Raw genomic sequence first — 57,671 nt, forward strand, 5'->3', positions numbered from 1 at the left:
CCCCGCACGCCGGACGAGACGAACCGGAACTTCGTGGGCTCCCGCCTGCGCCAGCTGCGCAAGGAGCGGGATATCTCGCAGGCCCAGCTCGCCACGACCCTGGGGCTGTCCGCGAGTTACGTGAACCAGATCGAGCACGATCAGCGCCCCCTGACCCTGGCGGTGCTGCAGAAGATCACCAGGGCCTTCGGTGTGGACGCCACCTTCTTCGCCAACGAGGACTCCCTCCGCCTGCTCGCCGAGGTTCAGGACGTCATGGCCGATCGCGATATCTGGCCCACTCCGGTGGACGTCACCGAATTGGCCGAGCTGGTGCGCCACCACCCCGCGATCGCCCGCGCCATGGTGGACATGCACAGCCGCTACCGGAACGTCTCTGACAAGCTCACGCTGGCCACCGAGGAGCGCCTGCAGGGTTCTGCGGTGCTGTCCATTACCCCTCGTGGCGAGCTCTTCGGGCGCGCCTCCGGGCCGGAGGCCTTCTCCATGCCGCACGAGGAGGTCCGGGACTACTTCTACGCCCGGCAGAACTACGTGGACGTCCTGGACGTACAGGCCGAGAAGCTCGCGAAAAAGCTGAACCTCGGGGCCACGCAGATCCGCCACGCGGAAGCGATCCTCGTCGACCGACTCACGGATAAGCACAACGTGACGGTCACCTACTCCCGGGACATGGGCGACACGCAGCACAGCTTCGACCCAGAGACGAAGCGGCTGTACGTCTCCGCCATGATGCGGCCAGGGCAGATCGCGTTCCGCCTGGCCACCGAGCTGGCCTACCTGGAGGCCGGCCCGACCATCCGTTCCCTGGTGGAGCTGGGCAACTTCACCTCTGATGCCTCCCGCAGGCTGGCCTCCCGTGGCTTGGCCACTTACTGGGCGGCGGCCCTGCTGATGCCCTACGGGCAGTTCCACGCCTCCGCTGAAGAATCCCGCTACGACCTGGAGTTCCTCATGCGTGAGTACGGGGTGGGTTATGAGACGGTCTGCCACCGGCTCTCCACCCTGCAGCGCCCCAGCCTGCGCGGCGTGCCCTTCACCTTCGTGCGGGTGGACCGAGCGGGGAATATGTCTAAGCGGCAGAGCGCCTCTGGCCTGCACCTGTCGGGCTCGGGCGGTACCTGCCCACTGTGGAATGTCTACGAGACCTTCAGCTACCCGGGCAAGATCATGCGGCAGATCGCCCAGATGCCGGACGGTCGCACGTACCTGTGGGTCGCCCGAACAGTGAATCACCACCGCTCGGCGTGGGGGAACCCGGGCAAGATGTTCGCCATCGGCCTGGGCTGCGAACTGCGGCACGCGCAGCGCACCGTGTACGCCGATGGCTTGGACTTGGAGGACACCTCCGCGGCCACCCCGATCGGTTCGGGTTGCCGCCTGTGCCCGAGGACGACCTGCCCGCAGCGCGCGTTCCCGCCGATCGACCGCCAGGTGGACATCGACGCCCACCGTTCCTCGGTCTCGCCGTACTAGCGGCGTTCGGACGCGGGCGGATTGTCCCAGGACGTTGCCCCCGCGACGCTCGCGCCGCCGCGTGGCTAGTAGCGCCGCTAGTGGTGTGCCTAGTCGCGTGGCGGCGTGATGTCTAGCGAGGTATCGGTGTTGTAGTAACCGAAGCCCGGCTCTTCGCGGTCGAAGAGTCCGATCTGCGCGCGGCGCTCCAGCTCGCGGCGGTTATAAGTGGCCTGCTGGATCGCCTCCTCCGAGTCGAAGCCGGATCCCAGAGCGCCGGCGATCATGCCGAGCGACGCAGCGAACCACGCCAACAGCAGGTAATTCCACGGCTGAACCGGGTGGCCAATCTGCAGGCTGAAGTACTTCACCGGCACGATCGCTGCCGCCAGCATGAGCAGCACACCAATGAGGAGCAGGTACATCAACAGCGAGGAAATCGCCACAGTCACGAGCGTGGCGTAATTATCCCACCGGGCACGCCACCACCCCACCGAGTCGTAGCGGAATTTCGAGGAGCGGGGGTTCCACAGGCTGTTGTTGTAGATCAGCCAGAAGGTCATCCCGCAGATCGCGAGAATGCTGATGAGGATCAGTCGCCAGATCGGCATCAGAGAGCTCATCAGCCAGATCGAACCGAAAAACACACCGAAGGCACCACTGGCCACGCCAAGGGCGATGGACCCGGAAAGCACCCGCAGCAGGGCCACCGGCCTGTTGCAGCGAATCATGCCGAGCAGCAGGCGGAGGGTGCGGCCGCGCCCCTCCAGCACGCGAGTGGTATCCGCTCGGACGTCGCCGCCCGCGATGTCTTCGTAGCCGTCGATGTTCTCTTCGGGCACGCCCGCACCGGCCATCTTGCCCTGCACCAGGCGGGTCATCTCCTGCCTCAGGCCGAGCTTTGCGCGCAGCAGGCCGAAGGCGGGGAGGCAGAGCATAGTGGCTTTGCCGTTCTGGATGCACTGGCTGATCACCGGCCGGCGGGTGCTGAGCGGCAAGTCGGTGAGATAGATCAACCGGTCCCACTGGTACTTCTCGAGCACCTCGATGGTGTTGTCGTGCAGCTCCACGGTTCCACGAGAACTCATCGGGAAGGAGCCGATGCGCAAGAAGAGCTCGGCAGGCTCCCCGGTGCGGTGGTCCTTGGCTGCTGCTTGGAGATCCGCGAAGAGCGCTTTAGCGCGCCGTTCTGGCAGGCCGGGGTCTGCCACGATGCCGATGCGGGTGGTCATGGGTGCTTCGTTTTTCCTTGCCTCAGGAGGGATTGTGGACTGCCCGCAGCGCGTGGAGGACCGTGCGAGATCACCTGTATTTGCGCTGGGTGGGGTGGATTTTACGGTGAGTGGCCCTAGCGCAGCAAAGCGCGCCCCCGAACCGGTCATTGTCGCCGGTTCGGGGGCGCGCTGTTCAGCTTCTCGGCTGGTCTCTAAACCCAGCCAGGCGGGGCGATAGCACCCCCGGGAACCTGTTAGAGGTTGATCATGTGGCCGCCGATACCGTGGGCGGCTTCCTTCATGGCCTCAGACAGGGTCGGGTGCGTGTGCACGTTGCGGGAGATCTCGTCCGCGGTGAGGTCGAAACGCTGCGCCAGGGTGAGCTCCGGCAGGAGCTCGGAGACGTCCGGGCCGACCATGTGACCGCCGAGCAGCTCGCCGAACTCTGCGTCCGCGATGAGCTTGACGAAGCCCACTGCGTTGCCGAGGCCCTGAGCCTTGCCGTTGGCGGTGTACGGGAAGGTCGCGACCTTGATCTCGCGGCCGTCCTCCTCTGCCTTCTTGCGGGCTGCTTCCTCGGTGTAACCGAAGGATGCGACCTGCGGGTTGCAGAAGGTAGCGCGCGGCATCATCTGGTAATCGCCCAGCTCCTGGGTCTCCGCGCCAGCGATGGTCTCTGCTGCGACAACGCCCTGCGCCTCAGCGACGTGGGCTAGCTGCAGCTTCGCAGTGACGTCGCCGATTGCGTAGATGTTCTTCGCGGAGGTGCGCATGCGCTCGTCGATGACGATCTCGCCGCGCTCGCCCAGCTCGACGCCGGCCTTGTCCAGGCCGAGGCCCTCGGTGCGCGGGGCGAAGCCGATGGAGACCATGACGCGGTCCGCCTTGAGGGTTTCGGACTTCTTGCCGTCGGCGGACTCGATGTCCACCTCGACGCCCTTGCCCTCGCCCAGGTCACGAACCTCGGTGGTCTTGTGACCGGTCTTGAGGTTCACGCCGAGGCGCTTGTACTGCTTCGCGATCTCGCGGGAGACGTCCTTGTCCTCGTTCGGCAGGACGCGGTCCATGAACTCGACGACGGTGATGTCCACGCCGAAGTTGGAGAGCACGTAGGCGAACTCCATGCCGATGGCGCCGGCACCGATGATGACCATGGACTTCGGGGCGTTCTCGTCGAGGATCTGCTCCTCGTAGGAGACGATGTTGCCGCCGATCTCAACGCCCGGCAGGGACTTAACGACCGAGCCGGTGGCGATGATGGCGTTATCGAAGGTGATCTTCTTGCCCTTATCGTCGCCGTCGACGATGGAGATCTCCTTGTCGGAGACGAACTCGCCGCGACCGTTGATCTCCTGGATCTTGTTCTTCTTCATCAGGTAGTGAACACCCTTGACGATGGAAGAAGAGACCTTGCGGGAACGCTTGTGCGCTGCACCGAAGTCCATGGAGATGTTATCGCCGGTAATTCCGAACGTCTTCGCTTCCTTGGTGATGGTGTGCGCCAGCTCCGCGTTACGGATCAGAGCCTTCGAGGGGATACAACCCACGTTGAGGCACACGCCACCCCAGTACTGCTTCTCGACAACTGCGGTCTTGAGGCCCAGCTGCGCCGCGCGAATTGCGGCGACGTACCCGCCAGGGCCTGCACCGATTACTACTACGTCATAATGTTCAGCCACGGCCCCAACCTTATAGCTAAATAGAGCCCAGAGCCAGCTTCAGGTTCGAGAAAGCGTCCGCGCTGCCGTGGACGAATCCACCCAGGAAGTCGGTGATGACGAGGATGATCTGGTCGATGAACTGCATGTCTGGTGGTCCTTAAAGTTCCGAGGGAAAAATCTGAAGTTTCTTGGCTTTCACGTGCTGCGATGCCAGAGGAATGGGAACGGCCTGTCCACTTCCTGCATTAGTTCTAGCAGCTTTATGGGCAAAAATACTAAGAAAAGCTGGCATTTACTTTCCCTTGTCTCATAATCATGGCTACTATCTAGCTGGTAGATTCCCAGCCGCTGGTCGGACCGGGGACAGAAAACCGCCGATCACCACAGCTGATACACGAAGGACAATTCGATGAAGAAGTACCTCGCCCGTGGCCTTGCCGCATCCCTCGCGGCCCTCATGCCACTGTCCATGGCCACCCACACCGCATCCTCTGCCTCGGCTGTGCCGGTGAGCGCCCAGGCCGTCGCTGACAATGCGAAGGCTGCGGAGCTGTACTGGGACGAGCTGCCGGGGACCGTGAACCCGAGCACCAACGGTCGCTGGGTCAACAAGGTTAAGGAGCTGAAGCGCGCGGGTCACAACGTCAGCTATGCCATCGCGACCTCCCCGGCCATGGGTGGCCTGGAAATCCCGCTGGTCGTCATCGGCCCGAAGGGTAAGAAGCTGCGCGAAACCGCCGGCCTACCAACCCTGTACATGCTCAATGGCGCCGACGGCGGCGAGGGCCGGGCGAACTGGATCAACCAGTCGGACATCATCGATTACTACGGCGAGAACCTCAACGCCAACATCGTCATCCCGATGTCTGGCGCGTTCAGCTACTACACCGACTGGGTGAGCAAGTACAACAAAGCTGGCTACAAGCCGATGTGGGAGACCTTCCTGACCAAGGAGCTGCCGCAGACCATCGAGAAGGAACTGAAGGCCAACGGCAAGCGCGCCATCGCGGGCATGTCCATGTCCGCCACTTCCTCGCTGAACCTGGCCGCGCACAACCAGGGTTTCTATGACTCCGTTGGCTCCTTCTCCGGCTGCGCGTCGACCACCAAGGGTCTGGCCCCGGCCTTCATCGGCATCACCCTGGCCCGCGGCGGGACCAACGTCAACGAGATGTGGGGCGGTTCCCACACCCCGGCAGCCCTCCGCGACGATGCCCTGGTCAACGCGAAGAACCTGGTCAAGCAGCCGAACCTGTACGTCTCCAACGCCTCTGGGTTGGTTGGCAAGCACGATGTGCTGAGCTCCGAGCGCGTGAGGGGCGACCTGTCCGCGGCCACGACCGTGGCTGTGGAGGGTGGCGTCATCGAAGCCGCCACCAATGGCTGCACCCACGACCTGGACGTGAAGCTGCGCTCCCTGGGTAAGAAGGACGCCACCTTCAACTTCCGCAACACCGGCACCCACCAGTGGGGCTACTGGCAGGACGACCTGCGCGACTACCTGCCGGTCCTGAACAAGGCCTTCGGGAACTAACGCTTTCGGGAACCAAGAACCCACACCGCCCGGCCCTGCTGAGGGCCGGGCTTAATGCACAGCCGGAGGTGCGGCCCCGATGCGCGCACTGAGCATCGCCACTGTCTTCGTCGCCGCCGCAGGCTACCTGGTTATCTGGATCGCCTCCAAGGCCCTGCCGCCCGCAGGCTACGTGGACTTCATGGTCTTCTGGGGGCTGTTCTTCGCCCTCACCGGGCTCATCGACGGCCTCATGCAGGAGACCGCCCGCGGCGTGACCGCTGCCCGGCACAACCGCGAGGGCACCGAACCGCAGGAGACGGTCGCCGATCGCGGATCGGCCCGCCCCTTTGCGTTGGCGGGCGGTTTTGCCCTCGCCTTCGGGCTACTTTCCCTGGTTTCTGCCCCACTGTGGGCAGCCAGCGTGAGCCCCGCCCACCCCCTGTGGGCTGCCATTCTCACCGCCACGGGGCTCGCGAGTTTCGCCTTCCAAGCCATCCTCTGCGGGCTGATCTCCGCGGCCTCCCGCTGGCGCGAGTTCGCCTGGCTCATCGGCATCGATTCCGGGATCCGCCTACTGCTCGCGGCGCTCGCCTGGTGGCTGGGTTGGGGCGTGGTCTCCTTCTTCATCATCACCGTCATCGGCGCGGGCACCTGGGCCGCATTCGCACTGCTCCCCGGGGTGCGCCCACTGCTGAGCCACCGCGCGGACATCCCCGCCCGGGCCTTCGTGCAGCGCGGCCTGAAAGCGATGCTGGCCTCCGGGGCGAACGCCGTGCTCATCACCGGCTTCCCCGTACTGCTGCGCGCCACCACCGACCTAGACTTCGCTGGCGCCAGCGGCACCGGCGAGGAGCTCAGCTCCGCCGGAGGCGCCGCCGAGGCGGGCGCTGTGCTCGCCGGGACGATCACGGCCGTCACCCTCACCCGCGCCCCGCTGCTCGTCCCCCTGCAGCGCTTCCAGCCGGCACTGATCGTGCACTTCACCAAACACCGCGAGCAGGTTCTGCGCGCCGCGACCGCTCCCGCGCTGGCGATCATCGCCATCGGCGCCGTGGGCGGGGTGGCTGCCTACCTCGTGGGGCGCCCGATTATGGCTTTGCTCTTCGACGAGGCCTACCTGGTCTCCCCCGCAGCCCTCGGCCTGCTGACCTTCGCCTCCACCGGCACCGCACTACTCATGGTCACCGGCTCCGCAGCCCTCGCCGCTGGCCGCCACGACCTGTACTGGTTCGGCTGGGCCATCGCCACCGTCGCAGCGGTGGGCCTGTTGCTGGTGGATACCACCCCAGAACTCCGCTCGGTGCTCGCCCTAGGGATCGGCCCGCTGGTCGGTGTAGCCCTCCAGCTCTGGCGGCTCCAGCGCCTACCGAACCGGCCCAGTCGAGCCGAGGCCAGCGAGGGCGACGTCGTGAAAGAAAAGGCCTAGCTCTCCGCCGGGATGAACTTCCGGGAGAACACCGTGATCAGGGCCAGGTTTAGGACCGCAGCCACCACGCCCGCGAGAAGCATGACCGGGTAGCTGAACCACTCGGACAGGCGGGTCAGGATCATCGGGAAGAAGAAGCCCACGTAGGTGAACACGTAATAGATCGCGGTCAGGCCACCCAGCTCGTCCGGGCTGGCCAGTCGCTGCACCTCCGTCAGGCCCGTCAGCAGCGTGATGCCGTAGCCCAGCCCCAGGACGACTGCGACGATCAACGCGCCCGCCAGGGAGACGGTCTTTGCGGTCCAGGCAGCGACGAGCATGCCGATGATCACGATGACCAGACCGATCTGCTGGCCGAACGCGGAATTATTACGCCAGTACAGGTCCGGGAACTGCTGAATACCAAAGCCGAAAGCCAGCGCCAGGGCGGTGATACCCGCGGTGATGGCGATCGGATTGCCATAAGAATTCTGAATCAGAGCAGGCATGATCGCGTAGGCCACGCCGGTGCAGCCGAAGACCCACGGCGCCAGCGGCAGCACGACCAGCAGGAAGCGCGGGTGCTTCGCGGAGGGGGATGCCAGGTCGCTCAGAAACGAGCCCTTGACCTTCAGGTGTGCGCTCTGGCGGGTCTCCGGCACCGTCATCAGGCCCACGATCGTCACGATCGAGAGGACCACGTGGATCATGTACGGCAGCTGGCCGGGGATCGGACCCCACTGAGCAAGCAGGCCTGCGATCAACGCACCCACCGCGAAACCGCCGGTCATGGCCATCGCGGAACGCTTCGCCCCGGAGTTCGGCTTGGCGGTGGGATCGAAGGCAGGACTGGAGAGCTCCTTAATCCAGGAACCGCCAGCGGTCATCGCCATGCCCAGCGCCAAGCCGGAGAGCATGCGGCCAGTAAAGATGATCGGCTCGCTGGTCTCGCCCATCGCGATGAGGACGGACCCAATCAGCGCAACGATCGGGGCAGGCAGCATGACGACGCGGCGTCCATAACGGTCGGACAGTGGCCCGGCGACCAGCAGGCCGATGGCGATACCTACCGCGTAGAAGGCCAGCAGGGCATCCACGAACACCGGGGAGAAGACGTCCTCCCCGCGGTAGAAGACCATCATCGGGGTGAACTCGTTGCCGCCCCAAGCGACGATAAATACCGCCAACGCAACCATGAGCCACGCTCGCGAACCCTTGTACTTCGAGCCTCGCGAGTCGATGTTGAGATTGGTTGGGGTATCGGAGCTTCGTGACATGGCTACCAATGTTAATCCTCGGCATCTCGCCGCCATACTCGAATGCGGGTTAAGCGGAAATCGCGAATTGGCTGTGGCCTTCGCCACATTGCGTACCCTTGGGTCATGGCACAGAACTCACCAAAGAATAAGCAGCTTGGAGAGGACATCCCCCGTCGCTCCAAGGCCCCCAACCCCCTGCCGACCACCCCGAATCCGGCGATCCTCCCGGAGCTCAGGCGGGTGCTCGACGGCCAATTTGGCGAGGCACGGGACAACATTCGCGAGGTACTCAAGGACGATCAGTTCCGGCCCGCGGTGGGGCTCAGCCTGGAAGAAGCCCGCGCCCGCACCACCGCCCAGCTGCAGTCGGTGCTGGATTCGGGCCTGCCGCACGGCGCGTTCCGCGAGGAGCAGGGCGGCACCGGGGAGACCGGCGCGACCCTGGCCAGCATCGAGATGCTCGGCATGGCGGATCTCTCCCTGATGGTGAAATCCGGCGTGCAGTGGGGGCTGTTCGGCGGCGCTGTGGGCAACCTCGGCACCGAGCGCCACCATGACCTGGTTAAGGACCTGATCGAGCTGCGAGCGCTGGGCTGCTTCGCGATGACGGAGCGCGGCCACGGTTCCGACGTCCAGAGCCTGGAGACCACCGCGACCTACGACCCGGAGACCCAGGAGTTCATCATCAACTCCCCCACCGCGTCTTCGGAGAAGTGGTACATCGGCAACGCCGCCCGCGACGGCCGCTTTGCCGCGGTCTTCGCGCAGCTCTACACCCCGGGTGTGGAGGAGTCGCACGGCGTGCACTGCCTCGTCGCCCGCATCCGCGAGGACGACGGCTCCCCGGTCGAGGGCGTGCGCCTGGGCGATCACGGCTACAAGGGCGGGCTGCCCGGCGTGGACAACGGCACCCTGGTCTTCGAGAACTACCGCGTGCCGCGCGAGAACCTACTCAACCGCTTCGCAGACGTGGACGAAGAGGGCAATTACACCTCGCCGATCGAGAACCCGAACCGCCGCTTCTTCACGATGCTCGGCGCACTGGTCCGCGGGCGCGTGACGGTGGGTGCCGCCGCCGGTGCTGCGGCGCGAACCGCCCTGGATATCGGGGTGCGCTACGCCAACCTGCGCAAGCAGTTCGCGCCCAGCGATGACCTGCCGGAAAATACCCTCATCCAGCACCGCAAGCACCGGCTGCGCCTCATCCCTCGGGTGGCGCGCGCCTACGCACTGCAGCTGGCGACGAACGAGCTGATTTCCGGGCTGCACGACCTCGAGGCACGCGGCGTCGACCCCGTGAACGCCACGAAGGAGGAACAAGCCGACCAGCGCGAGATCGAGGCGCACGCTGCCGCCCTGAAGGCCGCGAATACCGCGCACGCCACCGACACCATCCAGGAGATGCGCGAGGCCTGCGGCGGCTACGGCTACATGGCCGAGAACTTGCTGACCAGCCTGAAGGCGGATTCGGATATCTTCACCACCTTCGAGGGTGACAACGTGGTGATGATGCAGCTGGCAGGTAAGGAGCTGATGACCGGCTTCTCCAAGGAGATCGGTAGTTTCAACCCGCTGGAAATGGTCCGTTTCGGGTTGGATAACTTCTCCACCCTGCTGCGCCGCCGCACCGCCGCGGATGCCCTGGTCCAGAATTTGAAGGACACCTTCTCCGATAGCGAGGAAGCCACTCTCTTCGACCCGGCAAGCCAAGTGCGCCTGATTTCGGAGCGCGAGCGCCGCCTCATGGTATCCCTGGGCCGCCGCCTGCGGGTGGCCAAGGACATGCCGGTGGAGAAGGCCGCAAAGGTCGTCGACCGGGCACAGGACCACCTGCTGGAGGTCGCGTGGGCGCACGTGGACCGCATCCTCCTCGAAGCCATGCTGGAGGCGGAAGCGACGCTGACCAGCGACACCGCCCGCCATGTGATGGAGCAGGTCCGCGACGTTTACTTCCTGGACCTCATCGTCCGCAACGGCAGCTGGTACCTGGAGCAGAACCTGCTCACGGGTACGCGCACCAAGGCGGCGCGTGCCGCGCTCAACGACCTGGTGGACTCTCTTGGTCCGTGGTCGGAGCTGCTGGTGGACGCCTTCGGGGTGCCGTCGGAGATCACCTCTGTCAACCTCATGCGGCGCTATGAGGACATGGTCACCAAGGCCGAGTCCGACCCAGCGGTCGGCCAGCCAGGCCGCTGGCGGGAGGACTAACTCCAGGGGCAACGTGCAGCCGCGCGACAGAAAGCCGTGGCGGGCGGAAAGTACCGGCCACGGCTGCCTGAACCCCTGCACATTTCGCGCAAAACCCGCGCGCTAGACTCGACTGAGTGACAGTTTCGGGAGATCAGAATAGGCAGGGCCCGCCAGCAGCGGGCAAAAGTTCAGTCGACCGTATCTTCGGCACGGATGCCGATTCCTTCGGCGTCCGCGCCCTCCCCGATGCCCCCTCCCCGCCCTCGATGCGGGCGATGCTGCTGACCTTCAACTCCTTCCGCCACCACATTCCCCGCGCGACCCGCGCTGCCCTGGCGATCCTCATCCCGGGAATCATTGGCTACCTTTTGGGCTTCGGTCCCGAACTGCTGCTCGTCTCCGCGGGGGCTGTGCTCCTCATCAATGGTGAAAACAAGCCCTATCGCGAGCGCTGGAAGTCCCTGCTGCGCTATGGGTTGTTATTCACCAGCCTGACCCTGGGATTCCGTCTGCTCGGCATCTGGAGCCATTCCCACGGGCAGATGGATTTTTCCGAAGGACTTGGCGGGGTCATCGCCAACCCGCGTGGCGCGCTCATCGCCTACCTGCCGCTGCTACTCTTCCTCTCCGTCTGTGTGGTCTGTGTCTACGTGACGATGTGTCTGCGCCTGACCCCACCGGGGCCGTATTTGATGTTGTTCGTCACCGGCGGGCTGATGGTCAACAAGATTTCCATCTCCCTCTCCGCCACCCTGACCTGGTCCATCATCGGCGCGGTCTCCGGGTTCATCATCAGCATGTCTGGATGGCTGGTCGACAAACACGGGCCGGAACGTAAGGCGGTGGAGGACGCCGAGGCCGCCGTCGCCGACTATCTGGAAGCCCGAGCCAAGGAGGCCCCAGCCGAATACGAGTCCCTCAAGCTCACCGCCGCCGGGGCGATCCACCGCGCCTGGTCGATGCTCGCCCACGCGGGTGCCATCCGCGGCGGAACGATCACCCCGGAGGCCCAGGGCACCAGGCGCGAGGAGCTCGTGCACCGCATGCTCAGCGCGCAACACCGCTGGGCCACCGCCGATCCTGAGGCCCAGGCGCAGCGCAATTCTCCCTCCGACCGACGCACGATCCCGCTCGCCTCTCCTGGGGCGTGGGCCAAGCTGAAGCGGCAGTGGCACCGGGATTCACACCCAGTGGTCACCGCACAGCGCGTCGCACTCGCGGGCCTGGGCGTGTCCATCCTCTCTACGGTGCTTGGCTTGGGACGACCGGACTGGGCGATTACCTCCGTGATGCTGTTGCTCGGCCAAGGGCCCTACCGCATGGCGGGCACGGTGCGCTGTATCCACCGCATCGCTGGCTCCGTCATTGGCATCCTGCTGTACCTGGCCTTCTACCAGCTGCACCCGGGCATCCTGATGGATCTCTTCGGCCTGGCGGTGGCCATGGCCTGCACGGAGCTTTTCATCGCCGCGAACTACGGGCTGGCGATGGTCTTCACCGCCCCGCTGGGGCTCATGATGGCTGGCCTGGGCAGCGCCCCCATCGGCCAGACGGCTATGGACCGTGGCGCGGAGCTGGTGATTGCCTCCCTGCTCTCCGTCCTGGCCATCTGGCTTTTCCGCCCCAATAACCTCCAGAACACCGCCGAGCTCAACTACGCGTACCTGCTGACGTCGATAAAGAAGATGATCGCCAGCCTACGAACCAGCCCGATCGACGACGCCATCCTGGACCGCCGCGAGCTGCGTTACGAGCTCAACGAGTCACGTGCGGTGACGAATGCGTGCGCCAACGAGTCCTATGAGTGGCGGCAAGAACAGTGGGATCACCACGCCGCCGCGCAACTGGTCGCCCACGAGGTACTGCGGGTAGGTGCGACGGCCGCGCACTCCGACCTGGACAAGGTTCCGGGCGGCGACGTCGAGAAACTAGCCGCAATGTACGGCCGACTCGCCCCGGCTAGCGTGTAGCGCGCGCCTTCAGAATGGCCGTGAGGGTCGCGATCGTGCAGAACGCCCAGGTACGGACAGCCCTCTCGGCCAGATAGAGCTCGGCCGAATGGACAGCCTGGGCACAGCGTAGTGGTGAAATGCGAAACGGTCACTACCGCTTGCGCTGGTAGTGACCGTTTTTTGGTGAGCCGCCTGCGAGAATCGAACTCGCGACCTTTTCATTACGAGTGAAACGCTCTGCCGACTGAGCTAAGGCGGCGCGCAAAAACCCAGAGCCTAAAGCTCAAGCATTCTTACGGAGGATCATCGTAGCGGACAGCAGCACGAAGACACAAAACCGAGCGCGCTAACTCACCCGGCACGCTTCCCGCAGCGCACCGCCCAGTGCGTCGAGCGCGACCTCCGGTTTCACGTTCATCCCCAGGGTCTCCCGGCAGGCCGACACCGCGTCGATACAGCGGACCAGCGCTTCCGGGGAGTTCCGGCGCGCGAGCTCGCCCGAGGTGGCGCGCATATCCGGGTGTTGGAACCCACCCACGGGCTGCAGACCATGGGCCGCGGCCGCGGTGCCGTCGGTGTCGCCTGTGGCCACCTCGGCGGCGTCAGCCGAACCACCCACCGGCTCCACCGCGCCCGCCGCCTGCAGCATCGCGTCGCGGTACAAACCCACAACGTCGATCAAGGCTAGGTCCAGCGCGTCGCGCACCATCCGGGTCCGGCGGTTCTTCTGCTCCCGTTCCAGCTCCTTCATCTGCCCTGCCGAGCCGCGCTGCGCCTTCGCAGCGCCACGGCCCTTCGCCCCCACGCCCAGGGACTCCTCCAGCGCCTCGCGTTCCTTCGCCTCGACCGCCTCCACCTGGGCGGCGACCTCCTCAGTCGCCTTCGCCACCAGCTGGGAGGTGAAGCTGAACAGGCGCGCGCCCTCGTAGACCATCTGCGGCAGCTTCAGCGCCGTCGCCCGCTTCGTCCGGGCTGCCTCGTCACGCGCCAGGTGCCGGGCTCGGCCAATGTGTCCACCGGACACCCCAGCGGCCCATCGCGCCTGCTCCTGCGTAATGCCCAGGGAGGCGTCCTGAAGAAGAACATCCTCCACCTGCTGCGGCGACGGGGTCGGGATGTAGACGTGGCGGCAGCGGGAACGCAGCGTGATCGAGATGTCCAGCGGGTCGGTGGACGGGGCGCAGAGCACGAACACGGTGTGCGCGGGCGGCTCCTCGACGGACTTCAGCAGCGCATTCGAACCGGCCTCGTTGAGGCGATCGGCGTCCTCAACAACGACGACCCGCCACCGGGAAACGGTGGGCATCGACGCGGCGGAACTAATGACCTCCCGGACGTCCTCGACGGGGATGACGGAGCCGGTCGTCGCGATCCACACGATGTCCGGGTGCGTGCCGGTGGCCGCGGACTGGCACTGCTCGCACTCCCCGCAGCCCCCGTTCGGGCACACCAGCCCGGTGGCGAAGGCCTTGGCCGCGATCGAGCGCCCCGAGCCGGGCGGGCCGGTGAATAGCCAGGAGTGCGTCATCGCCTGCGGGTTCGCCACCGCGCCCGCGAGCAGCTCCCGAACCGGCTGGGCGGTGATCTTGCGCCACACGCCACCGCCGGCCACGGGGTCGAATCCAGAGCTATCCACGTTCACGAAGCACAGTCTAGCCCCCGCTGTAGACGGGTTCGATAATGTAATACCCATGCAACAATTCGCGCGCTACTTGAAATGGGTCTGGGGCACCTACTGGCCCTTGTATGCCGCGATGATTCTGATGACGAACGTGGTCGGCGCGATCGCCGTCGCGACCTTCCTGCGCTTCCTCATCCCGCTGCGCGGTGCACGCGAGCTGACCAGCCCAAACACCGTCACCTCGATTGCCTATTTGAGTTATTTCATCTTCGCGATCGTGGCCGGCGTGGTGTTCACGCTGATCTTCTTCGCCCCCGTTCTCCGCTGGCAACGCAACCCCGATGCCTATGACCCCAACATGATCCGGCATCTGGTGCTGCGCATCCCCTTCCTGCAGTCCGTGACGGGTGCGGTGCTGTGGGCCATCGGCGTGGTGATCTTCACGACGGTGGCCGCGCAGTTCTCCTCGCGGTGGGCAATTACGGTTGCCGTGACCGCCGTGTTGGGCGGGTTGATGGTGACGTTGATGACGTACATGGAGGCCGAACGGCTGGTTCGTCCCGTCGCCGCCCGCGCCCTCGAGCAGGGTTCCCTGGAGCAGTCCTCCCTCTCGCCGATGTCCACCCGCCTCATGGCCACCTGGGTGCTGACCAACGCGGTGCCGGTGCTGGGCATCCTGCTGCTGATTTTCGCGCAGGCCAGAAACTTCTTCGACGGCTCGATGGAGGACCTGATCCCCGCGCTCGTGGCGCTCGCCGCCACCGCCCTGCTCACCGGTTTCCTGGGCGCACGGTTGAGCGCGATGAGTGTGGTGGACCCGGTGCGCGAGCTGCAGTTCGCCATCAACCAGGTGCGTCGCGGAAACCTGGAAACCACGGTGCGCATCTATGATTCCTCTGAGATCGGCGTGGTGCAGGCCGGCTTCAACGAGATGATGCGTGGCCTGCAGGAACGCCAGCAGGTCTCGGACCTCTTCGGCCGCTACGTCGGTACTGAGGTTGCCCGTCGCGCGCTGGAGGAGGACCCGGAGCTGGGCGGCGAGTCCCGCGACGTCGCGGTGCTGTTCGTGGACGTCATCGGTTCCACTGGCTTCGCCACGCAGCGTTCCCCGGAGCACGTGGTGTCCGCCCTCAACGAGTTCTTCGACCGCGTCGTGGAGGTCGTCCACGAGCACAAGGGCATCATCAATAAGTTCCAGGGCGATGCCGCCCTCGCCGTCTTCGGTGCTCCGCTGCCCCTTGAGGACGCCGCTGGCCACGCGCTGGCTGCCGCCCGGGAGATGCACTCCAAGCTCACGGATCTGGAGTTCGAAGCGGGCGTTGGCGTGGCTGCGGGTTCGGTCGTCGCCGGTCACATCGGCGCGAAGGATCGCTTCGAGTACACCGTCATTGGCGACGCCGTGAACCAGGCGTCCCGCCTGACGGACTTGGCGAAGGACACTCCAGGTCGCGTGCTGACGAGTGCTGCGACGGTGCGGCTGGCCAATGAGGCAGAGCAGCGTCGCTGGACGATGCTGAAGTCTGTGGAGCTGCGCGGCCGCCGCCAGATGACGCAGCTGGCCCGCCCGGTGCGCGCCACTCTCGCGGACCGCCACTAGGCGGCAGACTGGTTGCTTGGCGGCGGGCTTTAAATCTTCTTGACTGCTGCGAGGGGGCATCTTCTCACTCATCTTCGTAGTTACTTCTCACTGTACGAAGATGAGTACGAAGTTATGTGAGAAGTTCATGCCTGAGCCAGCAGCCACAACGCACAGCAGAAAGCCCGGGTGGCGGCTCCTTCTGGGAGCTACCACCCGGGCCTAGCACTACTTAAGCCCTAGACTTAGGTGCCCTAGCACCGCTTGAGGCCTAAGCCTTCTTGGCCGCTTTCTTCGCGGCCTTCTTCGCGGTCTTCTTGGTGCTACGCTTCGTCGCCTTCTTAGCTGCCTTCTTTGCAGTCTTCTTCGTGCTCTTACGGGTGGACTTCGCCGGCCCGGCGGCAGCCTTCTCGGCGTCCTTCGCCCGGCGTTCCGAAAGCAGCTCATTGGCCCGCGCGTCCGTCAGGGTCTCCGGGGTGTCCCCGCGGCGCAGCGACGCATTGGTCGTGCCATCGGTGACATAAGGCCCGAATCGACCCTCCTTAACGGACATCGGCTTACCGGAGACGTCGTTGTCCCCCAGACGCTTCAACGGCGGCTTCGCGGCAGCGCGGCCGCGACGCTTCGGCTCCGCGTAGATGCGACGCGCCTCGTCGAGCGTGATGTTGAACAGCTCCTCCTCGCTGCCCAGGGAGCGCGAGTCCCAGCCCTTCTTCAGGTACGGGCCATAGCGGCCGTTCTGCGCGGTGATGACCTCCCCGTCGGCGGGGTCCACGCCGACCTCGCGAGGCAGGCTCATCAGCTTCAGCGCATCCTCGAGGGTGACGGTGGCCGGCTCCATGCTGGCGAACAGCGAAGCCGTCTTCGGCTTCAGGGTCTCCTCGAGGATCTCCTTGATCCGCTTGGCCTTCTTATTCTCGAAGGTCTTGGTCCCGCGCGACAGGGGCTTCTTGCCCTCCTTCGCGCGCTCGGCGTCCTCCTCATCGCGCTCGGCGAGGAAGACCTTCTCCGCCTTCGCGGTGACCTCGGCCTCCTCGTCCTCGCCCAGCACCTCGGTGACGTACGGGCCGAAGCGGCCCTCGCGGGCCACGATCATGCGCCCGTTCTCCGGGTTGCGGCCCAGCTCGCGGCCGGACTGCGGGGTGGCGAAGAGCTTCTCGGCGACCTCCAGGGTCAGCTCATCCGGGGTCATGGACTCCGGCAGATTCGCGCGCTGCGCTTCCTCCTCGCCCTTATCGTTTTTCACCATGCGCTCGAGGTACGGACCGTAACGACCAACACGGACGACGATCGGCACGCCGTTGGCGTCGTCGAAAAGGTGCAGGGAGTTCACGCGGCGGGCGTCGATGCTCTCCAGGTTCTGGGCGACCACATTCTTCAGGCCGTAGTTCTGGGAGCTGGTGCCGCCGCCGAAGTAGAAGCCCTCCAGCCACTTCGTGCGGTCCTCGTTGCCCTCGGCGATGGCGTCGAGCTGGTCCTCCATCGCGGAGGTGAAATCGTAGTCCACCAGCGCGCCGAAGTTCTGCTCCAGCAGGCCAACGACCGCGAAGGCCACCCAGCTGGGGACCAACGCATTGCCGCGGGGCAGGACGTAACCACGGTCCTGGATGGTGCGGATGATCGACGCGTAGGTCGACGGGCGCCCGATGCCGAGCTCCTCCATCTTCCGCACGAGGCTGGCCTCGGTATAACGGGCCGGCGGGGTCGTCGTGTGACCATCGGCGGTGACGTCCTCCGCAGTGAGGAACACGCCCTCGGTGACCTGCGGGAGGCGCTTCTCCGCGTTATCGGCGACGTCCTTACCTTCCGCGGTGCGGGAGACCTCGACGTAGGCCTTCAAAAAGCCCGGGAAGGTGACGGTGCGGCCGGTGGCGGTGAACTCCACCTCGGTGCCCGCCTCCGGCTCACCGGAGGTGCCCGCGATGGTGACCTTCATGGAGGTACCGCGGGCGTCGGCCATCTGGGAGGCGACGGTGCGCTGCCAGATCAGCTCGTAGAGCTTGAACTCCTCGGCATCCAGCTTCTGAGCCAGCTGGCCTGGGGTCTGGAAACGCTCGCCAGCTGGGCGGATCGCCTCGTGGGCCTCCTGGGAGTTCTTCACCTTGCGGGTGTACTGGCGCGGGCCATCCGCGACGAACTGCTGGCCGTACAGCTGGGCGGCCTGCGCGCGGGCGGCGTTGATGCCGGCGGTGGACAGCGTCGTGGAGTCCGTACGCATATAAGTGATGTAGCCGTTTTCGTACAGGCGCTGCGCGATGCGCATCGTGCGCTCCGAGGTGAAGCGCAGCTTCCGGCCGGCCTCCTGCTGCAGGGTGGAGGTCATAAACGGCGGGTACGGGCGGCGGGTGTAGGGCTTTTCCTCCACATTTGCGACGTGCAGTTCCTCGCCCTTAATTCCGGACGCCAGCTGCTTCGCACGCTGTTCGTCCAGGACCAGCGGGGCGCCAGACTTGCTGGCCTTGAGTGTTGCGTCGTCCTTAAAGTCGCGGCCCTGCGCGATGCGCTGGCCTCCCACGGTGGCGAGCTTGGCCTGGAAGGACGCCGGATCGCCGTCCAACCGGGCGGCGGGATCGATCGTGAGCTCGGCGGTCAGATCCCAGTAGTCGGCGGCGCGGAAAGCCATGCGCTCGCGCTCGCGCTCGACGATCACGCGGGTGGCGACGGACTGCACACGCCCTGCGGACAGGCGCGGCATGACCTTCTTCCACAGCACCGGGGAGACCTCGTAGCCGTACAGGCGGTCGAGCACACGGCGGGATTCCTGAGCATCAACGAGGTTGTAATCCAGCTCGCGGGTATTTTCTACGGCCTCGAGGATCGCGGACTTGGTGATCTCGTGAAAGACCATGCGACGGACCGGGACCTTGGGCTTCAGGACCTCCAGCAGGTGCCAGGCGATGGCCTCGCCCTCACGGTCGGGGTCTGTTGCGAGCAGCAGCTCGTCGACCTGCTTAAGCTTGGCGCGCAGGTCGGCGACGCGCTTCTTCTTATCCGGGGAGACCACATAGAGGGCCTCGAAGCCCTTGTCCACGTTCACGCCGAGGCGCGCCCACGGCTCCTTCTTATACTTCGCCGGAACGTCCGCAGCACCGCGTGGGAGGTCACGAATATGTCCAACTGAAGCCTCGACGATGTAATCGGACCCCAGCATTGGGGCGATCTTCTTGGCCTTAGTTGCAGACTCGACAATGACTAAACGCTTCACGTGACCTCCGCATGGATTTGCTCCTTAGATTGCCACAATAGGCAAGTGATACCTGCTTAGTGGAAATCGGGCGGTGTGTTATCCCCACCTTTTAGGCAGTTCCCCACCCCTGTTGCAACCCCACCGGATGGTGCGGCAAGCCCGAGACAGGTTCTTGCTGCCGTTGGGGACTGAGGTTAGCGGTTGGTGCAGACACGGGGGTGGAGAAAAGCAAAAGGGACGGTGGAAACCACCGCCCCGGGGCGTTTGCTCTTCGCTGTGCCTACTGCCTAGTTGGCAGCCGGCTGCAGCTCATACTCGCTGCTTACAGCGGCTGAACGTTCTGAGCCTGCGGGCCCTTCGCGCCTTCGCCGACCTCGAACTCGACCTTCTGATCCTCCTCGAGAGTGCGGAAGCCGCTGCTCTGGATTTCGGAGTAGTGGACGAAAAGGTCCGCGGAGCCATCTTCTGGGGCAATGAATCCATAGCCCTTCTCCGCGTTAAACCACTTCACAGTTCCCTGCGCCATTTTCAAACAACCTATCTTTCTTGGCGTACCAGCCCCGCCAACTTTCGGCGGAGCAGGGCCTTCACCGCCACATCAACGGTTGACACCGCGCATGGGATTGGGACCACACACCAGTGTGCCATGTTTCTTTCGCCACCGATAGGGGTTAAAGATGAACAATCGGTCGAACGCTTAATGCAGCACTCCCGCAGACTCCGTGTCTGGCGGTCGGGCTAGACTGCCCTCATCATGGCTGAGCAGTCCACCACCCCCACCTCCGGCGCAGGCAGCGCGCCCACTTCACCCGGCGCGGGCAGTGCACCGAATTCACTCGGCGCCGAACTCATCGAGGACCTGCGCACGGCCATGCCGAACTCCACCGTCACGCATATCCGCCACGTCCCGGCGCGCCTGTCCACCCCCGCGGACTGGCCCGAATGGATGCTCCCCTCGCTTAAGCAGACGCTGCGCCGAGGCGGCGTCCTAAAACCCTGGTCCCACCAGGCCGAAACTGCTCAGCATGCGTGGGAGGGTAGGGACGTCATCGTCGCGACCGGGACCGCATCCGGAAAGTCGCTGGGCTACCAGCTGCCGATCCTCACCGCGCTGGCCGAGGACCCGACCGCCACTGCGGTGTACCTGGCCCCGACGAAGGCACTGGCGCAGGACCAGATGCAGTCCCTGGCCCGGCTGTGCGCTGCCACCCCGGAGCTCGCGGACGTCATGGTCGCCACCTACGACGGTGACACCCCGCCCGAGGCCCGGCGCGCGATCCGGGAGCAGGCACGGATCATCGTGACGAACCCAGATATGCTGCACGCCTCGATTCTCGGCAATCCGAAGCGGTGGACGCGGCTACTGAAAACCCTGCGCTACCTGGTGGTTGACGAGTGCCATGTCTACCGCGGGGTGTTCGGCGCGCACGTGGCGATGGTGCTGCGACGGCTGCTGCGGCTCGTTCCGGGGGCTGGTTCGGTCGCTGGTCCATCGTCGGTAGCGAGCGCAGAATGTGGGACGTCAGGACCCACCGTGATCATGGCCTCCGCGACCAGTGTGGATCCCGCGGCGCATGCGCGTCGGCTGACCGGGCGGGCGGAGGTCACGGCGGTAACGGATGACGGCTCGCCGGCGGGTGAGCGCACGATCGCGTTGTGGGAACCCGGATTCCTGGAGGGTGTGGAGGGCGAGCACGGCGCGCCGGTGCGGCGCAGCGCCAACTCAGAAGCCGCGGAGGTCATGGCCCGGGTCATCGCAGCAGGTGCGCGGACCTTGAGCTTCGTGCGTTCCCGGCGCGGGGCGGAGATCGTGGCCCTGGCTGCCGCGGAGGAGCTCGGCGGGATGGGCCGGGCGGAGGATGCTGCGCGGGTGGCCGCCTACCGGGCCGGATACACCCCAGAGGACCGCCGCTACCTGGAAAAGGCCCTGGATGAAGGCGAGCTGCTGGGGGTAGCCGCAACCAACGCACTGGAGCTCGGAATCGACGTGGGCGGGTTGGATGCCGTCGTCGCCGCCGGATTCCCCGGCACCATCGCGAGCTTCCGGCAGCAGGCTGGGCGCGCGGGGCGGCGCGGGCAGGGGGCACTGGTGGTGCTGGTTGGGGCGGACGACCCGATGGATACTTACCTCATCCACCACCCGTCGGATCTGCTGGACCGGGAGGTGGAGAATACGGTCTTCGACCCGCACAATCCTTATGTTCTGGCTGATCACCTGGTGTGCGCGGCTGCGGAGCGCGCGCTGAGCGATGCGGAGATCGCGGCCTGGCACGGCGAAGCGGTGGCTGATCACCTGATCTCCCGCGGGGTGCTGCGGCGGCGGCCGCACGGGGTATTCGCGGACCTGCAGGCAGCGGAGCAGATCCACGCGCAGGTGTCGATCCGCGGCGGGGCGGCAGGTCAGGTGGCGATCGTGGAGTCGGAGTCGGGGCGCATGCTCGGCACGGTGGATGAGGCCCGCGCAGTGTCGGATGTCCACCCTGGCGCGGTCTATGTGCACCAGGGGGAGACCTACCTGGTGGATGACCTGGATCTTTCCGCGGGCGTGGCGTGGCTGCATCAAGCGAGCCCGGAGTACAGCACGCGGGTGAAGCGGGATACGGATATCCAGATTCTGCGCACCCGGGGCACCCGCCAGCTGGCGGACGGTGTGTGGTTGGCGGACCTGAATGTGGAGGTCTCGCACACCGTGACTGGTTTTACCAAGCGGCTGCCGGGCGGGGAAATCATCGATAACGTGCCGCTGGACTACCCGCCGGAGCGGCTGCGCACGCGGGCGGTGGCATACACGGTCGCGCCTGATGTGCTGCTTGACCTGGGACTTCCGGAGCCGACATGGCCAGGGACCTTGCATGCGGCGGAGCATGCGGCGATCGGTTTGTTGCCGCTGATCGCAACGTGCGACCGGTGGGATATCGGTGGGGTGTCGATCGTGCAGCACCCGGATACGGGGTTGCCCACGGTGTTCGTGTACGACGGCTATACCGGCGGGGCGGGGTTCGCGGAGAAGGGCTTCGCAGATTTTGGCCGGTGGATGGCTGCGACCGCGGAGGCCGTGGGGGCGTGCGAGTGCGAGTCCGGATGCCCGTCGTGCGTGCAGTCCCCGAAGTGTGGCAATGGCAATGACCCGCTGTTCAAAACGGGCGCACTGGAGCTGCTGCGCTTCCTGGCCGCCGCGACGGCGCAGGACTAGCGGGGCGGGACTAGCGGCGCAGGACTAGCGGGGCGGGGACTAGCGGTGCGGGACTAGCCGGCGCGCTGAACGCCCCATCGATACGTTTTGCAGAGTTTGATGCCGTTTTTCACCCGATTTCCGGCATCAAACTCTGCAAAACACGCTGAGGGAAGCCGGGGAGAAGCCGCAGACAGGCCTAGCGGGACGGCGCGGCCTACGCCAATCCCCACAACTCCCTCTGCGACCTGCCCAGCGCCCACGATGCACGGCGCCAGCGCTCCAGACCAGAGCGCGAGGGCGCAATGCAATGGCACAGCGCGAAACCACCGGACATCGCGAACCTTTCAGCGAAACCGGCGAAGCAGACAAACCGGGGCAGCTACTGTGATGATCACCAAGTATTTTTGCTCCCGAAGCTAATGACCTGGAAGGAACGCCGATGCCCGCCTTTCCTCGCTCACTGAGCACTCGCACCCGCCGAACCACCGCCGCGCTGAGCGCCGCAACCCTGGCATTCGGGGTTCTTGCCGCGGGGAGCGGGGCCGCCTCCGCTGCCCCTGGCTCCTCCACTGGCGGGGCCGGGAATCCCAACGCGGGCTCCTCTCAGGTCTTCGGCTCCATCGCGGACACCACCCCGCGCCCGCTGGTCAACCTCGGCGATCCAATGCGCGACCCAGCCCCGTACACCAAGCCCACTGCGGATTCCGGCCTCACGTGGAGCTCGGTCCCGGCAACCCCGGGCGAGCACATCGCGCAGGTCCCGCTTGACGAGTCCCTGCGCCTGGCCAACGCGGGCGCCCAGTACCGCGTCGCCCACTCCACCACTGACCAGCACGGAAAGGTCGTGGCCTCCACGGGGGCGATCTTCCTCCCCAAGGGCACCCCGCCCGAGGGCGGCTGGCCGGTACTCGCCTGGGCCCACGGCACGGTGGGGATGGACGACGTCTGCGCACCCAGCATCAACGACCGCGGCGAGCGCGATAGCGCGTACCTCAATCACTGGCTTTCCCAGGGCTATGCCATCGTCGCCACGGACTACGCGGGTCTCGGCACCCCGGGACTCATGAGCTACCTCAACTCGCAGGCCACCGCGGATTCCGTCGTTGACTCCGTGATCGCCGCCCACAAGGCCGATCTTTCTGAAGCGCTGCCTACAGAGAACAAGGGCCAACCCGTGCTCTCCAAGAAGTGGGCCGTCATCGGCCAGTCCCAGGGCGGTGGCGCGGCACTGAACGTGGCACACGGTGCGACGTCCCGCTCCCAGCCAGCGGGCCTGGACTTCCGGGGCGCCGTCGCCACCGGCGCGCCCGCTTATATCGAGGAGATCGTGCTCGCCGGCGGCCCGACCTTCCCGGCTATCCCGCTGCCAGCGGGCCTGAACAGCTACGCGCTGTACATTCTCGCCGGATTCCGCGAGGCCAACCCCGATATCGACGTCGACTCCGCGCTGACCGAGGAGGGCCGCAAGATGGTCGACGCCTCCCTGAAGAGCTGCCTCTCCGAGACCGCCGACGCCGTCCGCGGCACCAACCTCGCCCGAGCCTTCAAGAAGCCGTTGCGGGCCGTCCCTGGCCTACCGGAGGCACTGCGGAAGTACATGGCAACCCCGACCACCGGCTACGACCGGCCGGTCTTCCTCGGCCACGGCCTGGCGGACATGGACGTCCCCACCCCGATCGGGCTCTCCCTGAACACAGAAATGTGGCTCAAGCAGTTCTCCGGCAGCCCCCGCAATGCGCGCGTGGAGGTCCGCTGGTACCCGACGGACCACGGTGGCACGGTGCCGGCGTCCCAGGTTCACTCCACCCCGTTCCTGAAGTCCATCTTCGACGACGACGCCGCTGCCGGCCCCGTCGGCTCGCTCGGTTCCGCAGAGCCGTCGGGCACCCCCGCGAAGTCCTAGGCCGTAGCGCCGGCGCCCCGCCGCATCGATGCGTTTTGCAGAGTTTAATGCCGCTTTTCAGCCAATTTCCGGCATCAAACTCTGCAAAACACACTGAGGGGCGGTGCCCTTGGGGCCCCACGGGGCGCGGGGTTCCCGCGAGGGGCGTCGCGAGGATGTTGGGGGCGCGAGGTTCCCGCGGCCCCCACGAGGCTCACATCGGGCCTGCCACCGCCGAGGCGTGCCGCCCCTTCACTGAAACTTCCACGCCCACGGTGTCCGGCCCCTCCGGCCCCACCTGACAGCCCACCAGCTCCGCGGCATTCGCCTGCGCGAAGATCTCAGCAATCCCGCAAGCATCCGCGTCGCCGGCCACGTGCGCCTGCGCAGCAGACAGCGCCACCAAGTCGGCGGCCACCACCGCCCGCTGGTGCGCGTCTATCTGCCCGAATCCCAGCACGATCACCCCGCACAGGGCGATGAGCCCCAGGACGGAGCTAACTCCCGCTGCTGTCGGCATCAGGCTCCTCCAGGATCGATTCCTCCACGGTGACGTCGAACAGCGGGGCCTGCTTTGTCAGCCGCACCGTCACCTTGGACCACGGTGTTTCCCCCACGGGCGAGCGCGTGATCTCCACCGTCTCCCCCTCGCGGCCGGTGAGTTCGCCATCGTCCACCCCGAGGGCCGCCATGCGCGCAACATCCCGGGCGCTCGAGTGCGCCGCCATGCTGGTCGCTAGCGTGCTGAGCCCCGCGACCAGCAGGCCGACGGTCACGGCGATGGCGGTCAACACGGATGCCCCCTCCACCGTGTTCATCTACTTACCTTCGCTTAGGGCCCGCTCGAAGATGCCGCTGAGCGCGCTCTCCACTGCATCCGACGTCACCACCGTGTACAGCAGCGCTCCGAGCGCCGCGGCAGCCACGCACCCCAGCGCGTATTCAATCGTGCTCATCCCAGACTCGTCCTCGTACTGCGCCCTCGCAGCACCCCGAATCCACAGCTCCACGCGCTGAAACGCACTCAGCCCGCTGGACGTCTCCGCAACCACGATCTCCGGTTGCGCGGCATTGTTCTTGGTGTTCATGGTCATTGTTCTTTCCCTTTCGGTGTCATTTCCTCGGTGTATTTTCTTTGGCGTTCTTGTGTCGCGTTGTGCGTATGCCTATTTCCCTCATGCCTTCATGCTTTGCCCTCGTTTTGATCCCCCTCCTTTTTTGTTTTCGACGTCGCCCCCGCCGGCCTTAGAACCCCGCCAGCCCGATGACCAGTGGCACCAAACCGATGAGCACGAATGCCGGCAGGAAACACAGGGTCAGCGGTGCGGCGACAGCGATGAGCACGCGTTCCGCACCCGCCTCGACCTGGTTCAGGCTGTGCTGACGGATGCGCCGAGCCTGGGCCTTTGCGCCTTCGGCCAGCCTGGTCCCGGCCCTGGTCTGCTGAAGCGCCTGGCGTGCCACGGGGCCGTAGTGCTCGTGGCTTTTCAGTGGCTCCCAGGCCGCCGGGCCTGCCCCCAGCTGGAGCAGCGGCTCGACATCGTGGGCCGGCCCCTCCCCTGGCCCGACCGCTACTCCCCATGCTTTGGCCACCGGCAGCCCTGCAGCCAGGGCCAGCGCAAAGATGTCCAGGTGCCGGGCGACGACCAGAGCCTGGCCGGTGGGCCCGGCGCGCCGGCCCACCCCACCCAGCACCTTGGCGGTCAGCGCCTCGGTCCACAGCACACCAGTACAGGCGAGCATCGCCCCAACAAGCAGGAGGCCAAGCCCGATCACGCTGCCGAAAAGTATGCCGCCAGGATCCAGCCCCATGCTCTGGCCAATACCCACCGCCCCCACGGGCATCGCGAGCAGCAGCACCTCCGTGAGCCGGGCCCCGGCCATCGCCGCTGCGGTTTTCTCCTGCTGGGCAGAGTGCGCTTCCAGATCCGCGACGATACTGTCCGCCAGTGGCGCGAAGCTCATGCCCGTGCGCTCGGCAAGCTCCCATAGCTCGCAGAACTCCTCAACGTCCTGGGCCACCAGCTCAGCAGAGCCATTCCCCGTGCTTGCCCCATCTCTGTCGCCCTCGGAGCCGACCTCTCCCCGGTCCCGCAGCGCCGCCGTGGGGAGAGCGCCTAGGCGGACCTGGGCCGCAACAAGTGCCAGCTGCCCGCCGAGCCTCGTCCCGGTATCTCCCTCCGCGTCGGCCTCGTCCCCCTCGCAGTCCGCAGCCGCGGACTCCACCGCGTCCGCCACCCGAGCCCCGGCGGCGACCTCCCGGGCGCAGCTGTCTGCGAGATCCCGGAACAGCTCTAGCTGCCGGCGTTGGACCCGCCCGTCGCGGATCCGTACGCCCACCCGGTAGCCGGTGAACGCCCCCATCGAGCCGACGGCGGTCAGCGTCAACACGATCAATAAGGTCATGGCAGCCCCTCCCAACCGTCGCGGGGACGCCCGTGCCACACCGGCCGAAGCCGCAGCTCACGGGGCTTATGCTCTTCCGGCGCCGTTCCCGACGCTCCCGCTGCTAGCCCGCCTTTCACCTCTTCCTGTGCCCTCTCCGCCACCGCGATCGTGGCCACTTGCCGCCGCCCACCAGCTCGTTCCAGGTGAATAACCACGTCAATCCCGTCGGCAGCCTGCGCGTGCAGCGCCTGCGGGCTCATCCCCGCCATCGCCCCGAGCGCGGCCAGCCGCCCCGGCACCGCAGCCACCGAGTTGGCGTGCATCGTGCCGGCCGACCCGGCGTGCCCCGTATTCAGCGCAATCAATAGGTCCGCGACCTCCGCGCCACGGACCTCACCCACGACGATCCGGTCCGGCCTCATGCGCAGGCACTGCCGCAACAACAGCTGCATCCCGATCTCGCCCGCACCATCAGCGTTTCCTTCGCGCGCAGCCAGGGCCACGACGTGCGGATGGGTCGGCATGAGCTCCGGGGTATCCTCCACCACCACGATGCGCTCATGCTCAGGAACCTCGCCCAGCAGAGCGGCGAGCAAGGTCGTCTTCCCCGTACCCGTACCACCCGTGACCAGCAGATTCTTGCGCGCGAGCACGAGCCTGCGCAGCATGTCGCCCACTTCGGCGGGCATCATTCCTGCCTCGCAGAGATCCTCCAGCCTCAGGCGCCCCCTCGTCAGTGTCCGCAGGCTCACACACGCTCCACCTCGCGCTGGCGGCGAAAGCATCGCATGCACCCGCAGGGCCGCCGCTGGAATCCCGGGCGGCAGGTCGTCGATGATGCCGTCGGCGAATGGCCGCGCGTCGTCCAGCCGCACCCCGCACACTGCGGCGAGGCGAACCGCGAGTTCCCGCACCTCGGGAGGTGCGAGGCTCACCGGGGTGCGCTCGACGCCGTGCCCCCGATCAGCCCACACCGCACCGTCGGGATTGACCACCACATCGGTCACGCCTGGCTCCGCAAGCACCTCGGTCAACACGCCCAGGCCGGACAGTTCCCGCTGGATATCCTGCAGTTGCCGCACGGTATCCGGGATGTTTTTATACGACGCCGCCCCGGTCACCGCCTCCATCGCGCTCAGGATCTCGGCCTCGCTGGCCTGCCTGGCACCCTGCACTGCGAGCTGGTGGCGCACCTTATCCAGAAAAGAATGATCGGCGGCCACCGTTGTCGCAGCGCCCGGCTCCCCGGCTGAATCTGCCGCAGCCTCTCCCGGGATCAGGCGCAGCTTGTTGAGCCCGTCAGCAATCCACATCGCGTCCACTCCCCCACGCGCTCGCTCCCGGCAGGTGCCCCAAGATGCGCACGCCGAGCTGCAGGTCTTGGACGCTCGCCTCTCCCGCACACCCCTCCAGCGGTTCCGCGGCGATCGCCCCGTCCCACGGCCACAATTCCACTGGCTGCCTGCCCAGCATCTGCCGCAGCGCGATCGGAGTCTCCAGCCCCGCTTCCTCCCGTAGGACGCCCACCGCCGGCACATCCACTGCGTCCAGTTCCGCCAGGCGGCGGCCCAGCGCATGCACCCCCGCGACGGTCGGGCGAGTCACGCACACCACGAGGTCAGCAGCCCCGTTGCTCGCACTCACTCCGTCGTCCTCCGGCGCTGAAGCACCCTCCCGCACATCCGCCATCGGGTTCACTCGCCCGCGGTCCACCACCGCGACTCCTCTTAGGGGATAGTCCGCAGTTCCCGCTGTGGGGCGATCCAGCCCACGGTCCGTGTTGGGTTCCGGACGACCACCCGCAGCATCGAGCCGCTGCGAGCGGAACCTCAGTCCCGACCCGCCCGGCGCGACCGGCCATCCCTCTACTGGAATGCCCTCGCCGCCGCGCGCACCGAGGCCGCGCTCACCGATGCCTCGCTCACCCAGCCGCCGCCCCGGCACGCCTTCCCAGCCACACAGCAGGTCGAGCCCCACCGAATCCGGATCGGCGTCCACCAGGCTCACCGGGGTGGCGTCCTGAGAAAGGCAGTGCGCCAGGGCCAGCGCGAGATGTACCGCGAGGCTGCTGGTGCCCGCCCCACCTTGGACGCCGTGGACGTGGACGCGGGGAGTGTCGATCACTCCCAGCTCCTCGGCAAGTTCCAGCGCCCCACCAGCGGTCACGGGCTCGCTCAAAGCGCCGAGCAGGGCGTCGTCGATGCGGCGCAGCCAGAGGTGTTGACCGTTCGGAAACTTAGACTCTGCTTCGTCCTGGCGTAGCTGTTCCCGCCCGGTCGCCGCGACAGCCATGGCCACGGCATCAGCACTATCGTGGTCGGCCACGTCCACGATCACCGGCGTGCGCAGCATGCCCCGCAGCGCCTCAGCGTGCCGCGCTCGGTCTGATCGAAGTAGCTTGCTCCCCCATGCATTCATGGCTTCACTCTCACACGCAGGCACCGGGCACCGACAGGCCCGCGAACAGTCTGTGGATAGCCGTCCGCCGGGCCCGCTTTGCACCCCACTGCAGCCCCCAGGACCCGATTTTTCTGTGGACAACCCCGCCCGGCCACACCACCCGCTCCTCAGCCCACCGCGTCGCGCGCCCGCAACAGCCCACCAACACTGTGAAAACTGTGGACTTTTGTGAATATTGATACCTAGAATTGAGGCCGTGACGCCTCTACCCAGGATCAGCAACCGCACAGCGAGCCGCCGGACAGCCCCAGGGCGCTCGGCCCGGCGCACGCTCGCGGTGTTCGACCTGGATAAAACCATCGTGGACACCAGCGCCTCCATGGCCTACGGTCGCCCGATGGCCAAGCGCGGGATCATCACCACGGGGGAAATGTTGCGCATCGGCGCAATGCTGTTCAGCTACATGCTGACCACCCACACGGATGAGAACCTGGACGCCACCAAGGACGCCCTGTCTTCCATGATCCGCAACCGCCCCGCGGCCTCCCTGCGTGCCATCGCGGAGGACGCCCTGCAGGAGGTGCTGATCCCGTACGTCTACGCCGAGGCCCGCGACTTCATCTTCGAGCACCACAAGTTGGGTCACGACGTCGCCATCATCACCGCATCCGCCCGCGTCCTGGTGGACCCCATCGCCCGCGAGCTCCAGGCGGACTATCTGATCGCCACCGAGCTCGAGGAGATCGACGGCACGTATACCGGCAAGGTCCTGCACTTCAACAAGGGCCAGGCGAAGGTGGACAAGCTGATGGAGCTCGTCGAACGCGGCGGCTACGACCTCTCCCGCAGCTACGCCTACACGGATTCCCACACCGACCTGCCGCTCCTTGAGGCGGTCGGCCACCCCTATGCGATCAACCCGGACCGCCAGCTGCGAAAGATCGCCCGCGAGCGGGACTGGCCGATCGAGTATTTCAGCAAGCCCGAGCCCCTCTTCAAGCCGGGGAAGGTCCTGGCAGGCGCGGGGACGCTCGCGTTCCTCGGTGCGGCCGCCACCGGCGTAGTCCTGTGGTTGCGCCAACGTGCTCAGGACGTCGGTTCCGCCAGCGCCTCGCCGCTCCTGGCGCGCCTCATGCCACGCCGCGCCTCATAGAACCAGCTGGGAGCACCCCAACCAGGCAGCTACTGCTTCGCGTCGGCGATGGACTTCGCCTCCAGCGAGCCCTCTGCCAACCCCTCGGCGTGGAAGATGATCCATTCGGCCATCGCCTCCGAACCACCCTTCGCGAACGCCGCGGCCTTCGCGCGGTACTCATCGCGGTGGCGGTTCCACCACACCTCCGGCACGCCCAGCCCGCGCGGGTCCAGGCCGCCGGTGATGGTCGCCAGCCGGGAGCAGGCGCGGGCCGTGACCCCGTTGGCGTCGGCGAAGGGCTCCAGGGTGAGCAGTTCGCCGTGGATGATGGCGGAGAGCACCACGGAATTAACCTTCGTACCCCCGGCGATGAGGGAACCGAGCAGCTGCAGGCGGCCATCAGTGGCGCGCTTCGGACGGCCCGGCACGAGGAACTCCGCATTGTGGGCGGCCTTCGCGCGGAAGTTCTCATCCGACATCTGTGGCGAAGCCACCGCGTTGATCTTCGCGATCACCTGCATCGGGGCGCGCTGCCAGGTGGTGCGGGTCTCCGCGATGCCATCCGGGGCGAGCAGCTCTGCGGCACGCAGGGAACCAGCCAGGATTGGGTCTTCCACCTGGCCGTCCTCGGGCAGACGCGGGGTGCCGCCATCCAGCTGGGCGGAAGCACGCGCCCCACGCAGCACGGACTCGGAGCCGGTGACGTCCCAGCCGCGCAGGTTGGCGGGGTGACGGTGCGCGCGGGCGATGAAGTCGGAGGCCCTCTCGACGGCCTCGGGCACCCCGGGCAGCTCGGCGAGTGGGGCGAGGGGATCGGTAGTGAAACGACCTTCAGCAGACATGGCCACCACAATAATTCACCCCACCGCCCCACGCTGACCAATGGTCTGGCAAAATGGTGTGCAGTAATTTCTGCGCAGAATATTGACCGTTAATTGTCAGGAGTATCGATCATGAGCAATAAGAGCGAAGGCCTATTCACCGATAGCGATAGCTTTAACCCTCATGTCAACGCTATCCCGCTGTCCGACGTGGACACCCGCCCGAAGGGGCAGGGGAGCATCGGCGACCTGGTGAAGGACGCCACCGCACAAGCCTCCTCCCTCATCCGCTCCGAGGTGGAGCTCGCGAAGACCGAGATCGCACAGTCCGGCAAGAAGGTCGGCCTGGGCGTGGGCCTGTTCGCCGCGGCCGGCGTGATCATCGCCTACTCCTCCTTCTTCCTCTTCCTCGCCCTGGCGTGGCTGCTGGATCACTTCATGCCACGCTCCCTGGCCTTCCTCGTGGTCTTCCTGATCATGGCTGTGCTCACCGCGATCCTGGCGCTGGTCGGCGTGAAGCAGCTCAAGGGCGCGAAGAAGCCAGAGAAGACGATCAACTCCCTGGGCGAGCTCAAGCAGCTGACCCCGGATAAGGAGCGCTACACCGAGAGCAACGCCGTGGCCACCAAGGAGCCGGGCCTGTTCACCTAGGCCCCCACACGCGTAGCTTCCCGTGAGCACTCCCTCCCCGAACACCCCGCAGCACACATTCGTGCATTCGCGGGGTGTTCGTTTGCATGTGTTGCTCCAGGGGCCGGTCAAGCCCGAGGGATCAACCGAGCGGAACCCACTGGTGCTGTTCATCCACGGCTTTGGCGGTGGCTACTTCGACTTCGAACCGCTCTTCGCCCAGCTGGAGGGCGCCCCGCTGCGGCTGGCTGCGGTGGATCTTCGGGGTTACGGCCGCTCGGATAAAACGCCCCGCGGCTACGATCTGACGACCGCCGCATCCGACATGGCCGGTGTGATCCGCCGCCTGGGGTACAGCAGCGCGCACGTCGTGGGCCACGGCTACGGCGGGCTCGTCGCCTGGACGATGGCCGCCCACGAGCCAGAGCGCATCGACCGGCTGATCACACTCTCCTCCGCCCACCCCACCGAGCAAGCGAAGTTCCTATTCTCTCGCCCGCTACAGCGCTGGCGGCACACGCGGGGCACCCTGTTTGCGCAGCTCCCCCGCCTCCCGGAACGCGCGTTGACCAAGGACGGCGCCGCCACGGCCGAGAAGATCTTCCGCACCGGCGTGGCACCGGGCTTCCGCGACACCCCCATCTACCGCGAGTTCGCCATCAAGCGCCGCGAAGCGATGCAGGTGGATAAGGTCGCGCACCTGGCCAGCGAATACCGCCGCTGGGCGTTCCGCTCCCGGTTCCGCCCCGAGGGTCGGATCTTCGACCGCACGATCCCGCGCCGCATCGAGGCCCAGGTGTTAGCAATCGACGGGTCGATGGACCCGAACTACTCCCCCGAACTCGCGGCCCGCTCACTGGAGCGCGGCGCGGCGGGCTCCCGGGCTGAGCTGATCTACGGCGTCGGCCACTACCCGCACATCGAGGACCCCGTCACAGTCGCAGAACTGCTCCGCGCCGAGCTGCTCACCACCGACTAACCGCGCGCCTCAGCGGCTCAACAACACTTAAGCAACTGCGCCCTAGTCAGCCACGCAGCTGCGCGTATCCACCGGCGAGCTCCACCGGGCAGTATCCCCCACGCGCTCCAGCACTTCCTTCTTCGTCAGTGCGTAGCCGGTGTCCGCCTCATTCGAGTCCGCACCGAAGATCAGCCCCAGCACCTCCCCATTCGGGGCGACCAGAGGCCCGCCGGAGTTACCCTGCACGATTTTGCCGCGCAGCGAGTACGCCTCGCGCTCAACCCGCTGGTTGGCGTAGATATTCGGTCCCGCGATCCGCATCTGCTCACGCACGCGAACCGGGGCCGCTTTGAAGGGCCCACCCAGCGGGTAGCCCAGGGCGATGGCGTCGTCCCCGGAAACGGCGGGCTTATCCGCCCAGCGCAACGGCTGCAGCGGCAGCTCCCCGGTGGCCCGCAGCAACGCGATATCGTGCTCCGGATCGTAGAAGACGACGTCCGTGTCCACCGGACCGTTGACCGTGGACAGGGTGACCTTGTTCGTCCCCGCGACGACGTGCGCGTTCGTCATCACCACTCCCGGTTCGACGACGAATCCGGTGCCTTGCTGCATCCGGCTGCACTGCTCCGCGATTCCCTCGACCTTGACGACGGACGGCCCGATGGCGGCGACGTCCGGAAGGTCCTGCAGTGCGGGGTCCGGCGGCTGGACCTCGCGCTTCGTGACTGAGGCGAAGGGGTCGGTGACCGCGGGGATCTCGCTGCGGTTGATCAGGGCGTTGATGCGAGCAGGCAGGGTGCGCATCCAGTTGGGCGCGACCTCGCCGATGGTGGCGATGATGCGAGAATCCTGCGCCTCGCGGGCGATGCGGGAGTCCTGGCTGCTGAGCACGGGCACCGCGATCATCCACATCACCACCATGGCGGTGACGACGGCGACCAAGGAGCCCACGGCGGAATCTGCCCGGTAGAGCTGGCGCGTGCGGATGTTGTCGCGGATTCGCTGCCCGATGCCGGAACCCAGGAGGTAACCGATCACCACGCAGGCAGCGAGGGTGAGCAGCGCAATGACCAGGCGGGAGCCTTCCGTGCCCTCATCCTGGATAAGCCGGACAACCGGCCCCACGGCCTGCAGCCCCAGATAGCCACCGATCAGCACGCCCGCCAGGCTCAGCAGCGCGGCCACCCCGCCTTGCCGCAGCCCGGAGAAAAAGGCGGCGAGGGCGCAGATCACGAGCGCGATATCAACGATCATGGGTGGGGTTTCTACTCTCCTGTGTCCTTCTTACCCTCGGCAACGAAGTGCGCGCGCAGGGCGCGAGATTCGCCGTTACGGGATTGTTCCAGGGTACGGAAAAGATCGAATTGGGTCTCCTCGTCCCAGTCCTCGTGCCAGCCCGCGAGGCGCAGCAGGGCGTCGAGCACCCCGGCGGTGAAGCCCCACAGCACCATCCCGGAGACGTCGAAGGCGGGCCCTGACCAGCCGGCAAAGCCCAGCTTGAAGCGGTAATCCGGGTGGACGAGCTCCCGGATGGCCACGGGCTGGACCCAGTCGTTTTCCACGGTGGCGGGGTGGACGGGCGAGAACTCCCGCCAGTAGGCGATCACCGGCACGACCGCGAAGTTCGTGCGGTCGATGTACACCGGGTCCATCACGGCCACGGGTTCCACGCCCTCGGGGTTGAGGCCGGTTTCCTCGACGGCCTCGCGGACAGCGGTGTCGATCGGGGTGGCGTCCTGGGGCTCCCAAGCGCCGCCGGGGAAGGCCATCTGCCCGGAGTGGTTGCGCATGTCCACCCCGCGGTGGGTCAGGACGACGGTGGCGTCCTCCGGGAAGGGGTGGATCGCGGTGGGGCGGTAGTCGGGGTCCCCGCCGAGCAGGATCAGCACGGCGGAGTAGCGCGGCGGCACGCCGTCCTCGTTGGTTTCCGGGACGTGGCGCGCGGGATCATTGAGCGCCTCGTGGACGCTGCCGCTGCGCGCGGCGGTGGCCAGCCTGGTGAGCCATTCGGGCAGGTCAGCGGCGAGTGGCGGTTGGGTGGCGATGGCGGCGCGCCAGTCTTCGAAGGGATAGGGCATGGTATTAATTCTGCCCGTTCAGGGCGGCATTCACAGCGGCTTCGAGTTCCTCGTAGTCGCGGAAGACTTGGGGGTACATCTGCGCGCGGGTGCCGTCCGCCCGGTAGACCACCGTGATGGGGACGACCTTCGGCAGGCTGGTTGCGGTGTCGAAACGGTGGCTGCGGTCGGCGTAGACGGGCATGGTCGTGACATTCAGCTCGTCCAGGAAGTCAGCCCCTGCCTGGGATTTTTTGTCCAGGTGGACGCCGGCGACGTTCCACTCCGGGTGCTGCTTGGCGAGCTTGTCGAAGTGGGGCAGCTCGCGGCGGCAGGGCTCGCACCACCAGGCCCACACGTTGATGATCGTGGGTTTACCGGCCAAGGCTGCGCCAAGGTCGGCGGTCTCATTCTTGCCGCTGCTGAGGCAGGGCAGCTCGATGCCGGTGAGCTCGGAGTCTGGGGCGGGGTGCGCTCCGCTGCCCGGGGCGGGACAGTTTCGGGGGTTTTTTGATGCTAACTGGCTGTTCGGGGCCGGGGTCCGCGTCCGCGTCACCCTCGCCGCCGGGGTCACCTGGAGCACCGGAGACCGAGCCGGCGCCGCCGACCATGCCCGGTTCGGCCTGCTGCTGGGACTGTGCGCCGGATTGGTCCTCACCGCCACTCATCACTCCCGCGACCAGTGGGATTGCAGCGACGAGGAGGCCGATAATGATGGCGATAACGAGCAGGAGGACACGCGGACGCGACGCGTCGGCATCGTCCCCGGAACCGCGGGTGACGTCGACGTCTTCGCTGGTCTCGGCGTTTCCGTCGGACGCACCGTGACCTGGAGCAGTGCCGTGGGGATGGGAAGACGAAGGGGTGGTGGCCATGGCGTTAATCCTCTCCGAATCCGGCCAGGGCGAGCAGGTGTTCGCGGTCTGGCGAGGTGATGCGGGTCATCGCTTCCTCCGGGTCCGGCGTGCCGGCCAGCCCGAAGCTGGGGCATTGCCAGGCCAGGAAGCAGGCGCCACAGGCTGGCTTGCGGGAGTGGCAGACGCGGCGGCCGTGGAAGATGGCGCGGTGGCTGAACATGGTCCACTCCTTGGGCTCGATGAGTTCCATGAGTTCGCGTTCCACCTTGACGGGGTCCTCCTGGTCAGTGAGCTTCCAACGGCGCACAAGGCGACCCAGGTGGGTGTCCACGGTGATGCCGGGCACGCCGAAGGCATTGCCGAGCACAACGTTTGCGGTCTTTCGGCCCACCCCCGGCAGGGCGACGAGTTCCTCGAGGGTGCGGGGGACCTCGCCACCGTGCTTCTCGGCGATGGCCGTGCCGAGCCCGATGAGGGAACGGGTCTTGGCCTGGTAAAAACCCGTTGGCCGGATGACCTCGGCGAGTTCCTCGGGGTCCGCAGCGGCGTAGTCGGCTGCGGTGGGATATAACGAAAATAGGACCGGCGTCACACTATTTACCCGCACATCGGTACACTGTGCAGATAGGACTGTTGCTACGAGAAGCTCCAGTGGCGTCGAAAAGTCGAGCTCCGCATGAGCATCGGGATAGCCAAGCGCGAGCGTGCGGTTGAGTTTCCTCGCTCGGCGCTTGAGTGCCAGCGGGGTTTCCACATGCGAAGGATCTGCGGCGCGATGGCTGCCAGGTTTCGGCAAGCGAGGCGCTGAGGTTTTCGGCATGGCTACTACTGTAGTGTGAGTCCGGTTAAACGTCGTCAAGTGGGAGTGTAAGGAACAGATGGCAGAGAACACCGAGATTCTGTCCCGCGCTGGAATCTTTCAAGGGGTAGACCCCGAGGCCGTGCAGGCTCTGGTTGAGCAGCTGGAGACCGTCGACTTCCCGCGCGGAACCACAATCTTCGAGGAGGGTGAGCAGGGCGACACCCTGTACATCATCACCTCCGGCAAGGTGAAGCTGGCGCGTCACTCCGCGGACGGCCGCGAGAACCTGCTGACCGTCATGGGCCCTTCGGACATGTTCGGTGAACTCTCGATCTTCGACCCGGGCCCACGTACCTCCTCGGCAGTGTGCGTCACGAAGGTCTCCGCTGGCGTGATGACCTCCCAGATGCTGCACGACTGGATCGCCGATCACCCGGGCATCACTGAACAGCTGCTGCGCGTGCTGGCCCGCCGCCTGCGCCGCACAAATAACAGCCTCGCAGACATGATCTTCACGGATGTTCCGGGCCGCGTGGCCAAGGCGCTGCTGCAGCTGGCCAACCGCTTCGGCATCCAGGAAAACGGCATGCTGCGTGTGCACCACGACCTCACCCAGGAGGAGATCGCCCAGCTGGTGGGCGCCTCCCGCGAGACCGTGAACAAGGCACTGGCGGAGTTTGCCCAGCGCGGCTGGATCCGCCTGGAAGGCAAGTCGGTTCTCATCGCGGACACCGAGCGCCTCGCACGCCGCGCACACTAACTCTCCGGCGCCGGGCCATAATCGCACCGGTGCCGCCTGGCGCACCACAACGGCACCAGCTCCCCGCGCCGGATCTGCAGCGACCCGCACGGCCGGCGCATAAAAAAGACCAGCCCGTGGCTGGTCACCCCGCATCAATGCCTAGCGAGTTTTCCACTCGCTAGGCATTATCGCTTTTACTGCTGCTTCTTCAGGTAGTCGATCGTCACGCGGGTGGACTGTGCAGCGGCATCGCGCAGCACCGGGTCCACGTCCGTGTAGATCTCGTCGACAACATCCATGACGTCGGCGTCCTCGCCGAGCTTGGCCAGCGCCTCACGGACTTGCTCGAGGCGGTGCTGACGGCGCTCGATGTAGCGCTCGGCGAGCTCGCTGGTGTCCTCACGGTCCGGGCCGTGGCCCGGTAGTAGCGGCACACCAACACCGCGGCGCTTCAGCTCCTGGAGGGACTCGATGTAGAGCCCAAGGTCGCCGTCGGTCTCGGAGATCATGGTGGTGTGGCGGCCGGCGATGGTGTCGCCGGTGATGATCGCCTCCACGTCCGAGTCATCGGAGCCACCCTTGGAGTGGATGAGGAAGCACACGGAGTCGGAGGTGTGCCCCGGGGTGTGCAGGACCTCGATCGTCGGGGTGAGCCCCTCGATGCGGATGATCTCGCCATCCTTCAGCGGCTCGGCGGCGATGCAGTTGTGCTCGTCGAAGGCGCGAACCGGTGCGCCAGAGAGCTGACGGAAGCGCTGAGCACCGTTGGAGTGGTCGTTGTGACGGTGCGTGAGGAGCACGAGGCCGATGGTGGCCTGCGGGCCTTCCTCGCCGCTGGTTCCAGCGCCAATACTTTCCCCCACCGCCTTGCTGTGCAGGACGTTGAGGTGCCCCTCGTCCTGCGGACCCGGATCGATGACGACCGAGACCGGGTCCCCCGGGCCGCGAACTACCCAAGAGTTCGTGCCTTCGAGCGCTGCATAGCTGGGGTTTGGCGCCAACACCACACCGACATTCTCGGTGACCGGGCGAAGCTGACTGTACGCGGGATGTTGCATAACTCTAATTCTACGAAAACTCGCGGCTAAAGGCCTATTGACGTACCTGAACGATGATCTCGATTTCCACTGGGGAGCCCAGTGGCAGCTCTGCGACACCGACGGCGGCGCGGGCGTGCTGGCCAGCGTCACCGAAAATCTCACCGAGGATGTCGCTCGCTCCGTTGACGACGCCAGGCTGACCGCCGAAGCCGGTGGCGGAAGCGACGTATCCCGTGACCTTCACGATGCGTTCGATGTTCTCGAGGCCGACCTCTGCGGCGGCGGCTGCCACGGCGTTGAGCACGGCGATGCGGGCCAGTTCGTAGGCCTCTTCCGGGCTGACCTGGGCTCCCGTGTGGGTGCCGATCTCGCCGACGAGGCCGAGCTTCGGCAGCTCACCGTTAACGAAAGGCAGCTGACCGGAGGTGTAGACGACGTCGCCGCAGCGGACGGCGGGGACATAAGACGCGACGGCGGCCGCGACGGGCGGCAGCTCGATGCCGAGCTCGTCGAGCCGAGCTGGAACCTGAGACTTGGCCATGGTTAGTCCAGCTCTCGCTTCATGTAGGCGACGTGCTGCTCGCCGGTCGGACCTGGCAGGACGGAGACAAGCTCCCAACCATCCTGGCCCCAGTTATCGAGGATCTGCTTGGTCGCGTGGGTGAGCAGTGGCACGGTGACATATTCCCATTTCTTCATGCCCTCGAGCATAGCGATCGCGCGCGAGTTATGGCGCGGACGAGCTGGGGACTATAGACAGAAAAATCCCCGGCCGGGGAGGTTTTAGAACCTCTCCCGCCGGGGGGAGCTGCAGGCACATCGGTTAGCTTCCAGCTACTGCGAAACTATGACGGGCCGGGGTGTGGCCCTATTGAGAGGAGGCTTAGTCCTGCCCCTCGGCCTCGCGCTGCGCGGCGGCAGCTTCGAGCTGGCCAGCGAAGAAGTCGGCCCAATCGGTGACATCCGGACGGCGACGCAGCAGGGCACGGCGCTGGCGCTCCGTCATGCCACCCCAGACACCGAACTCCACCTTGTTATCGAGGGCATCGGCGCGGCACTGCAGAACGACGGGGCAGTGACGGCAGATAGCGACAGCCTTGCGCTGTGCTGCACCCTTCACAAAAAGCTCTTCTGGGTCCACGCTGCGGCAGTGTGCGTGGGTAATCCATTCACCGCGGTTCTTGAAAGACTCGCGGGTCGTCAGCTGCTTCACGGTCTGACGCACGGGCTTTGCTGCTGGTCGGGACTGGGAGCGGGATTCAGCCATTCTTCGCCTCCAAGCTGGATCTAACGTTCTTCGTTTCGATGTTCTTTGGGGAACTGATGTGCTTGCTCTTTCCTCAGCGATCAACAGGATGTGTTGCATAGCCTGTCGAAGCATTGCCCAGAATGTTACGGGGGTCACATTTTGGATGTCTAATGCACAACAGGGCCGGGGGTACTTCAGCGAAGCAAAACTTTTCATAGGTCACGCACGACTAGCACAACTCGCGCAAACAGCCTCGACAGACCGCAGGAACACACCGTGCATATGGCGCGAAAATAGGTCATGGCCGGTTTATGCACGTCAGGACAGAGTTTTCTTGAAATACCTTTAAAATGTGATGCGCCCCACATTTCCTGCCGGACTTCCCCGCACGTGATAATTCACCCCGAAAAGCCAGGCAAATATCGGCGAATATTTGTTTGCGCAAAACTAGTTTCAGCGGGGGTAGTAAGCTCCTCCCCCGCCACGCGTCCCCCAGCCGCACCTTGCCATCCCACACCTCAGCCGCGGTCGCTTTAGACACAATGAGGGCGTCCGACGCGTCGACTAATGTGTGTCGCGTGGAGAAGAACAACGAGCAAAACACGGCAGCACCCGACCGCGCCCGGCCCAGGCCGGCCCTTCAGCTGATCGGCGCGACGCTCGGTATCGCCATGCTCCTTGCCCTGGGGATGCTTCCCTTCGCCGGCCTCGGCGGTGCGGTGGTGAACTCCTCCGCGAACACGATGAACGCCAACTTCGCGGACATCGAGACCAAAAAGTCCCTCCCACAGGCCAGCACGGTTCTGGACCGCGAGGGCAACGCCATCGCCTGGATCTACGACCAGCGGCGCTTCGACGTCCCGGCGGACAAGATCTCCTCCGCGATGAAGGAGTCCATCGTCGCCATCGAGGACCGGCGCTTCTACGAACACAACGGGGTGGACCTGCGCGGTTCGGCCCGCGCGCTCGCAGCCAACCTCTCCAGCGGTGGGGTCGCAGAAGGTGCTTCCACCCTCAACCAGCAGTACATCAAGAACTACCTGTGGCTGATCAGCGCCAAGAACGACGACGAGCGCGCCGCCGCCACCGAAACCAGCCTGGCCCGCAAGCTGCGGGAGATGAAGCTCGCGGGCAATCTCGACGAACGCTTCTCCAAGGACGAGATCCTCACCCGCTACCTCAACCTCATCTCCTTCGGCCGCGGCGCCTACGGGGTCGAGGCCGCCGCCCGCACCTACTTCGACCACTCCGCCGAGAAGCTGACGGACGCCGAGGCCGCACTCCTCGCCGGGGTCGTCCAGTCCACCTCCGCGCTGGACCCGTGGGATAACCCGGACGCCGCGCTGACCCGCCGCAACCAGGTGCTCCAGGCGCGCGCCAATAACGGTTCCCTCACCCAAGAGCAGGCCGATAGCGCGGCCGCCGAGCCGCTGGGGATCACGGAAAAGCCTGCCGGTGAACCCAATGGCTGCCTTGCCGCCGGGGATGATGGTTTCTTCTGCGACTACGTCCTGAATTGGCTCGAGGAGAAGGGCTTCAACCACGAAAAGATTGCCCGCGGCGGCTACACCATCACCACCACCCTGGACCCGGCCGCACAGCAGCACGCTGTGCAATCCGCCCGGAGCAATGTGGCCCCCGGACAGCCCGGGGTGTCTGAATCCCTGAGCTTCATCGCACCGACTGAGGATTCCCACGAGGTCATCGCCATGGCGTCCTCCCGGAAATACGGGCTGGACCAGGAGAATCATGAAACTGTTCTGCCGCTGCCGCACTCCCTCCAGGGGCACGGCGCGGGCTCAGTATTCAAGATCTTCGCCGCCGCTGCCGCCATCGAGAAGGGCATGGGGCTGGAGACCAAGCTCAACGTCCCGCCCCGGGTAGAGGTCGATGGTCTCGGCAACGGCGGTGCCGCCGGCTGCCCGCCGGGCAAGTACTGCGTCGAAAACGTCGGCCCCTATAAGTCCTCCATGACGCTGAAGGAGGCGCTGGCAACCTCCCCGAACACGCCCTTTATCTCGATGCTGCAGGATGTGGGTCTGGAGCGCACCGTCGACTTGGCCGTGAAACTGGGGCTGCGCAGCTACGCGGAGGAGGGCACCTCCGGGGATAAATCCATCGCGCAGCGCATTAAAGAGGAGCAGACCGGTTCCTTCGTACTCGGCCCCACCCCGGTGGACCCACTGGAGCTGACGAACGTCGGCGCCACGCTCGCGGATCAGGGCCGCTGGTGCGAGCCCTCTCCCGTCTCTTCGGTGACGGATGCCTCGGGGAAGAAGGTGGAGATCCCCCGCAAGGACTGCGAGAAGGTGCTCAACCCGGCGGTCGCCAATGCGCTGGCCAATGGCATGGCGGGTGACGTATCGAATGGCACCGCCGCAGATGCCGCCCGGGCCACCGGCTGGAGCGGCCCGATCTCCGCGAAGACCGGCACCACCGAGACCAGCAACTCTGCCGCCTTCCTGGGCTTCACCCAGAACGTCGCCGGCAGCAGCTATATCTTCAACGACTCCGGCACCGCCTCGAGCCTGTGCACCTCCCCAGTTCGCCAATGCGGCTCCGGCAACCTCTACGGCGGCAACGAACCTGCCCGGAGCTTCTTCACCGCCGCCGGCCCGATTGTGAACTCTTATGGCGGCAAGAAACTGCCGCCCGTGCGGCAGAAGCAAAAGAAAGGCTCTGGCGAACTTGCCGACGGCGGGGCGGCCGGCTCCCAGCGCTAGTCCGGGGGCTGGGGTTCGCCCGGAGGCCTAGTGGCGGCTGGAGATGGTCGGCTATAGCGGGCGGCACACCTGTTACTGGCGAGCGGCGGATAGACTTGAGCCCGTGTTGAAGCGCAAGACCTCGAAGTTCCGTGCCCGCCTGCCCCGAACGCCGTGGGTGGTGGGTAAGCCGAGCGCCCCGCTGGGGATTGACGTCCTCAAGAAAAAGATGGGGAACGGCAACCGCACCGCAGCGCGCGTGAGCCGAACAATCGGCGCTGGGGTCGCGGGGCTCGTGGCAGCAGGGGCCGGCGTGCTGCTCGCGGCGAACCGTGAGATTCGGCAGTTCGAGCTGAAGGAAGTCACCGTCCCACTGCTGGAGCCGGGCACGCTGCCCTCGCACTGGGATTCGCTGCGCATCCTGCACGTGTCTGACCTCCACATGCTTGCGGATCAACGGCTCAAGCAGTCGTGGGTCGCAGGTCTCATCGAGCTTGACCCGGACCTGGTAGTGAATACGGGCGATAACCTCGGCGAGGACGAGGCCGTGCCGGGTGTACTGAGCGCGCTGGGTCCGCTTTTCGAGCGCCCGGGCGTGTTCGTATTCGGCAGCAATGACTACTTCGCACCGAAGCCGGTCAACCCGTTCATCTACCTGCTGGGCAAGAAGCGCAAGCCTTCGCGCGTGCAGTTACCATGGCGCGGTATGCGCGCGGCGTTCCTCGAGCACGGTTGGCAGGACGCCACCCACGCCCGCCTGGAGTTCCCGCTGGGGACCGATGCGCCGGTAGGAAGTGGGGAGCCGAAGATGATCCGGCTCGCAGTCACGGGCGTGGATGACCCGCACCACGACCTGGCGGACTACTCGCAGGTGGCGGGTGCTCCGAATGCGGATGCGGACTTGAGCATCGGGCTGTCGCACTCCCCCGAGCCGGCGGTGCTGGATCAGTTCGCGGCCGATGGTTATCAGCTGGTGCTCTCCGGACATACTCACGGCGGGCAGTTGTGCCTGCCGGGGAGCCGGGCGATCGTGACGAATTGCGGCATCGACCGGTCCCGCGCGCAAGGGTTGTCCCGGTGGACGGAACGGACGTGGCTGCACGTGACAAACGGCCTGGGGAACTCGAAGTACGTTCCCTTCCGGATTTTCTGCCGCCCGTCCGCGACGCTGATCCACGTGGTGGAGCGGGAGGACTAGCGGGCACGAGCTGCGTTCTTAACCCTTAAACCCACCCCGGTTTTTCCCTTCCGGGGATCACGCGTTATAGTAAGGAACCGTTGCGGAGATCTTCCGGCCGGATCATCTGGCAGAAGAACCCTCGCAGCCTATGACCGGGATATGGCGCAGTTTGGTAGCGCACCTCGTTCGGGACGAGGGGGTCGCAGGTTCAAATCCTGTTATCCCGACAAGTTGATTAAAGCCCTGGCCTTCCGGCCAGGGCTTTTCTCGTATTTGCTGGTCGAGGCGGATTCTAGGGGTCGTTGCAACATTTCCTAGCTTTCAGCTAAATCTAACAGCTCCGCCATCCGCTCCGCAGGAGTAGCAAAACCCAACGTCTTACGCGGCCGACAATTCAACCGATGAGCAACAAGCTCCAACTCCTCCCGCCCATAAACACTCAAATCCGCACCCTTCGGAAAATACTGACGCAACAACCCATTAGTGTTCTCATTCGTCCCCCGCTGCCACGGCGACCCCGGATCACAGAAATACACCGGACAATCCGTCGCAATGCTAAACGACCTATGACCAGCCATCTCTGAACCCTGATCCCAGGTCAACGACCCCCGAAGATGCTGCGGCAACGTCATAATCGCCTCCACCAGCGCATCACGCACCGCCACCGCACCATGCCCATCCGGCAAATGCAGCAACATCACATACCGCGTCGTCCGCTCCACCAACGTCCCAATCGCAGACCTTCCACCTGCACCGATAATCAGATCACCCTCCCAATGCCCCGGCACAGCCCGATCCTCAACAACAGCAGGACGATCAGCAATCATGATCATCGGATCAACAAACCGACTCCTCGCAACACGCTGACCACGCGGTTTACGCCGCGTCCGCCCCGTACGAAGGGCATGGGCCACCACCTTCTTCAACTCGCCTCTGGCCTGGCAGTACAGCTCTTGATAGATCGTTTCATGACTCACATGCATAGTCTCATCGCCAGGGAATTCCCTGCGCAACCGGCCAGCCACCTGCTCAGGGGAAAACTCCATCCGCAACCACTGCCACACCTGCTGTTTCAACCGAGGATTCGCCGCAATCTTCGACACCTTCGGCCGAAACCTCCGAAGCGTTGACTTCCGGTGCGCCTCAAACGGGCGATAAATGCCATCATCACCACTATTGCGACTAATCTCGCGCGAAATCGTCCCCGGATCACGCCCAAGCTCACGCGCAATCGCCCGAACCGATAAATTCCGATTCACCCGATCCGCGATGCGCTCCCGCTCCACCAACGACAAGTACCGCCGGTCAATCACCTTCTCCACCGCAGCCTGCGGCAGCACCTCCACCGGAACACTGACCCGGCCATCAACATACGCAAGAACCTGCATAAGCCGTTTATAGCGATAAACTGCCTGGCCATCGGGCACAAACGGCACACGCCGACCACGTGTTTTAATCACCCCCTTATCAACATCAAGCGCACCACGTAACCCCATCCCACACGCAGCTGCAGCAGAACGACGATCCAACCCACAGGCCCGAAGCTCCAAATACTCCACTCGCCGCGCCGTAGCCACAGCCCGCCGACCCTCAGGAGCAGGACGGGGCCGCGCACCAATCGATATCCCCACCCGGTATACCGACGAAGGATTCACACCCAACCGCCGCACAATATCCATTGGCGCGACATTCTGGGCAAACAACGCAACAATCTCGTCAACCACCTGTGACGACAACGTCTTATTCCGCAGTGGTAACCCATCACGATGCGCAATCCGATACGCCGTAGCTAACGACCATCCCAGATCCAGCCCAGCCGCACGCACCGACAAACCATCACCCACCACCAACTGGTGGAACCGAGTGATCTCCTCAACCGGTGGATCCCACCGTGACACCGTCATCACCAACACCAACCCTTCAGATCAGTGTTGCAACGACCACTAGAACTTAAGCGAAGCATCTGTGGGTTAAGGGTCAAAAGGGGATGCGGACGGGATCTTGGAGGATTCCACTTATGAACCGTTCGTACACAGATCAGCAGCGTCGCAGAGCGATTGAGGTTTATAAGCGCACTCAGTCGGTGACGAAGACGACCCGGCAGCTGGGGTATCCGGGGAGATGGACGCTGTACAAATGGTTGCGTGAACCCACCACTCCAGGTAGACCGCGTAAGCAGGCGAAAACCTTGACGCGTTACCCGTTTGAGGTCAAGCTTCGTGCTGTCGAACTTTTCAACGCCGGCTGGAGCCCAGCTGACATCGCTCAAGAATGTGGGCTGAGGTCAAAAATGAGCGTCTATTCTTGGACACAACGCCATCGTGAAGAGGGACAATGGGGGCTGATGTCGAAAAAGGAACGAGAAGAACGTGCTCGCATCCCCACCCGAGCAGCCCTTGAAAAATCTTTGCCGGATGATCCATCTGAACTGAAAGAACAGATGGCCAAGCTGCTGGTCGAGAAAGCTGTATTGGAAAAGGAGCTGGAGCTTGTAAAAAAAGACGTCAGCGTCATCCCAGGTCAGCTCAGTAATAGACAAAAGACCGCAGTGGTTGACGCGCTACGCCCTGACTTCCCCTTGCCGATGCTGCTCGCCTCTATCGGCCTTGCACAATCGAGTTTTTACTACCACCTTCAACAACGCAGCCGGCCCGATAAGCACGAGCATATCCGTGACATACTCCATGCCATCGACGCGCAGTCGGACAACACGTACGGCTATCGACGCATGTGGTGGGAGTTGCGTCATCGTGGGATCATCATCAGCGAGAAGGTTGTTCGTCGCCTCATGCGCGAAGAAGGAATCGTGCCCCGCTTTCCGAAACGCAAGTGGAGGTACTCCAGCTATCAGGGAGAAATTTCACCAGCTCCGGACAACTTGGTGAACCGTAATTTTCACGCTGACAGCCCAAACAAGTTGTGGCTAACTGACATCAGTGTTTTTGCAGCTCACGATAGTCGCGTGTACCTCTCTGCCATAATCGACTGTTTTGACGGCAAGGTCGTCGCCGCGAAAACAAGCGTGCACCCCACTATGGAGTTGGCGCAGGAAACCCTGCTTGCTGCCATTGAAGCGGAGCAGCCAGAAGCAGATGGTTCCCTGGTGCTTCATTCTGACCGGGGTGCACATTACCGCGGTAGCACCTGGCGCAGTTTGACCGCTAAATACGGGATTGTCAGCTCAATGTCTAAAAAGGGTTGCAGCCCAGATAACGCAGCGTGTGAAGGATTTTTCGGCCGTATGAAAAATGAGATGTACTACGGCAAGGTTTGGCAAACCACCAAAGAGCTCGAAGAAGCCATCGCGCGATACATCGAGTTCTATAACAACCACCGGATCAAAACCAGTCTAGGCGGTGTGAGTATCACCGCCTACCGAAAACTTCATGTAGCGTGACCCGAAACTGTCCAACAAAATGTCCGCGTCCCCAAATGTGTGTCTGGCTCGGCGTGTCGCGGGGTTAGATGTGGCCTTTTTGGATGCCGATTGAGTGGGTGTAGTCGGTGTCGATAGCGTTGTCGTAGAGGGCTGGGCGTCCTGTTTCGTGGTCGGCTTGGTTCTCGGTTTGGGTCAGGGTGGATACTTTGGCGAGTTGGCCCTGGCCCCAGTCGGACTGCCTGGCGATTCGTACTGGATCGTCAGGCAGTTCCGTTTGCAGGTACAGCCACCAATCCAGCATCCGGCGTTGGTGTTCACCGGATCTGCCGCGGTGGGTTCTGGCGAGCAGTTTGAGCTGGGCGTTGATGCCGCCTTCCAGGCTGTTGGTGGTGGATTTGATCCGCTCGGGCGCAAGGACTCCTGCTGGCGGGTTGAGGTAGACAAACAGCATCTCGGACCGCCAAAGATGGTTGAGGCTGTTGTAGGCCTTGCGCACGTTGTGGTGGGTCCACACGCGGGTCCATGCACCTGTTTTGGGGTCTTTGATCATGGTTTTCTCGTTCATCCATTCCCGGTAGATCGTTGAAAACTCGTGCAGTTGCACACCCCACGCGGCGGCTTCATCCAGTGTGGTGATCCGGGTCAGTTTCAGCGCAAGTCGGTAGATGGTGCGCCCGGCATCGGTGCGTGGGTTGGTGGTGGTGTAGCGGCGGACCACGCGTTGGGCGTGGACGAGGCAGCGTTGAATTTTCGTAGTCGGCCAGCACTTTTTGATTGCGCTGTATGCGCCTTGGCCGCCGTCGATGACGGCGATGAGTGGGGCTTCGATGCGTTCAAGCAGCAGTTGGTAGTCGCGGGTGGTTTCGTGTTTGCACCAGTGCCAGGCGATCACGTGGTCGATGGTCGCCGCGACGATCAGGCAGCCACCGGCGGTGTAGGTGCCATCGAGAAATACCTGGTCGTAGATCCGCTTGTGGTGGCCGGCGGTGGGGTCAGGCACATCAACGAGCCAGCACCACTTGAAGCGCCGCTTCATGGTGGCGCGGCTAACACCGTTTCGTTTGGCTAGGTCGTCGAGTGATATTGCGGTGGTGCAATGCTCGATGAACTGGGTGAACACTGCCGCGTTGGTGATGTCGTTTCGACGTTTGACGCTGGAGGCGCCGCATTGTTTGCAGCGCCATCTGGTGGTGCCTTTGCTGGTGGTGCCGTTGCGTTTCATTTCACCGCCGCAGTGGCAGCGTGGTTGGTTCTTCGACATTGCGACACCACACCACGCCGCGCATAGCACATCACGGCTGCCACACCGAGGATTTCCCGTCGGGGGCTAGATATATGCTTCCGGAGCATATACTTTCCGGAAACCTACAGGTCAATCCGTGAAAATCCGCGATTCCGGACACACTTTTTGACCCTTAACCCGCATCTGTTCCCTCCAATCGCCCGGCGAACTGTGGCGGACAGCCCACGCATCTGGCACGAATCTGGCATGGCGTTGCCCACGGAGAAGATCGCAGCACAGGCCACGGCCAGAGCGGCTGAATCCGAGCACCCGACACCGCGCCGTTACCCGTGTGGCAGGTGTGACAAATGCGGCAAAGGGGGTCTCGTGTTGGTTCTCACACCCTGACTGATAGACTGAGAAAGTCGCATAACTGCTATCCGCATCACATTGTGACGCTCGAGCCTCCGGGTTTTCTCCGCATAGCGCGCCGTCACCGCGAGCCGCACCGCGGAAAGCAACCGATGCCCGCGCGCCACAACCACCACCGGACAATGCAGGTCTGTGCGTTAGACCTTTGCACGCCGCGCCTCCAGGGTCCGCGACCAGCAGCCGCTGGCTGCGGGTCGCCCGGAGCCGCACACCGAGTCCTTAGTTGGGGTGTTTTAGCACGTGGCTCTGCTCGCGATCCCAGCCACCGTTGCGGTGGCCCTCGTTCTAGTTCCACTGCTGGTCAAAGTTCTCGACCGAAACGCGGGCTGGCCACTAGCAATCACCTTCGTCGCGCTGGCGGGGTACGTCCTCAAGCACGCGCGCGTCCCGATGGAGGGCGGTGCGCACCGCTGGTCAGCCACCTGGATCGAAGGCGCGTTACCCACCTCCGCCGCACACCCCGAGGGCGGGGACATTACCTTCGGGCTGACGATGGACGCGCTCAGCCTCTTCTTCACGCTGCTCGCCCTGCTCATCGGCGCGGTCGTATTCATCTATTCCACGCGCTACCTGCACCCGGGCGAAAAGATTCTCAGCTTCTACCTGCTGATGACGGCCTTCATGCTCGCGGTGCTGCTGCTGGTTTTGGCTAGCGACGTCGCCCTGCTGTTCATCGGCTGGGAGCTCGTCTCGCTGGCGTCATTCTTCCTCATCGCCCGCTCCGGCAGCTCTGGCGAGGCTGGCGCTACCCGAACCCTGATCCTGACCTTCGTCGGCGGACTGTTCCTCATCGCCGCGCTGGGCATCATGGTCGGTGTGACTGGTTCCACCCAGTTGGCCGACATCCTCGCGGACCCGAGCTGGGGAAACAACACGGTGCTCACAGGCGTGACCGCCATGCTGATCGCAATGGCGGGATTCTCCAAGGCCGCTCAGATCCCCTTCCACTTCTGGCTGCCGGAGGCTATGGCCGCGGACACCCCGGTTTCCGCGTTCCTGCACGCCGCGGCGGTCGTGAAGGCGGGTGTTTACCTGCTGCTGCGCTTCTCGGGCATCTTCGCCGGCACGGTGATCTGGCATTACGTGCTGATCATCACAGGTATGGTCACCGCCCTCATGGCTGCGCTGTACGCCATGCAGAAGACGGATCTGAAGAAGCTCACCGCATACTCCACGGTGTCCCAGCTGGGATGGATCGTGGCCACCATCGGCGTGGGAACCCCCTTCGCCATCACCGCGGCGATCGTGCACACTGCGGCGCACGCGCTCTTCAAGTCCTCCCTGTTCATGCTGGTCGGCGTGGTCGACCACCAGGCAGGTTCCCGCGATACCCGACGTCTGGGCTCGCTGTGGCGCCGCATGCCCTTCACCTTCTGGTCTGCGGTCGTCGCCGCCGGCTCCATGGCCGCGATCCCGCCGACCCTGGGATTTGTCTCCAAGGAAGGCATGCTCACTGCCTTCCAGGAGGCACCGTTCTCTCAGGCCGGCGTCTGGGTGCTGCTAGCGGTCGCCGGCGTCGGCGCCCTGGCGACGTTCATGTACTCCGCCCGCTACGTCTTCGGCGCCTTCGTGGACGGCAAGACGGATGAGTCCGAGACCCGCGAGGCCCCGGTCAGCCTCTGGCTCCCCGCCGCCCTGCCGGGCCTGCTCTCCCTGCCCGCCGTCTTCTTCCTGGCCTGGCCGGAAAGCTGGCTGGATAACATCGCCCTGGCCACCGGTGTGGGCGAGGCCCATACCCACCTGGCGATGTGGCACGGCATCAACGCGCCACTCGTGATCTCCGTGCTCGTGATGGTGCTGGGCGTGATCGGTATCTTCCAGCGCAAGGCCATCTTCCGCTGGTTCCAGCACCAGCCGCTCGGTCCCTACACCGGCGCGGAAATTATTCACCTGGTTACGGAGTGGATGATCCGCTTCGGCCGCGTGGTCGCCGCCCCGGCGAACTCCATGGCCGCTAACCGCCACGTCTTCTGGATCCTGGCGATGTTCATCACCCTGGGTCTGTTCAGCCTGATCGGGCCGGGTCGCCTGCACGGCCTCGGTGATCTTCCGGCCCGCCTGGAGGGCACGGACCGCGTCACCGACCTGATCGGCCTGCTCATCATCGGCGCAGCACTCATCGCCCTGCTCGGTACCCGCTCGCGCCTGGCCTCCGTCGTGCTCGTCGGCATGGTCGGTGTGGGTGTCTCCTTCATGATGCTCACCCTCGGTGCTCCGGATGTCGCCCAGACGAACCTGCTGGTCGAGCTGTGCGTCACCGTCATCATGATGCTGGTGGTTCGCCACCAGCCGCGCCTGTACCTGCGCGAGGGAGAGAATCGCGCCCGCTTTGCCACCATGATCGCCACGGTCGTGGGTCTGGTGACCTTCTTCGGCGTCTGGCTGCTGCAGAGCCGCCATCCACGCCCGGAGCTGGCGGAGTGGTACTTGGAGAACACCCAGGACGCCACCGGCGCGGACAACGTCGTCGCCGCGATCCTCGTGGAATTCCGTGGCTACGATACGTTGGGCGAGCTGATCGTCCTCGGCATGGCGGGCATCGTCATCGCCGCGATCATCTCCTCCATGCCGCGCTCCCCGAAGCCGGGCTACGGCCCGGGCTCGACCTCCGAGGCATTCCGCGCACCGGGGCAGACCCGCTTCCCGGATGTCCACAAGGTCCCGGAGCTCGCACCGTTCTACTCCAAGAACCTGCGCTCCACCCACCTGAACTCGATCCTCCCGCGCATGGCGCTGTACCCGCTGATCCCGATCGTGGTCATCCTCTCGCTGATCACCTTCTGGCGCGGCCACAACGCCCCGGGCGGTGGCTTCCTCGCGGCCCTCGTCGCGGCCTGTGGCCTGTTCTTCTGGTACCTCGCACAGTCCCGCGCCCGTAAGCTGGGCTCCGACAACCTGGGCTACACGCTCATCGGTATCGGCATGCTGCTGGCACTGGGCACCGGCCTGCTGGGTTTCCTGCAAGGCTCCTACCTGGCGCCACTGCACGGCACGTTCCTGGGACAGCATCTGACGACCTCGCTGCTCTTCGACGGCGGCATCTACTTCGCCGTCTTCGGGCTCATCGTCGTGGTCATCAACCAGCTTGGTGGCCGCGACCGCCCCGGTAACCAGTACGCGCGCGCGAACCTGGACCGTTACATCCCGGCCAAGACGCAACCAGCCTCCCCCCAGCAAGCCAGCGAGTCCGCGAAGCACACAGTAGCCGAGGCCTTCAGCCAGTCCCCCGTGGCGGTACGCATCGGTGGGTCCAATATCGTGCTCAACCCCTCCGAGGTCAGCCGCGCCGCCCGCGAAGCGGAAGCCCGGCACCGCTCGGAGCGTGAGTCCGCAAAACGGCCCGCCGGCTCCGTGACCCCCATCCCGGAGGCCAGGCCCGCAGACGCCGTGCAGCCCGCCGCCGAGGCCGGGAAGAGCGACGTCCTTAAGGCAAAGGACGCAGCCCCCGCCCACCGGGAGGAAACCGACGCCGAGTTCAAGGAACGCAAGCGCCGAGAACGGCGGCTCACCGGGCATGACGCATTCGACCGAGAACTCGACGAACTGCGCAGCAAACGAGGCCAAGTAAACCCAGCACCCCAGGAAAAGAAGCGGAGAGGAGACGACCAGTGATTCTTGCAGCAATCATCGCAATCCTCGTCGGTGGCGGTGTCTACCTCATCCTCCAGCGAGGCATGCTCCGCCAGATTCTGGGGCTGTCCCTGATCAGCCACGGCGTGAACCTCATGATCCTCGGCGCGGGCGTGCCGGTGTGGCGCAGCGAACCGCTGATGAACCGCACGAGCGCCGCCGAGGCCGGCGACCCCCTCCCCCAGGCCTTCGTGCTGACGGCCATCGTGATCTCGATGGCGGCGACGGCCGTCATGCTCGCGCTGGCTGCCGTGGGACGGGACGACGACACCGCATCGGCCGAGGACGCCGAGCGCGCCGCACGCACGTTCCGCGGGCTATCCACCCTCTCGCAGCACACGGACACCGAGCAGGTGGCCAAGGATGCGCAGGCGGCTGCTGCGAAGCACACCGCGCAGGAAGACACGCTGGGTGCGCCTTACGATAAGAGCGACCCCCACGGAGCCAATCGCGACACTGACAAGAGCAAAAATAGTGGCAAGGAGGAGCGCTAATGAATTCCCTACTCCTTGCGTCCACTAACCCGCAGTCCCCAGACGCATTCACCGACGGGGCGGTGCTCGCCCTGTTCATCGTCGTGCCGCTGATCGCCGCGGGCCTGTGCACCCTCCTGCCCTGGGCGAAGGCCCGGAACCTGCTGGCGCTGCTGGTGCCGGCATTCGCAATCGCCACCTCCGGCTGGCTGCTTGTTCGCTTCGGCGGCGACGAGTCGGTGATCGCCGATAACGTCGGTAACTTCGTGGGCGGCGTGGCCATCCCGCTGGTCGCGGACACGCTGAGCGCCCTGATGATCTTCACCACCGCCCTGGTGGCGCTGGTGGCTAACTGGTTCGCCCTCGTCGTGGGCGAGATGCGCGCCCGCTTTTACCCCGCCCTGGCGCTGATGCTCTTGGGCGGCGCGTGGGGTGCGATCCTCACCGCGGACCTGTTCAACCTCTTCGTGTTCATCGAGGTCATGCTGATGCCGTCCTTCGGACTGGTGGCGATGACCGGAACCTGGGGCCGCCTGGCTGCGGCCCGCACGTTCATCGTGGTGAACCTGGTGACCTCCCTGCTGCTGGTCTCCGGCGTGGTGATGACCTACGCCGTGGTCGGCACGACGAACCTGGCAGCCCTGGCTGGTGCCGCCGGTCCGCGCGGCGAGGGAGGTTTTGCCGATGGCATCCACGGCACGCAATGGCAGCTGGTGGTTGCCCTCGGCATGGTGCTGTTGGCCCTGTCGGTCAAGGGCGGCGTCACTCCGACGCACACCTGGCTGCCACGGGCCTACCCATTCACTTCCCCGGCCGTGATGGCACTGTTCTCCGGCCTGCACACGAAGGTCGCGGTCTACGGCCTGCTGCGCATCTACATGACCGTGTTCGAGGGTGATGCCCGCTACGCGTGGGCGATCCTCGTCATCATGGTGCTGGGCATGGTGATCGGTGGTTTCGCGGGCCTGTCGGAGAACACGATTCGCGGGGTGCTGGCCTACCAGATGGTCAACGGCATCCCGTACATGCTGATCCCGCTAGCCTTCCTCTCTGCCCGCCCGACGCTGGTGCTCTCCGCTGGGCTGTTCTACATGGTGCACCACATGGTGATCGCGGCCAGCCTCATCATGACTGGCGGCGCGATCGAGGAAACCTACGGCCACGGCAGGCTGCGCCCGCTGCACGGCCTGATGCGACGCGACCCCTTCGTGGCGGCGGTGTTCGCCGCCGGTGCGCTGGCGATCGTGGGCTTCCCACCGTTTTCCGGCCTGTGGGGCAAGCTGGCGCTGGTCTTCGGCATCGCCGAGGACGGCAGCTGGAAGGCCTGGCTGGCGATCAGCACGGTCATCCTGACCTCCATCGGGGCGCTGCTGAGCATGATTTACGTGTGGCGTGAGATCTTCTGGGGTCGCCCGATGAACCGCAACGAGGCGGACCCGGATCTGCGCATCAAGCCGAAGTACGTACTCCCTTCGGCAGCGCTGGCCGTGGTCTCCATGGCGATCTTCTTCGCTGCGGGCCCGATCTTCTCCGTCACTAACCGGGCGGCGGAGGATCTCATCGACACCACCGAGTACGTCAGCACCGTCTTCGGCGCCAACCAGTCCGACGAGCTGGTAGGTGGCCCTGGCCCAATCGGCCAGGTGCTGGATCCGGGCCCGTCCGGACTGGCACACGTGCCTGGGGCCGATGAGCCGCAGGGCGTGTCCGAGGTTGCCGACGGCGATGCGGACGAGGCTGATAATGCCGGCACCAAGAATGCCGGCGACCAGGAAGGAGCGCGCTAATGAAGCCCTGGAAAGTTCCCTTCCACTGCCTGTTTTATGCGGGCTGGCTGGTCGGCCAGGTGATCAAGGAGTCGATCGTGATGATGATCGATACCTTCGGCACCGGCCGCCGCATCGCCCCGGTGGTGATTTACTACCCGCTGCGGGTCCGTAAGGAACGCGATATCGCCGCCCTCGCGGCCTCCATCACCATCACCCCGGGCACGCTGGCCCTGGGTGTGACGGGCCCGAAGGAGGTCGACTACGACGCGGAGCGGGGCGAGCGTTCCCCCAACGACGCTTTCGAGGTCAAGACCAGCGAGTACAAAGTGCAGCACCGCGATACCGCGCAGCGCTTCCTTGCGATCCACGCCATGTACGGCCAGGATCCGCTGGAACTGATGGAAGGCTTCGCCGAGATGGAGGAGACGCTGGTGCCTTCCGTGAGGGGCATCAAGCAGAACTTCGACGTCGACTCCCTCGTGGAGCGGGGTCGTCCGGGACCGCGCGGTTTCCGTGGTTCCCACGGTGGCCGTGCCTCCGACGAGACGGTCTTCGACGTCGAGAAGGTGGACTCCACCCCGCACGCCGCGGCCTACGTCGCCGCCGTCCTGAGCGAGGACTCCGAGGACGGCGCGAAGGAGGAGGCCCCGAAGCACGACGACTATGCCTTCCGCGACCCCCTGTACCCGAACAAGTACCGCGACCAGAAGAAGAAGAAAAAGGGGAAGTAGATGGGACCCACAACGCTGCTCTACATCCTGGTCGGCATCGCTGCGGTGATTATCGTCCTTGGTTTGCTGACGGTGCTTTTCCGTGCGGTGAGCACCAAGAACGATGGGCGCCGCGCGGTGCTTTCCGACATGCTTTTCGCCTGCATGATCGCACTGTTTTTGTGTTTGAGCATCTTCAACCACACGGCGATTACCTACGAGGTCGCGATGTTCGCGGGGCTGTTTTCCGCCCTGTCGACTGGTGCCGCGGCGCGCATTATCACCCGAGGGAGGCGCTAAACCATGGCTGTTTCTACCGCTGCGTCGACGACTGAGTTTCTGCTGGCTGCATCCGAGCAGGTTGAGTACCAGGAGCCGAGCTGGTTCGCGGTCGTGCTGATCGGCATCCTGGCGATCACCGGCTCCGTGTTCGTGCTGGTGTCCGCCCGCGCGATGTACCTGGCCCCAGATGCGCTGAGCCAGCTGAACATGACCGGCCCCGCGCTGGGCGTGGGTATTCCGCTGCTGATCTGCGCGAACCTGGTCTTCCACTTCGCCACCGAGGGCTTCGTGCTGGGGTATCTGATCCGTGCCTGCGTCGCGATCACGGCCTTCCTGGTGATCAGCTCGGTGGGTTCTTTCTTCATGGGTCGCGCGCTGCACGCCACCCACTGGGATCACACGGTGCCACTCTCCGGTGGTACTCGCCCACCGGACGCAAAGTAGCGCCGCTGCTCCCCTCCCCCAGATAGCGCGAAGGCCGCCCAGAGGATTTCCTCTGGGCGGCCTTTCGCTGTGTGCTAGTTAGTCAGCGGCTTAGGCGACCTTGGCGACGACCTCCACGTCGGTGTCGCCGCGCATTGCCTTGGAGTACGGGCAGAAGGCGTGGGCCGCCTGCACGAGCTCATCGGCCTGCGCCTGCTCCACACCGAAGAGGGTGGCCTCGATGCGGGAGGTGATGCGGAAACCCTCATCGACGGAGTTCAGGGTGCACTCCACCAGAACCTCGGGAGCCTTGGAAAGATCCACGCCGTTGTCCTTCATCTGCTTCTGCAGCGCACCGTTGAAGCAGGCCGCCCAGCCAGCAGCGACGAGCTGCTCCGGGTTGGTGCCCTCGCCGGAGCCGCCGAGCTCCTTCGGCGGGCGGACGTCCAGGTCGATCTGGCGGTCCGAGGTAGCGACGTGGCCGTCGCGGCCGCCGCCGGTGGACAGTGCCTTCGCGTTGTATAGCGCCTTGCTCATGGAAAACTCCTTCGCTGGTTGCTTAAACCTTGCTCTGCTGCCCGAGTGTACTTACTTGCTGGCGGTGAAGACTTCCTTCACCCGCGCCGCAAGCTCCTCGTCCACGTGGCCCCAGTAGGTGTAGCACTGCTGTTCCACCTGCTCAGAGACACCAGCCATCGCTCCTGCGATGTTCTTGGCCAGGCGTTCGCGCTGCTCGTCGTCCATGACCTCGCGGACGAGCTGACGGGCCTGTACGAAGTCATCGTCCTCTTCGTGGCGGTGGTAGGCGCCGTAGGTCAGGTCGCCGCCGTAGTTCTCATCGAACAGGCCGAGATCATCGGCCAGGCCGGTGCCGGATTCCGCGCCGCGACCGAAGCCATACTGGGACTCGCCGGCGGCCACACCCTTCTGGACCACGCCCGAGCCGTCGGAGGTGTCCTGGGTGCCCTCGCCACGCTCGAAGCGGTTCGGGGAGTACACCGGGGTGTCGCGCGGCGGGAACTCATAGGCCATCGCGCCGTCCTTGGTGTTGTACCGGTTCAGATCCTGGCGGATCGGGCGGTTCACCGGCAGCTGGGAGTTGTTCGCACCGAGGCGGTAACGCTGGGTGTCCTGGTAGGCGAAGACGCGGGCGAGCAGCATCTTGTCCGGGGAGAAGCCCACGCCCGGCACGATGTTCGACGGTGCGAAGGCGGCCTGCTCGATCTGCGCGAAGTGGTTCTCCGGGTTCTGGTTCAACGTGAAGTGGCCGACGTCGATCAGCGGGTAGTCCTTCTGCGACCAGGTCTTGGTCAGATCGAAGGGGTTCCAGCGGTAATCCTTGGCCTCCTCGAAGGGCATGATCTGCACCTTGACGTCCCAGGTCGGGTAGTCGCCGCGCTCGATGGCGTCGAAGAGGTCCTGACGGTTGTGGTCGAAGTCGCCGGCACCGACGATCTGGTTGGCCTCTTCGTCGGTGAGAGTCTTCCAACCCTGGCGGGTCTTGAAGTGGTACTTCACCCAGAAGCGCTCACCAGCGGCGTTGATCCACTGATAGGTGTGGGAGCCGAAACCATCCATGTGGCGGAAGTTGGCTGGGATGCCGCGGTCGCCCATGAGGTAGGTGACCTGGTGGGCGGACTCCGGGGAGCGGGTCCAGAAGTCCCACTGCATGTCCGCAGAGCGCAGGCCGTTGTTCAGGCGCTTCTGGGAGCGGATGAAGTCCGGGAACTTCACGCCATCGCGGAGGAAGAACACCGGGGTGTTATTGCCCACGATGTCGTAGTTACCCTCCTGGGTGTAGAACTTCAGGCTGAAGCCACGCACGTCGCGCACGGTATCCGGGAAGCCGAGCTCACCGGCGACCGTGGAGAAGCGGGCGAGCATCGGGGTGACGCGCCCCTTCTGGAAGAGGTCAGCCTTCGTGTACTGGGAGACGTCCTCGGTAATGGTCAGCTCACCGAACGCACCGGAGCCCTTGGCGTGGACGTTGCGCTCCGGAATGCGCTCGCGGTTGAAGGACTGGTGCTTTTCCACCAGCGAGACGTCGTGCAGCGCGATTGGTCCCTGGTCTCCGACGGTGGCGGAGTGCTCCTGGGTGGTAATTGGTGCACCGTTGTTTCGGGTGGCATGACCGGTGACGGGGCACACACCCCGGGATGCGATGTCCTTGGCGGTCAGGTTGCCGATGTTCTTCTGGTCAGTCACGGTGATCCTCCTTAGGGAATGTGGCTTCCATCACCCAGGTTGCCACAGTGGCGACCATGCCGCCACAGCCTTTACTTATCAATCAATAT

At 65.1% G+C, this 57,671-nt stretch carries 47 protein-coding genes and 2 tRNA genes (1 of these 49 only partly in view); 22 read left to right on the forward strand and 27 right to left on the reverse strand.

The annotated features are described in order from the left end of the window. Positions 1-1,476, forward strand: partial view of an acetate metabolism transcriptional regulator RamB gene (ramB, locus tag CU_RS09215; RefSeq protein ID WP_012361073.1) — the 3' portion only. The gene continues 69 nt to the left of window position 1, outside the view; only the last 1,476 of its 1,545 coding nucleotides appear in the window; the start codon falls outside the window, past its left edge; its stop codon occupies positions 1,474-1,476. Positions 1,477-1,565: 89 nt separating this feature from the next. On the opposite strand, the gene CU_RS09220 is transcribed toward ramB, so the two are convergent. After that, positions 1,566-2,687: a hypothetical protein gene (locus CU_RS09220; protein WP_231837665.1), complete on the reverse strand. Its 1,122-nt coding sequence runs from the start codon at positions 2,685-2,687 to the stop codon at positions 1,566-1,568. 236 nt (positions 2,688-2,923) lie between these two features. Continuing rightward, positions 2,924-4,348 carry a dihydrolipoyl dehydrogenase gene (gene lpdA / locus CU_RS09225; RefSeq protein ID WP_012361075.1) on the reverse strand — a complete coding sequence of 475 codons (1,425 nt, stop codon included), beginning with the start codon at positions 4,346-4,348 and terminating at the stop codon, positions 2,924-2,926. A 391-nt stretch (positions 4,349-4,739) separates the two neighbouring features. Between lpdA and CU_RS09230 the strand changes: the two genes are divergently transcribed. After that, positions 4,740-5,864 (forward strand): alpha/beta hydrolase, encoded by a 1,125-nt coding sequence (locus CU_RS09230; RefSeq protein WP_012361076.1) that lies wholly within the window; start codon positions 4,740-4,742, stop codon positions 5,862-5,864. A gap of 79 nt (positions 5,865-5,943) precedes the next feature. Further along, on the forward strand, positions 5,944-7,272 hold the full coding sequence (locus tag CU_RS09235; protein WP_012361077.1) for a polysaccharide biosynthesis protein: 1,329 nt from the start codon (positions 5,944-5,946) through the stop codon (positions 7,270-7,272). On the opposite strand, the gene CU_RS09240 is transcribed toward CU_RS09235, so the two are convergent. Further along, positions 7,269-8,615: an MFS transporter gene (locus tag CU_RS09240; RefSeq protein WP_012361079.1), complete on the reverse strand. Its 1,347-nt coding sequence runs from the start codon at positions 8,613-8,615 to the stop codon at positions 7,269-7,271. The genes CU_RS09235 and CU_RS09240 overlap by 4 nt on opposite strands. Between CU_RS09240 and CU_RS09245 the strand changes: the two genes are divergently transcribed. Further along, positions 8,571-10,718 carry an acyl-CoA dehydrogenase family protein gene (locus CU_RS09245; protein ID WP_012361078.1) on the forward strand — a complete coding sequence of 716 codons (2,148 nt, stop codon included), beginning with the start codon at positions 8,571-8,573 and terminating at the stop codon, positions 10,716-10,718. The genes CU_RS09240 and CU_RS09245 overlap by 45 nt on opposite strands. Before the next feature lie 116 nt (positions 10,719-10,834). Then, positions 10,835-12,670 (forward strand): FUSC family protein, encoded by a 1,836-nt coding sequence (locus CU_RS09250; RefSeq protein ID WP_012361080.1) that lies wholly within the window; start codon positions 10,835-10,837, stop codon positions 12,668-12,670. A 168-nt stretch (positions 12,671-12,838) separates the two neighbouring features. Here CU_RS09250 and CU_RS09255 read toward each other — a convergent pair. Next, positions 12,839-12,911: transfer RNA gene (locus CU_RS09255), tRNA-Thr, on the reverse strand. Positions 12,912-12,998: 87 nt separating this feature from the next. Next, positions 12,999-14,345 (reverse strand): DNA polymerase III subunit delta', encoded by a 1,347-nt coding sequence (locus CU_RS10520; RefSeq protein WP_012361082.1) that lies wholly within the window; start codon positions 14,343-14,345, stop codon positions 12,999-13,001. Between CU_RS10520 and CU_RS09265 the strand changes: the two genes are divergently transcribed. Continuing rightward, positions 14,344-15,870 carry an adenylate/guanylate cyclase domain-containing protein gene (locus tag CU_RS09265; protein ID WP_081477621.1) on the forward strand — a complete coding sequence of 509 codons (1,527 nt, stop codon included), beginning with the start codon at positions 14,344-14,346 and terminating at the stop codon, positions 15,868-15,870. The genes CU_RS10520 and CU_RS09265 overlap by 2 nt on opposite strands. Before the next feature lie 250 nt (positions 15,871-16,120). Here CU_RS09265 and topA read toward each other — a convergent pair whose 3' ends face one another. Together topA and CU_RS09275 are read right to left on the reverse strand one after the other, a co-directional pair. Beyond that, positions 16,121-19,054: a type I DNA topoisomerase gene (gene topA, locus CU_RS09270; RefSeq protein WP_012361083.1), complete on the reverse strand. Its 2,934-nt coding sequence runs from the start codon at positions 19,052-19,054 to the stop codon at positions 16,121-16,123. Between the two features lie 304 nt (positions 19,055-19,358). Further along, entirely contained in the window at positions 19,359-19,562 is a 204-nt protein-coding gene (locus tag CU_RS09275; RefSeq protein ID WP_012361084.1) for a cold-shock protein, read from the reverse strand. Positions 19,563-19,790: 228 nt separating this feature from the next. On the opposite strand from CU_RS09275, the gene CU_RS09280 reads away from it, so the two are divergent. Beyond that, positions 19,791-22,229 (forward strand): DEAD/DEAH box helicase, encoded by a 2,439-nt coding sequence (locus tag CU_RS09280; protein WP_012361085.1) that lies wholly within the window; start codon positions 19,791-19,793, stop codon positions 22,227-22,229. Positions 22,230-22,650: 421 nt separating this feature from the next. Beyond that, positions 22,651-24,114: a lipase family protein gene (locus CU_RS09285; protein WP_012361086.1), complete on the forward strand. Its 1,464-nt coding sequence runs from the start codon at positions 22,651-22,653 to the stop codon at positions 24,112-24,114. A 193-nt stretch (positions 24,115-24,307) separates the two neighbouring features. Here the strand turns inward: CU_RS09285 and CU_RS09290 are convergent, their stop codons facing one another. The 6 genes from CU_RS09290 to CU_RS09315 all read right to left on the reverse strand — a co-directional run bounded on the left by CU_RS09290 (position 24,308) and on the right by CU_RS09315 (position 28,833). Continuing rightward, a complete protein-coding gene (locus CU_RS09290) occupies positions 24,308-24,613 on the reverse strand; it encodes a flp pilus-assembly TadE/G-like family protein (RefSeq protein ID WP_012361087.1) in 306 nt (101 codons plus the stop codon). Then, entirely contained in the window at positions 24,591-24,911 is a 321-nt protein-coding gene (locus CU_RS09295; protein WP_012361088.1) for a hypothetical protein, read from the reverse strand. The genes CU_RS09290 and CU_RS09295 overlap by 23 nt, the downstream gene beginning before the upstream one ends. Further along, positions 24,912-25,187 (reverse strand): DUF4244 domain-containing protein, encoded by a 276-nt coding sequence (locus CU_RS11055; protein ID WP_012361089.1) that lies wholly within the window; start codon positions 25,185-25,187, stop codon positions 24,912-24,914. A gap of 151 nt (positions 25,188-25,338) precedes the next feature. Beyond that, positions 25,339-26,499, reverse strand: coding sequence for a type II secretion system F family protein (locus tag CU_RS09305; RefSeq protein WP_012361090.1), 1,161 nt, complete (start codon positions 26,497-26,499; stop codon positions 25,339-25,341). Further along, positions 26,496-27,794 carry a TadA family conjugal transfer-associated ATPase gene (locus CU_RS09310; RefSeq protein ID WP_012361091.1) on the reverse strand — a complete coding sequence of 433 codons (1,299 nt, stop codon included), beginning with the start codon at positions 27,792-27,794 and terminating at the stop codon, positions 26,496-26,498. The genes CU_RS09305 and CU_RS09310 overlap by 4 nt, the downstream gene beginning before the upstream one ends. Then, entirely contained in the window at positions 27,781-28,833 is a 1,053-nt protein-coding gene (locus CU_RS09315) for a hypothetical protein (protein WP_231837666.1), read from the reverse strand. The genes CU_RS09310 and CU_RS09315 overlap by 14 nt, the downstream gene beginning before the upstream one ends. A 304-nt stretch (positions 28,834-29,137) precedes the next feature. Here CU_RS09315 and CU_RS09320 point away from each other — a divergent pair, with 304 nt between their 5' ends. After that, the gene (locus tag CU_RS09320) at positions 29,138-30,034 is read left to right on the forward strand and encodes an HAD family hydrolase (protein WP_012361093.1); all 897 of its coding nucleotides are present in this window, start codon (positions 29,138-29,140) and stop codon (positions 30,032-30,034) included. A gap of 29 nt (positions 30,035-30,063) precedes the next feature. Here the strand turns inward: CU_RS09320 and CU_RS09325 are convergent, their stop codons facing one another. Continuing rightward, positions 30,064-30,858 carry a Fic family protein gene (locus CU_RS09325; protein ID WP_173362325.1) on the reverse strand — a complete coding sequence of 265 codons (795 nt, stop codon included), beginning with the start codon at positions 30,856-30,858 and terminating at the stop codon, positions 30,064-30,066. Positions 30,859-30,969: 111 nt separating this feature from the next. Between CU_RS09325 and CU_RS09330 the strand changes: the two genes are divergently transcribed. Then, entirely contained in the window at positions 30,970-31,488 is a 519-nt protein-coding gene (locus tag CU_RS09330) for a phage holin family protein (protein WP_012361095.1), read from the forward strand. A gap of 88 nt (positions 31,489-31,576) precedes the next feature. Further along, positions 31,577-32,446 (forward strand): alpha/beta fold hydrolase, encoded by an 870-nt coding sequence (locus CU_RS09335; RefSeq protein WP_012361096.1) that lies wholly within the window; start codon positions 31,577-31,579, stop codon positions 32,444-32,446. Positions 32,447-32,488: 42 nt separating this feature from the next. Here the strand turns inward: CU_RS09335 and CU_RS09340 are convergent, their stop codons facing one another. The 5 genes from CU_RS09340 to nth are packed head-to-tail and all read right to left on the reverse strand — an operon-like array spanning position 32,489 to position 36,162. Further along, positions 32,489-33,682: a MarP family serine protease gene (locus CU_RS09340; RefSeq protein WP_012361097.1), complete on the reverse strand. Its 1,194-nt coding sequence runs from the start codon at positions 33,680-33,682 to the stop codon at positions 32,489-32,491. Positions 33,683-33,693: 11 nt separating this feature from the next. Further along, entirely contained in the window at positions 33,694-34,506 is an 813-nt protein-coding gene (locus CU_RS09345) for an NUDIX hydrolase (protein ID WP_012361098.1), read from the reverse strand. 4 nt (positions 34,507-34,510) lie between these two features. Next, complete coding sequence (locus tag CU_RS09350) at positions 34,511-34,927, reverse strand: TlpA family protein disulfide reductase (protein WP_231837798.1); 417 nt, start codon at positions 34,925-34,927, stop codon at positions 34,511-34,513. After that, complete coding sequence (locus tag CU_RS10995; protein WP_231837667.1) at positions 34,893-35,360, reverse strand: hypothetical protein; 468 nt, start codon at positions 35,358-35,360, stop codon at positions 34,893-34,895. Before CU_RS10995 ends, CU_RS09350 begins: the two co-directional genes overlap by 35 nt. 4 nt (positions 35,361-35,364) lie before the next feature. Further along, the gene (gene nth / locus CU_RS09355; RefSeq protein ID WP_043951942.1) at positions 35,365-36,162 is read right to left on the reverse strand and encodes an endonuclease III; all 798 of its coding nucleotides are present in this window, start codon (positions 36,160-36,162) and stop codon (positions 35,365-35,367) included. Positions 36,163-36,220: 58 nt separating this feature from the next. On the opposite strand from nth, the gene glxR reads away from it, so the two are divergent. Continuing rightward, the gene (glxR, locus tag CU_RS09360; protein WP_012361100.1) at positions 36,221-36,904 is read left to right on the forward strand and encodes a CRP-like cAMP-activated global transcriptional regulator GlxR; all 684 of its coding nucleotides are present in this window, start codon (positions 36,221-36,223) and stop codon (positions 36,902-36,904) included. A 176-nt stretch (positions 36,905-37,080) separates the two neighbouring features. On the opposite strand, the gene CU_RS09365 is transcribed toward glxR, so the two are convergent. From CU_RS09365 to CU_RS09375, 4 genes are all read right to left on the reverse strand, one after another. Beyond that, the gene (locus CU_RS09365; protein ID WP_041628534.1) at positions 37,081-37,944 is read right to left on the reverse strand and encodes an MBL fold metallo-hydrolase; all 864 of its coding nucleotides are present in this window, start codon (positions 37,942-37,944) and stop codon (positions 37,081-37,083) included. Positions 37,945-37,978: 34 nt separating this feature from the next. Then, a complete protein-coding gene (locus CU_RS09370) occupies positions 37,979-38,467 on the reverse strand; it encodes a RidA family protein (RefSeq protein ID WP_012361103.1) in 489 nt (162 codons plus the stop codon). A gap of 2 nt (positions 38,468-38,469) precedes the next feature. Next, positions 38,470-38,625, reverse strand: coding sequence for a DUF4177 domain-containing protein (locus CU_RS10680; protein WP_095075344.1), 156 nt, complete (start codon positions 38,623-38,625; stop codon positions 38,470-38,472). Between the two features lie 184 nt (positions 38,626-38,809). Continuing rightward, a complete protein-coding gene (locus tag CU_RS09375) occupies positions 38,810-39,193 on the reverse strand; it encodes a WhiB family transcriptional regulator (protein ID WP_012361105.1) in 384 nt (127 codons plus the stop codon). Between the two features lie 524 nt (positions 39,194-39,717). Between CU_RS09375 and CU_RS09380 the strand changes: the two genes are divergently transcribed. From CU_RS09380 to CU_RS09390, 3 genes are all read left to right on the forward strand, one after another. Next, complete coding sequence (locus CU_RS09380; protein ID WP_012361106.1) at positions 39,718-41,898, forward strand: transglycosylase domain-containing protein; 2,181 nt, start codon at positions 39,718-39,720, stop codon at positions 41,896-41,898. A 208-nt stretch (positions 41,899-42,106) separates the two neighbouring features. Beyond that, positions 42,107-43,075, forward strand: coding sequence for a metallophosphoesterase (locus CU_RS09385; RefSeq protein WP_041628631.1), 969 nt, complete (start codon positions 42,107-42,109; stop codon positions 43,073-43,075). 135 nt (positions 43,076-43,210) lie between these two features. Then, positions 43,211-43,284 (forward strand) — tRNA-Pro (locus CU_RS09390). Between the two features lie 87 nt (positions 43,285-43,371). On the opposite strand, the gene CU_RS10795 is transcribed toward CU_RS09390, so the two are convergent. Beyond that, a complete protein-coding gene (locus tag CU_RS10795) occupies positions 43,372-44,586 on the reverse strand; it encodes an IS30 family transposase (protein WP_231837769.1) in 1,215 nt (404 codons plus the stop codon). Positions 44,587-45,074: 488 nt separating this feature from the next. Here CU_RS10795 and CU_RS09400 point away from each other — a divergent pair, with 488 nt between their 5' ends. Continuing rightward, on the forward strand, positions 45,075-46,454 hold the full coding sequence (locus CU_RS09400) for an IS3 family transposase (RefSeq protein ID WP_012360835.1): 1,380 nt from the start codon (positions 45,075-45,077) through the stop codon (positions 46,452-46,454). Between the two features lie 64 nt (positions 46,455-46,518). On the opposite strand, the gene CU_RS09405 is transcribed toward CU_RS09400, so the two are convergent. Continuing rightward, positions 46,519-47,697 (reverse strand): IS256-like element IS1249 family transposase, encoded by a 1,179-nt coding sequence (locus tag CU_RS09405; RefSeq protein WP_012361109.1) that lies wholly within the window; start codon positions 47,695-47,697, stop codon positions 46,519-46,521. Between the two features lie 633 nt (positions 47,698-48,330). Between CU_RS09405 and CU_RS09410 the strand changes: the two genes are divergently transcribed. From CU_RS09410 to CU_RS09435, 6 genes are read left to right on the forward strand one after another with little or no spacing between them, the layout of a single operon-like run. After that, the gene (locus CU_RS09410; RefSeq protein ID WP_012361110.1) at positions 48,331-51,702 is read left to right on the forward strand and encodes a DUF4040 family protein; all 3,372 of its coding nucleotides are present in this window, start codon (positions 48,331-48,333) and stop codon (positions 51,700-51,702) included. Further along, on the forward strand, positions 51,699-52,214 hold the full coding sequence (locus tag CU_RS09415; RefSeq protein ID WP_012361111.1) for a cation:proton antiporter subunit C: 516 nt from the start codon (positions 51,699-51,701) through the stop codon (positions 52,212-52,214). Before CU_RS09410 ends, CU_RS09415 begins: the two co-directional genes overlap by 4 nt. Then, the gene (locus tag CU_RS09420) at positions 52,214-53,980 is read left to right on the forward strand and encodes a monovalent cation/H+ antiporter subunit D family protein (protein ID WP_012361112.1); all 1,767 of its coding nucleotides are present in this window, start codon (positions 52,214-52,216) and stop codon (positions 53,978-53,980) included. The genes CU_RS09415 and CU_RS09420 overlap by 1 nt, the downstream gene beginning before the upstream one ends. After that, positions 53,980-54,693 (forward strand): Na+/H+ antiporter subunit E, encoded by a 714-nt coding sequence (locus CU_RS09425; protein WP_012361113.1) that lies wholly within the window; start codon positions 53,980-53,982, stop codon positions 54,691-54,693. The genes CU_RS09420 and CU_RS09425 overlap by 1 nt, the downstream gene beginning before the upstream one ends. Next, on the forward strand, positions 54,694-54,972 hold the full coding sequence (locus CU_RS09430; protein ID WP_012361114.1) for a cation:proton antiporter: 279 nt from the start codon (positions 54,694-54,696) through the stop codon (positions 54,970-54,972). Positions 54,973-54,975: 3 nt separating this feature from the next. Continuing rightward, complete coding sequence (locus tag CU_RS09435) at positions 54,976-55,398, forward strand: Na+/H+ antiporter subunit G (RefSeq protein WP_012361115.1); 423 nt, start codon at positions 54,976-54,978, stop codon at positions 55,396-55,398. 90 nt (positions 55,399-55,488) lie between these two features. On the opposite strand, the gene CU_RS09440 is transcribed toward CU_RS09435, so the two are convergent. Together CU_RS09440 and CU_RS09445 are read right to left on the reverse strand one after the other, a co-directional pair. Then, positions 55,489-55,914, reverse strand: a complete 426-nt coding sequence (locus CU_RS09440; protein WP_012361116.1) for an organic hydroperoxide resistance protein — start codon at positions 55,912-55,914, stop codon at positions 55,489-55,491. Between the two features lie 51 nt (positions 55,915-55,965). Continuing rightward, a complete protein-coding gene (locus CU_RS09445; RefSeq protein ID WP_012361117.1) occupies positions 55,966-57,582 on the reverse strand; it encodes a catalase in 1,617 nt (538 codons plus the stop codon). Positions 57,583-57,671 lie beyond the last annotated feature (89 nt).

Origin of the sequence: Corynebacterium urealyticum DSM 7109, from assembly GCF_000069945.1 — a bacterium.
Taxonomy (GTDB): domain Bacteria; phylum Actinomycetota; class Actinomycetes; order Mycobacteriales; family Mycobacteriaceae; genus Corynebacterium; species Corynebacterium urealyticum.

Excerpts from the sequence above, each read along its gene's own strand:
- CU_RS09220 (WP_231837665.1), bottom strand. The coding sequence starts at position 2,687 with ATGACCACCCGCATCGGCATCGTGGCAGACCCCGGCCTGCCAGAACGG.
- CU_RS09230 (WP_012361076.1), top strand. The coding sequence starts at position 4,740 with ATGAAGAAGTACCTCGCCCGTGGCCTTGCCGCATCCCTCGCGGCCCTC.
- CU_RS09235 (WP_012361077.1), top strand. The coding sequence starts at position 5,944 with ATGCGCGCACTGAGCATCGCCACTGTCTTCGTCGCCGCCGCAGGCTAC.
- CU_RS09245 (WP_012361078.1), top strand. The coding sequence starts at position 8,571 with ATGCGGGTTAAGCGGAAATCGCGAATTGGCTGTGGCCTTCGCCACATT.
- CU_RS09265 (WP_081477621.1), top strand. The coding sequence starts at position 14,344 with ATGCAACAATTCGCGCGCTACTTGAAATGGGTCTGGGGCACCTACTGG.
- CU_RS10520 (WP_012361082.1), bottom strand. The coding sequence starts at position 14,345 with ATGGGTATTACATTATCGAACCCGTCTACAGCGGGGGCTAGACTGTGC.
- CU_RS09275 (WP_012361084.1), bottom strand. The coding sequence starts at position 19,562 with ATGGCGCAGGGAACTGTGAAGTGGTTTAACGCGGAGAAGGGCTATGGA.
- CU_RS09280 (WP_012361085.1), top strand. The coding sequence starts at position 19,791 with ATGGCTGAGCAGTCCACCACCCCCACCTCCGGCGCAGGCAGCGCGCCC.
- CU_RS09285 (WP_012361086.1), top strand. The coding sequence starts at position 22,651 with ATGCCCGCCTTTCCTCGCTCACTGAGCACTCGCACCCGCCGAACCACC.
- CU_RS09290 (WP_012361087.1), bottom strand. The coding sequence starts at position 24,613 with ATGCCGACAGCAGCGGGAGTTAGCTCCGTCCTGGGGCTCATCGCCCTG.
- CU_RS09295 (WP_012361088.1), bottom strand. The coding sequence starts at position 24,911 with ATGAACACGGTGGAGGGGGCATCCGTGTTGACCGCCATCGCCGTGACC.
- CU_RS11055 (WP_012361089.1), bottom strand. The coding sequence starts at position 25,187 with ATGACCATGAACACCAAGAACAATGCCGCGCAACCGGAGATCGTGGTT.
- CU_RS09305 (WP_012361090.1), bottom strand. The coding sequence starts at position 26,499 with ATGACCTTATTGATCGTGTTGACGCTGACCGCCGTCGGCTCGATGGGG.
- CU_RS09310 (WP_012361091.1), bottom strand. The coding sequence starts at position 27,794 with ATGTGGATTGCTGACGGGCTCAACAAGCTGCGCCTGATCCCGGGAGAG.
- CU_RS09315 (WP_231837666.1), bottom strand. The coding sequence starts at position 28,833 with ATGCTGCGCACGCCGGTGATCGTGGACGTGGCCGACCACGATAGTGCT.
- CU_RS09325 (WP_173362325.1), bottom strand. The coding sequence starts at position 30,858 with ATGTCTGCTGAAGGTCGTTTCACTACCGATCCCCTCGCCCCACTCGCC.
- CU_RS09330 (WP_012361095.1), top strand. The coding sequence starts at position 30,970 with ATGAGCAATAAGAGCGAAGGCCTATTCACCGATAGCGATAGCTTTAAC.
- CU_RS09340 (WP_012361097.1), bottom strand. The coding sequence starts at position 33,682 with ATGATCGTTGATATCGCGCTCGTGATCTGCGCCCTCGCCGCCTTTTTC.
- CU_RS09345 (WP_012361098.1), bottom strand. The coding sequence starts at position 34,506 with ATGCCCTATCCCTTCGAAGACTGGCGCGCCGCCATCGCCACCCAACCG.
- CU_RS10995 (WP_231837667.1), bottom strand. The coding sequence starts at position 35,360 with ATGGCCACCACCCCTTCGTCTTCCCATCCCCACGGCACTGCTCCAGGT.
- nth (WP_043951942.1), bottom strand. The coding sequence starts at position 36,162 with ATGCCGAAAACCTCAGCGCCTCGCTTGCCGAAACCTGGCAGCCATCGC.
- glxR (WP_012361100.1), top strand. The coding sequence starts at position 36,221 with ATGGCAGAGAACACCGAGATTCTGTCCCGCGCTGGAATCTTTCAAGGG.
- CU_RS09365 (WP_041628534.1), bottom strand. The coding sequence starts at position 37,944 with ATGCAACATCCCGCGTACAGTCAGCTTCGCCCGGTCACCGAGAATGTC.
- CU_RS09370 (WP_012361103.1), bottom strand. The coding sequence starts at position 38,467 with ATGGCCAAGTCTCAGGTTCCAGCTCGGCTCGACGAGCTCGGCATCGAG.
- CU_RS10680 (WP_095075344.1), bottom strand. The coding sequence starts at position 38,625 with ATGAAGAAATGGGAATATGTCACCGTGCCACTGCTCACCCACGCGACC.
- CU_RS09375 (WP_012361105.1), bottom strand. The coding sequence starts at position 39,193 with ATGGCTGAATCCCGCTCCCAGTCCCGACCAGCAGCAAAGCCCGTGCGT.
- CU_RS09380 (WP_012361106.1), top strand. The coding sequence starts at position 39,718 with ATGAGGGCGTCCGACGCGTCGACTAATGTGTGTCGCGTGGAGAAGAAC.
- CU_RS09385 (WP_041628631.1), top strand. The coding sequence starts at position 42,107 with ATGGGGAACGGCAACCGCACCGCAGCGCGCGTGAGCCGAACAATCGGC.
- CU_RS09400 (WP_012360835.1), top strand. The coding sequence starts at position 45,075 with ATGAACCGTTCGTACACAGATCAGCAGCGTCGCAGAGCGATTGAGGTT.
- CU_RS09405 (WP_012361109.1), bottom strand. The coding sequence starts at position 47,697 with ATGTCGAAGAACCAACCACGCTGCCACTGCGGCGGTGAAATGAAACGC.
- CU_RS09420 (WP_012361112.1), top strand. The coding sequence starts at position 52,214 with ATGAATTCCCTACTCCTTGCGTCCACTAACCCGCAGTCCCCAGACGCA.
- CU_RS09425 (WP_012361113.1), top strand. The coding sequence starts at position 53,980 with ATGAAGCCCTGGAAAGTTCCCTTCCACTGCCTGTTTTATGCGGGCTGG.
- CU_RS09430 (WP_012361114.1), top strand. The coding sequence starts at position 54,694 with ATGGGACCCACAACGCTGCTCTACATCCTGGTCGGCATCGCTGCGGTG.
- CU_RS09435 (WP_012361115.1), top strand. The coding sequence starts at position 54,976 with ATGGCTGTTTCTACCGCTGCGTCGACGACTGAGTTTCTGCTGGCTGCA.
- CU_RS09440 (WP_012361116.1), bottom strand. The coding sequence starts at position 55,914 with ATGAGCAAGGCGCTATACAACGCGAAGGCACTGTCCACCGGCGGCGGC.